This window comes from Bradyrhizobium sp. LVM 105, assembly GCF_003957705.1.
In the GTDB taxonomy this organism is placed as follows: Bacteria; Pseudomonadota; Alphaproteobacteria; order Rhizobiales; family Xanthobacteraceae; genus Bradyrhizobium; species Bradyrhizobium frederickii.
Genome location: NZ_QZMV01000016.1, coordinates 1 through 55262 on the forward strand (window position 1 = coordinate 1; position 55262 = coordinate 55262).

Below are 55262 nucleotides of genomic sequence, written 5' to 3' on the forward strand. Positions count from 1 at the left end.
TTCGCGGGTCAATCTTGCCCGCCGTCAGGCAGAAACTCCACTTATCGCGCTGTTCAGATTTGCGGGACCAGCTCAGTCTACCCAAGCTTTTTGAGTTAGAGACAGAAGCTGCTGGTCTGCTTCGTTCATCTCTAGTATGTGATCGGAAACGGGACGGTTTGTTACCGGATCAAGGATGCCGCTAAGCGGGCGGCTACAAATTGCGCACGAAGAACTATCGTGGTCACCATAGTCGTGTAACCAACTTGCGACGCGAGCATATAGCTGTCGGCGCTTTCCTAGGTCGGGAGTTGCAGATAATTCGCCGAGTACGGCACCTTCATTCCATATTTGGGCACTTAGGTCGTCGACAAGTTTCCAATCAGCTTCGCTTAGTGCGGACAGTTCACGTGAACGCCTGACACTTGGGAGTTGTTGCATGGACTTCAGCTGTCCTAAGGCCGGTCCAATGCTTGCCTCAAGGTTAGTCCGCGCCTCCCTTTCATTGGGATCAAAGTTTATTCCCAAGATCGATTGAGCCGCGGTGAGCGCGTTTGCCTTTAGCGTGTTGAAATGAGTTTCGAGGCTTGAGAGTTTCATCTCCAAAGCGCGATCGTTAGATGGACCGGGCAAGTCATCCAACGGCTTCATTGCGGGATACGCGTCAATTTGCTTTTGAAGATCGCTTTTCGCCTCAACGAACTGCCTGTCGTCTTCGTCAATCTCCTGCTCGCGCTTCTTTTGTAGTTCACTTGAGAGGCGCTCGCGCGCCTTAGCAGCGTGCTTCGCAAGGCTGGAGACTTCAGAAAGGCCTGTCAGCCGCGCTGCGGCGAGCCCAAGATCAGACGTGGCGCCAATTCTCAGAAATTGAAGCATGGCGGGCATTATTGTCCCGATTCTTAAGGAAATCGGATCAACGTTGAGCGCATCGATGCCAGAAGTTACCTCAGATATTTTGCCTTTGGACGTGCGCATCTGCGTTCGCCGCACAGGCAATTCATTCCCATCCTGATCCCTGAAAGTGATCTCAACCCAACTGTCTACAGGTACGGGTTGGTTGATTGGTGGCACGTAGGTTGCGGGATCGGGAAGAGGAGTAACTGGAGTGAGGGCATGCAGCGTAACTTCCTCGTCCCCGTTCTCCGATGATCTGCTAAATGAGCCGCTAAACTCCAGTTGCCCAGCCTCTGGTTGGCGTTGGGGGCGCAGGACCTGTCCCGTCAAACACCAGATGATAGTATTTAGAAGCGAGGTTTTGCCCGCGCCGTTCCATCCTTCGAACAGGGTAATCGGCGCCCGGGGCTTAAAAACGAGGTCGGGTGGGGGCTCGTCAGCAGTCCCATATGCATGAACACCGGCGAAGCGGTGGGCTACGATCTTTACAATAGCTAGCCGTCTGCGTGCCTGTTGCGCATTTACCGCCGGGATCGGCAGTTGGGGGGGCGAGGTCGTCATGGCCGATACCATGGCTTCCACGTCCGCCGCCATGACGTTTCCCGCCCATTTTGTTTGGTTCAAGCGGTACCAATTGAGAAGAGAGCGGCTGTCCAGATTGTTGAGCCGGAACTCACTCTCGTTTTCACCGACTAGGACACCAGAGCCGCCGATCAATTCGGCGAAGAGGCTTTCCACGGTCTGCAGATGTAAGGGGCGAGAATTCGTCGGTGAATTGGTCATGCCTGACTCCGAAACCTTGCAACCGCAAGTTATCCGAGTCGCAAACGCAAGCTGCGTAGGGCGATACCGATTCAGTTCTATTTGCAGTAGAAATTAATGTGAGCTCTTTGGGTTGCGCCAATCCCCCAAAACAAAAACGGCCGGATCTTCCGATCCGGCCGCTACTCAAACTCTACTCGGCTAAGCCTACGCCACGCGACGCAACTTAGCCCCCGCCCTGACGGTAAAACTCTTAGCTGGCCTTCTTCGCCGGCGCGGCGGTCGGGCCGACCTTCTTCTGGATGGCGCGCTTCAGCTCGAGGGCACGCGGCGACAGGGCGTCGGCGTTGGCCTTGAGCAGGAAGGCGTCGAGGCCGCCATTGTGGTCGACGCTCTTCACCGCGTTGGTGGAGACGCGCAGGCGCACGTTGCGCTCCAGGGCTTCCGAGATGAACGTCACGTTGACGAGGTTCGGCAGGAAGCGGCGCTTGGTCTTGATGTTGGAGTGGCTGACCTTGTGGCCGACGAGGGGGCCCTTGGCCGTCAGTTCGCAGCGGCGAGACATGGTAGAAATCCTTATAGTTCGAACCCCCAACGAATGCGGCCGCCAATTGAGGGCGCCACGGGGGCAAATTCTTTCGTCCTTGCAGGGAGCGGGCGGACGTATAGGGGGGAAGGGGCGGGCAGTCAAGGTTTTGGGCGGTCTTTTGGAGCCGCCCGGGCAGTGCGCTCCCTCCCCCGCAAGCGGGGGAGGGTTGGGGAGAGGGCTCTTTCCTCTGGGGGGCCAAACGTCATCACGGGTGTTGTCCCCCAGAGGAGAAAGCCCTCACCCGCGCTTCGCGCGACCTCTCCCGCAAGCGGGAGAGGTTTCGGAGCCCGCGGCGGCCGCCCGATCACCAAAACGGCAATGTTTGTCGCGCCTTACCATCATATAAAGGGCGTATTCGCGCTTGAAGAGTCCGGTGGAGTTCCCGGTTTGATAGGCCCGGACACATTGTTTGCCGCGGTTTTTGGCTTAAGTAACAGCGCATCGCGGCCCGATTGGATTGTTTCGTGCTCATAATGCCCTTTTCTGCGCCCATATCGCGCTCCCTGCGGCCGCGCCTGGCCGGCTGGCTGGCGGCGTTTTGCGGCTTGGGCGTGGTGTGGGGCGCGGTGCCCGCGGCGGCGCAGGGCAAGCTCGAGGCGCAATATGAGGCCTCGCTGTCGGGCATTCCGGTCGGCAAGGGCGGCTGGAACATCGATATCCAGGACGACGTGTTTTCGGCGGCTGCCGCCGGCGGCACCACGGGCCTGCTGAAGTCGTTCACCGGCGGCTCCGGCACCGGCGCCTCGCAGGGCCGCGTCGTCAACGGCGCGCTGGTTGCGACCGGCTACCAGGCCTCCACCACCACGCAGAAGAAGACCGAAGAGATCCGCATCACGCTCGACAAGGGCAATGTGAAGGATTTTGCGATTTCACCGGAGCCGCCGGTCGACCCCGACCGCATCGTCGTCACCGACGCCCATCGCCGCGGCGTCTGGGACCCGATGACGGCCTCGCTGCTGCGCGTGCCCGGCAATGGCGATCCTGTTACGCCGGAGGCCTGCCACAACTCGGCCCCGGTGTTCGACGGCCGCATGCGCTACGACCTCAAGCTCGATTTCAAGCGCATGGAGACCGTGAAGGCGGAAAAGGGCTATCGCGGCCCGGTCGTGGTCTGCTCGCTGTATTTCGTGCCCGTCGCGGGCTACATCCCCGACCGCCCCGTGATCAAATACCTCGCCGCCCAGCGCAACATCGAGATCGCCTTCGCCCCGGTGGCGGGCACCCGCATCCTGGTGCCGTTCTGGCTGAAAGTGCCGACGCCGCTCGGGCCGGCCATGCTGGAGGCGACGAGCTTCATCACCACCCCCCAGCCGCCGAGAGTGGCGAAGACGCAGTAGCGGCTACCCACCGCCGTCATTCCGGGGCGCGCCTCTTGGCGCGAGCCCGGAATCCATCGCGCCACCGTCTCTGCGGTCCGATGGATTCCGGGTTCGCGACTGCGTCGCGCCCCGGAATGACGGGAGCATTTTGCTGAAATAAAACCTCATGATTTCAATCACATCCCTACTGTGCATGGGGTTGTTTTCGCGAAAATGAGTGGGGGAGGCATGCGTGGGGGGAATCCATTTGACTCCTCCCCGATTCTGATTCGACTCCGCGCCGTCCCCAACTTAAGGCTTTCCGCCCTCGAAACGTCACTTGTACGGCGGCCGAAAACTCCATCTAGTCGTCGCCGACAAGACTCCCGCGACATGTTGCGTGAACGGAACGGGACTCAATCTGGAGTCAGCGATTCGGCCGCGATTCGTTCTAGAGTCGTTCCGAAGCTTAAGACCGACAGGAAAAGCGTCGCAAAGTGAGACAGTTGCGGGAGGTTTGGGGAGGGTGTGTCCACGCCTTCGGTGTGCCCCTCACCCTGAGGAGGCCGCCCCAGCGGCCGTCTCGAAGGGCGAGGGGCTTGGCTTGCCCGGCGGCAGCAGCGGGGCCTTCATCCTTCGAGACGCGCTGACGCGCTCCTCAGGATGAGGAGCAAGGACCAATCCCGCCCCCGCCCCAATCCGGCACTGACATTCGCCCAAATCGCCACTACCTAATCCCTCAGACATGGCTTTTTCCTCCTCCCCCTTCGCTTCCGAGCGCGCAGCGTCTGATCGCGTGCCTGGCGCTGGCGTCACCGCGGTGCTCGGGCCGACCAACACCGGCAAGACCCATCTCGCCATCGAGCGGATGCTCGCGCATCCCTCGGGCATGATCGGCCTGCCGCTGCGCCTGCTCGCGCGCGAGGTCTACAACAAGATCGCCGCAAGGGTCGGCGTTGAGGCGGTCGCGCTCGTCACCGGCGAGGAGAAGATCAAGCCGAAGAACCCGCGCTATTGGGTCTCGACGGTCGAGGCGATGCCGCGCGACCTCGATCTCTCCTTCCTCGCCGTCGACGAGGTGCAGATCGCCTCCGATCTCGAGCGCGGCCACGTCTTCACCGATCGCATCCTCAACCGCCGCGGCCGTGACGAGACGCTGCTGCTGGGCGCTGCCACCATGCGCCCGATCATCGAGCGGTTGTTGCCCGGCGTCTCCATGATCACGCGTCCCAGGCTGTCGCAGCTCGAATTCGCCGGCGACCGCAAGATCACGCGCCAGCCGCGCCGCACCGCCATCGTCGCGTTCTCGGCCGATGAAGTCTACGCCATCGCCGAGCTGATCCGCCGTCAGCATGGCGGCGCTGCTGTTGTTCTAGGCTCGCTCTCGCCGCGCACGCGCAACGCGCAGGTCGAGATGTTCCAGAACGGCGACGTCGATTACCTCGTCGCCACCGACGCGGTCGGCATGGGCCTCAATCTCGACGTCGACCACGTCGCCTTTGCCTCCGACCGCAAGTTCGACGGCTATCAGTTCCGCCGCCTGACGCCGTCCGAATTCGCGCAGATCGCCGGCCGCGCCGGCCGCGCCACCCGCAACGGCACGTTCGGCACCACGGGGCGCTGCGCGCCGTTCGAGCCCGAGCTCGTCAACGCGCTGCAGAACCACACCTTCGATGCCGTGAAGATGCTGCAATGGCGCAATTCGAAGCTGGATTTCTCCTCGCTCGGCGCGCTGCAGGTGTCGCTCAATCTCGCCCCCGGCCATGAGGCGCTGACGCGCGCGCCGATCGCCGAGGACATGCGCGTGCTCGACCATGCCGCCCGCGACGTCGAGGTGCGCGATATCGCGCATGGCAAGATCGCGGTGGAACGGCTGTGGGAGGCCTGCCAGGTCCCCGACTACCGGAAACTGTCGCCGGCCGCCCATGCCGAGCTGGTGACGACGCTTTACGGCTTCCTGATGCGGAAGGGCTGCATTCCCGACGCCTGGTATGAAGCCCAGGTCACCCAGGCCGACCGCATCGACGGCGATATCGACACGCTGTCGGCCCGGATCGCGCAGATTCGCACCTGGACCTTCGTCGCCAACCGCCCGGATTGGCTGAAAGACCCCGATCGCTGGCAGGGAATCACGCGGGAAGTCGAAAATAAATTATCGGATGCGCTCCATGAACGCTTGACTGAGCGTTTCGTTGATCGCCGGACCAGTGTATTGATGCGCCGCCTGCGGGAGAACACGAGCTTGAATACTGAAATCGGCAAGACCGGCGAAGTCATCGTCGAAGGCCATGTCATCGGCCGCCTCGACGGCTTCACCTTTGCACCGGATGCGGCGGAAGCAGGCTCCGATGCGAAAGCCTTGCAGGCTGCAGCGCAAGCGGTGCTCGCCGGCGAGATCAACACGCGCGCCGAACGGCTCGGCAACGCGCCGGACGACCAGTTCGTGCTGACCTCGGAAGGCATCATCCGCTGGACCGGCGATGCCGTGGCGCGGCTGTCTGCCGCAGAGGACGCGCTGCATCCGCGCATCCGCATCATCTCCGACGAGCGCCTGACCGGCGCCCCCCGCGACAAGGTGCAGGCGCGGCTCGAGCTCTGGCTCAAGACCCATATCGAGAAGCTGCTCGGGCCGATGTTCGACCTCTCCAAGGCCGAGGACGTCACCGGCATCGCCCGCGGCATCGCCTTTCAGCTCGTCGAGGCCCTCGGCGTGCTCGAGCGTCCCAGAATCGCGAGCGAGCTGAAGGACCTCGACCAGTCCTCGCGCGCGGTGCTGCGCAAGTACGGCGTCCGTTTCGGCGCCTATCACATCTATTTCCCCGGCCTGCTCAAGCCCGCCGCGCGCGCGCTCGCGGCGCTGCTCTGGGCGCTGAAGCAGGACAATGTCGATCTGTCCTCGCTGTCGGGCGCGCAGCATCTGGCCTCCTCGGGGCGCACCTCGTTCCCGGTCGACAAGGCGCTGCCGCGCGATGCCTATCGTGTGCTCGGCTACAAGCAGGCCGGCGAGCGCGCCGTGCGCGTCGACATTTTGGAGCGTCTGGCCGATCTGATCCGCCCGGCGCTGGCCTGGCGCGAGAACGCGTCCGGCGAGAAGCCGGCCGGCGCCTTCGACGGCCGCAGCTTCGTCGTCACGCAGGCGATGACCTCGCTCACCGGATCCGCCGGCGAAGATTTTGCCTCGGTGCTGCGCGCGCTCGGCTATCGCATGGAGAAGCGTCCGCCGCTGCCGCCGAAGCCCGTCGTGGCAGAGCAGGTCGTGACCGAAACGGTCGCGGCAGAGACGCCGCCGGTCGAAGGCAGCGCCGAGAGCTCGACCGAGACCGCCTCGGAGGCCGTTGCCGGCCTGCCCGAGGCGCCGGCCGCATCCACCGAAGCGGCCGCTGAAGCCGTCACCGTCGAAGATGCTCCCGGCATCGAGCCGCAGGACGAGCAGGCCCACGACGCCGAGCCGGCGCCGGAAGCCTCCGCCGAGGCGCCCGTCACGCCCGAAGACGCCCCCGGCATTGCGCCGCCGGCGGAAGAGCCCGCCGCGTCCCCGGAGGCCGCCGGCCTCGAGGCTGCTGCCGCCGAAGCCGCCGCAACGGAAGCCGCCGCATCGCCCGACGCTGCCGCGCCTGAGGCCGCGGCCACGTCCGCCGAGCCCGAGCTGGTCGAAGTCTGGCGTCCCGGCGGCCGTCACGAGGACCGCAAGCCGCGCCACGAGCGCCATCGGCACCAGCGTCACCATCAGCCGCGTCCGCAGGCCGGTGCCGAGGCCGGCGCAGCGAGCGCCGCGCCCGGCGAAGCCGCCGAAGGCGCGAAGCCGGGCCATCGTCACGGCGGCCATCGCAGGGACGGCGGCAGAGACTTCCGCAAGCCGCGCGAAGGCGGCGGCGAAGGCGCGCCGCGTCCCGAGGGGCGCGACGACAAGAGCCGCCGCTTCGAGGGCAAGGATCGCGACAACAAGGATCGCGATCGAAACAAGGGCAAGTTCGGCGGCGATCGCGACAAGGGCCGCGACAACCGTGGCCGCGACCGCGACAAGGGCCGCGACCGCCAGGGCGGTCCGTCGCTGCGCCCCTATGCCTCGAGCGCGAATCCGCGCGAGCGCGATCGGCCCGTTGATCCGAACTCGCCGTTCGCCAAGCTCGCTGCGCTGAAAGAACAGCTGTCCGGCCGCAAGGAGTGATCCCACGACCGAGCGGCAGCGCCTCGACAAATGGCTGTGGCACGCGCGGGTGGTGAAGGCGCGCAGCTCCGCGGCCGAACTCGTCGTCAGCGGGCATGTCCGCATCAACGGCACCCGCGAGACCTCGCCGGGGCATGCGGTCAAGGTCGGCGACGTGCTCACCATCGCGCTCGACCGCACGGTGCGCGTGTTGAGAGTGACAAGCTTTAGCGAACGCCGCGGCGATGCGGCCTCGGCACGGGTGCTCTACGAGGAGCTCGGGATGCGCAATTAATTGCGCGTCTTATTCATTTCTTGGTCGATCAAACACGCAAAGCCGTCATGATCGGGCCTTCCCGACCTTGCGGCGCCGGGCCATCCGCGCTAGGCAAGCCGCGACTTCTAAAAGAGCTTTTCGGAGCGTTGGATGACTTACGTCGTCACTGAAAACTGCATCAAGTGCAAGTACACCGACTGCGTCGAGGTCTGCCCGGTCGACTGCTTCTACGAGGGTGACAACATGCTGGTCATCCACCCGGACGAATGCATCGATTGCGGCGTGTGCGAGCCGGAATGCCCCGCCGACGCCATCAAGCCGGATACGGAACCGGGCCTGGAAAAGTGGCTCCAGGTCAACGCCGACTACGCCAAGAGCTGGCCGAACATCACCCAGAAGAAGGAATCACCTGGCGACGCCAAGGAATTCGACGGCATGGAAGGCAAGTTCGAGAAATATTTTTCCCCGAACCCCGGCTCCGGCGACTAAATCGGGCTCAAACTTAACCCTAATAGCGGCGCCGACGCCGAAAACCAGCCCTGAAGACCCCTAAATCATTGATTTTTGCGGGAAATGTGCTATATTGGGCACATTAAGCCGAACCCCGTCAGCCCCCTTGGCCCCTCTGGGTTCCCGTGAAACCAATGTCGAACAGGGGCGTGGCAGTTTCCGCGCGCAGGCTGTGTCACAGAAAACGCGTAAAAAGAGTACTTCAGCGAGGGCTTCCCATAAGGAGGCCAAAAAAGTCGCCGCGGCCAGCCGTAGCGCATCCAAGGGTCGGACCGCGACGAAGGCGCCGGCTGCAAAGTCCTCGAAGAACAAAAGAAGCGCAATGCCTAACAAGACTGCCAAACCGGCCGCGAAAGCGACCGCTGCCAAGCCTGCTGCCAAGTCTGTGACTGCAAAGCCTGGGACTGCCAAGCCTGCTGCCGTCAAGGCCCCCGCTGCCAAGCCCGCCGCGCCGAAGGCTCCCGTTGCTGCTGCGCCTGCCAAGGCTCCCGTCGCTGCCAAGCCGGCCGCCAAGCCCGCTGCTGCGCCGAAGGTCGAGGAAAAGAAGGTCGTGACCCAGCGCCAGGGCTTCAAGGCCAATGAATTCGTCGTCTATCCCGCTCACGGCGTCGGCCAGATCCTGGCCATCGAGGAGCAGGAGATCGCCGGTGCGAAGCTCGAGCTGTTCGTCATCAACTTTATCAAGGACAAGATGACGCTGCGCGTGCCGACCGCCAAGGTCGCCAATGTCGGCATGCGCAAGCTGTCCGAGCCGGCGCTGGTGAAGAAGGCGCTGGAGACGCTCAAGGGCCGCGCCCGCGTCAAGCGCACCATGTGGTCGCGCCGCGCCCAGGAATACGAAGCGAAGATCAATTCGGGTGACATCGTCGCGATCGCGGAAGTCGTGCGCGACCTCTATCGCTCGGAATCGCAGCCGGAGCAGTCCTACTCCGAACGCCAGCTCTATGAAGCGGCGCTCGACCGTCTGTCCCGCGAGATCGCCGTGGTGCAGCACTCGACCGAGACCGAAGCGGTCAAGGAGATCGAGGCCCAGCTCGCCAAGAGCCCGCGCCGCAACGCCAAGGCGGAAGCCGCCGAGGGCGAAGCCGATGCCGAGGGCGATACCGACGATACCGATGGCGACGACACCACCGTCGCCGACGAGGCCGCGTAAGCCGCTTCGTATCGAGCGCAAGCGATCAAAAGCCCGGCCGTTCGGCCGGGTTTTTTTTGCTTGGCGTCCTGACGCAGCGGGGGAGTTCGGCTCTACGCGCCGCGCGGCTGGGTCCAAATCGAGATCGGCTGCTGAATACCGCGGACCGCCCGCGGCTCTCGCGCTTCCAATGACTGAAGCGTTGCGGCTGCGTCGCCAAGCTCGGCCTTCGCCTGGCTGACGAGGTCGTCACTTGCCACCAGCGCGCAATCGAAGGTGCGGGTCAAGGCTTCGAGACGGCTTGCCACGTTGACGGTCGCGCCGATCACCGCGAATTCCAGACAGGTCTGTCCGATGTCGCCGAGCACCACCGGCCCGTAATGCAAGCCAAAGCTCACATGAAGAGGTGGCTCGCCTGACGCTGCCCGCCGATCGTTCCAACCGTCCGCCGCCGCGATCATTGCCTGCGCACATCGCAGCGCGTTGCTGGCGTCGTGCTCGCCCGCGAAGGGTGTGCCGAACGTCGCCATCAATCCGTCCCCGAGATATTTGTCGAGCGTGCCGCTATGGCGGAAGACCTCCTGCTCCATCAATCCGTGGAATTCCCGCAACGTCCGCACAACCTCCTGCGGCGAGCGCGCATCGGCAAAGGTCGTGAAGCCGACGATGTCGACGAACAGCACCGCGACGTGTTGCGTGCGCACCTGCTTCAACGGCTCGTCCTGCTTCGACAATTCCGCCACGACATTGGGCGAGAAGTAGCGTGCGAGGTTGCCGCGCTCGCGCTCCACCGCGGCATGCCGGACCAAGAGGTCGTTGCTGCGGCGGACCGCGAGCGCCAAGGTCATGGCCACGATCATGAATACGACGATCTCCTGGATGCGAACGTGGAACACGATCGCGTTGGGCGAGATCATCGTCAACAAGTGCTGATCGCTGCCTGCTGCGGCTGCGATGCGGGCCGTCAGCGCGGGATCGCGATCGGGTTGCCACCAGACCCAGGCCATGCCGATCATCCAGAGCGCAGCCGTCCACACGCCGACCGCAATCACGGTTCGCCAAGTATAGGCCAGTGTGGCGCCTGCGAGCAGTACGAAGAAATAGATGAAGTTGCCGAAATGGTACTGCATCGCGACCGGCCAGTGCGAGGCTCCGAACGGATTGGGAACCACGATGAGGCACGTGAGCAGCGCCAAGTCGCAAAACAGGAGTGCCAATTCCGGCCATGACACGCCCACCCGCCCAACCCTGACCTGGGCCCAGCCGATCAGTGCGAACAAGCCGAGCAGCGCCACGTAATAGAGCTGCTCCCAGGCCGGGTTGATCACCAGCAGCAGGCAGCCAATGACGACGAGGGCAACATAGCGCGCTCGCACCGCGAGTTGCAGGCCCTCCCGCTTGGCGGATGTCAGCGCGGCTTGTGCGAACTGAACTGTTTCGGCGTCGCGCTTGCTCGGCGCGGGCGAAAGGGCAGCCGGAAGGTTGAAGCGCTCGACGAGCATTGTCACGGCGGTCTCCTTACCTGGGCCTTCGCTTCAAGTCCGCTGGGTCCTTGCCGAGGTGACGATTTCACCCCGACGGTCTTCTCTGTCAGTCGTGGCCGCAACCGACGCCCCCCAGTCTCCCAAGGCATCGATCAACGGCACGAGCGCGTGACCGGCGGCCGTCAGATCGTACTCCACGCGCAGCGGATATCCGCCGAATTCCGTGCGGCTGACGATACCGGCGTCCTCCAGCTTGCGAAGCTCGAGCGCGAGCATCCTGTGTGAGATGGTCGGATTGTCGCGGCGCAAGTCGCTGAAGCGCTTGGTGCCCTGCTTCAAATAGTAGATCAGCAGCGTCGGCCAGCGACCGCTCAGAATCTGCATCACTTCCTCGATGGGACATCTCGAAACGAGATCCTTCATCGGCGCCTCCAGGTTACAAAAAAGTTCGTAATTTACTTGATGCGGCGAGCGACTAGGGTCGCATCACCGCTGCGCAGCGTGATCATCAGACATCACGGAGAATGGATCATGGACCCAATTCTACTCTACGGCTTCCCGAAGGGAAGCTCCATGGGGCTCGTTGCGGCTCTCGAATGGCTGGGCAAGCCATATCGGCTGTGCCGGGTCGATATGATGGGCGAGATGCGAGACCCGTCATACGCCCGCATCAATCCGCGACATGAGACGCCGGTCTTCATCACCGAGCAGGGCGAGGTGCTGACGGAAACGATGGCGATCGCGGCCTGGTTAGAGGCCAGGGACGTCGAGCGGCGCATCAGCTTCGATCCGCTGTCGCGGCAGGCCGATCGCATGCATCAGCTCATGGCGTTCGTGAATACCGGTTTCACCGCCGCCTTCGCGCCGCTGTGGGCCGCATTGGAAGCCGAAGCGATGGAGCCCGCCGCGAAGTCAACCCTGCGGGCCTTTGGCATAGGAAGGGTCATCGAGCGCCATGACAAGCTCGAAGCGATGATCGAATCACGGCAATTCCTGCTCGGGGAGCGGCCGACCCTTGCCGACGCCGTGCTCGTCGGCGTCGCGCGCTGGCTCGACTTCCACGCGGTCGCGGAGAGGAGCCGCTGGCCGAAGCTGGCGGCGCTGCGAGCTCGCCTCGAAGCCGATCCCGCGATCCTCTACGCCACCGCTCTGGAGGACGGCGACTCTGATCCGGGAACGGGATCGTGCACCGGCCACGTCGCGCTGGCCGAATTGATTGCGCAATTCGGCAAATAGGGAAGCAGGAGGAGCCTCGACGCGCTCCTACTTCACCGGCCGCTTCTCGAGCTTCCTTGCCAGCGTCCGCCGGTGCATGCCGAGCCGCCGTGCCGCTTCCGAGATGTTGAAGTCGGTCTCGATCAGGGTCTGGTGGATGCGCTCCCATTCCAGCGTCTTGATCGAGGTCGGCCGTGCGTCGAGTGCGACCTCGGTGTTCCCCACGGCCTTGGTGAAGGCGGCTTCGATGTCGTCCGTGTTCGAGGGCTTTGCGAGATAATGGCAGGCGCCCAATTTGATGGCCTCCACGGCAGTCGAGATGCTGGCAAAGCCCGTGAGCACCACGATCAGCGTGTCGGGGTCGTGTGTGTGCAGCAGCTCGACGCAGGCGAGGCCCGAGGCGCCACCGAGCTTGAGATCGACCACGGCATGGCCGAAGGAGCGCTCCTCCAGCACCTGGCGCACCTCCTCGATCGAGGCGGCCAGCACGACGTCATAGCCGCGGCGCTCGAACGAGCGCTTCAGCGTGCGCGCGAAGCCGGCATCGTCCTCGACGACAATGAGCGAACGGTCAGGCGTCAAAATTCCCTCCGATCGCCAGCGTTGCCAGCGGCAGCGTCAGGCGGACCGTGGCGCCGCGCTTCCTGTGATTTTCCGCAGTGACGCTGCCCCCAAGCTTGCGCACGACGTTGACCACAAGGAACAGGCCGAGCCCGCCGCCGGCGCGGCCCTTGCTGGAGTGATAGGGCTTTCCGAGCTGCGCCAGCATCTCCAGCGCAAAGCCGGGGCCGCGGTCAGAGATCGACAGCACGAGGTTGTCGCCCTCGCGCTCGGCCACGAGCTCGACCCAGTCGCGCGAGACCTCATAGGCGTTGTCGAGCACGTTGAAGATCACCTGCTTCAAGGCGATGTCGGAGACGATGGCAACGTCCGCGCCGAACGTGTTGACGAAGTAGAGCGTCCGTGCCGAGCGCGCGTTGCGCCATTCGTCAACCAGGGCGGTCACGAAGGCCGTCACCGTGGTCGGCGACGAGCCTTCGCCGCGCGCTTCGCCGGCCGAGACCAGAATGCCCGTCACGATCGACTTGCAGCGCTGCAGCGAGGTCTCCATCTCCGCGAGATCCTCGGCGAGCTCCTGGTCGCTGGCAAGATCCGGCATGCGGCGCCAATCGCTGAGGATGACCGAGAGCGAGGCGAGCGGCGTGCCGAGCTCATGGGCCGCGCCGGAGGCAAGCAGGCCCATGCGCACGATGTGGTCCTGCTCGGCGGCATGCTGGCGCAGCGCCGCCAGATGCGCGTCGCGCTCGCGCAAATTCCTGTTGATGCGGGTGACGAACACGACCAGCAGCACGGCGTTGAGAACGAAGCCGAGCAGCATGCCGAGGACGGTGAGGGTATAGGTCTCGCTCAATGGGTTGGGCGGCAGATCCAGCGGCCGGTACGCCAGGGTCAGCCAGACAAAACTGGCGCAGGTCAGCGCCACCAGTGACCAGGTTGAGCGGGCATCGAGCAGCACCGCGCCGAGCGTCACCTGGAGTAGGAACAGCGAGGTGAAGGGGTTCGTGGCGCCGCCGCTGAGATAGAGCTGCGCGGTCAGCGCGGCCACGTCCAGCATCAAGGCGACCAGCAGCTCGTTGTTGGTGATCGCGGCGCGATGGCGCACCCAGATCAGGCTGGAGACGTTGAGCAGAACCAGCGCGCCGATCACCGCGCCCATCCGCTCCAGCGGCAGGGGGATGCCGAGGCCGAAATGCACGGCGCCGATGGTCACGATCTGGCCGACCACCGCGGTCCAGCGCAGCTGGATCAGCAGCGCCATGTTCTTGCGATTGGTCTCGTCGTCGGTCGGCGTAGCGCCGATCAGTTCGCTGCGCGCATCCGCCTGCGATTGCAGCGTGACGGCCATCCCGCCAAGCGCCTGGCGAGGCGTGCTTCCGCTGTCAGGTCGGCTCGACGATCGTTCCAGCATCTGATCCCGTCCTGCGCGCGGCGACATCTGGGCCGCCGGCCGGTTCGTGGACGAAGCCATTCAGGCCTCTGTTGCGGCGGAACAGCCCGCCGCCGAATGTGACGACAAGCCTGCCGGCCAGCATGAAGGCCAGGGCAAACCACGTCAGCGCGTAGATCAGGTGGTTATTGGGAAAGCGCACCACGGTCAATCCGCCGACGGGACCGCCAGCGGATTGTGATCGGGAATCGGCATCGACGAAGAAAGGTGCGACATCGTGCAGACCGCGGGCCGCCGCGATCGCGGCGACATCCCGCGAGTACCAGCGGTTGTGCTGGGGCACGTTGTTGCGCAGGAACCCGCCTTTGGGCTCGGTGATGCGGAGCAGGCCGGTGATCTCGACCTGGCCGTCTGGATTGCCGTTCCGGCGCGTCGATGCGTCACGTCGCTCCGACGGCACGAAGCCGCGGTTGATCAGGACCTGCGTGCCGTCGTCGCGCCGGAGCGGCGTCAGCACCCAATAGCCGGGGCCTTCCTCGGTGACGGCCTGGACCAGCGTCTCACGGTCATGCAGGAAGCGGCCCTCGAGGCTGACGTGCCTGTATTCGTCGTTGGCGGCGGAAACCGCAGGCCATGACACGGGCGGGGGGATCGGCAGGGCTGCGGCATGGACGCGCTGCTCGACGCGGTCGATCAGGGCCAGCTTCCAGGCGCGGCGCTCGATCTGCCAGATTCCGAGCGCGATCAGAACGACGAAGGCGACAACCGAGAGGACCGTGAGCCACAGGGAAGGGGCCGGCGCAGCCCTGCCGAGCGGCGCGCCCTCCCTGTCCGTCACGGTCCTGACCTCGCTCACTTCATTCCGCTCATCTGGTGCATGGGCATCATGTTGGTGTTGAGGTGGCTCATCACCCACAGCGAACCCGACAGCGCGATCACCACCATGACGATGGTGAAGATCAGGGCCATCATGGTCCAGCCGTTCTCGGACGTCGCGTTCATGTGCAGGAAGTAGATCATGTGCACGACGATTTGCACGACCGCGAAGGCCATGATGACCAGCGCAGTGACCTGCTTGCTCGGCAGCGCGCCGCTCATCACCAGCCAGAACGGGATCGCCGTCAGCACGACCGAGAGCACGAAGCCGAGCATGTAGCTCGAGAACGTGCCGTGGGCGTGGCCGCCTTCGTGATGATGATCGTCGGCGTGGGCGGCATGATGATTGGTGCTCATCGCAGAACTCCCAGGAGATAGACGAAGGTGAAGACGCCGATCCAGACCACGTCGAGGAAGTGCCAGAACATCGACAGGCACATCAGACGGCGGCGGTTGGCCTCGATCAGGCCGAACTTGCCGACCTGCACCATCAAGGTCACCAGCCAGATCAGGCCGCAGGAGACGTGCAGGCCGTGGGTGCCGACCAGGGTGAAGAACGCGGACAGGAAGGCGCTGCGCTGCGGCGTGGCGCCTTCATGGATCATGTGGGCGAACTCGAACAGTTCGATGCCGATGAACGCGGCCCCGAACAGGCCGGTGATCGCCAGCCAGACTTGGGTCTGGGCGACCTTGTTCTGCTGCATCGCCAGCATCGCAAAGCCGTAGGTGATCGACGACAACAGCAGCATCGAGGTGTTCACCGCGACCAGATCGAGGTCGAACAGGTCCTTCGGCGCCGGGCCGGCGGCGTAGTTGCCGCCGAGCACGCCGAAGGTGGCGAACAGGATCGCGAAGATGAGGCAATCGCTCATCAGGTAGATCCAGAAGCCGAGCGAGGTGCTCCAGCCTTCCGGATGCGGATGTTCGTCGGCGAGGTAGAAGACCGGCTCGCCGGTTTGGGACGGATTGACAGCGACAGTCATTTACTTGGCTCCGGCGAGCAGTTTGGTGCGCGCGTCCTCGGTCCGGATGACGTCTTCAGCCGGAATGTCGAAGTCGCGGTGATAGTTGAAGGTGTGGCCGATGCCGACGGCGAGCATCGCGATGAAGCTCGCGGCTGCCAGCCACCACATGTACCAGACGAGAGCAAAGCCCATCGCGGTGGCGAGGCCGGCGAGGATGATGCCGGTGCCGGTGCTGCTGGGCATGTGGATCGGCTTGAAGCCGGTGAGCGGGCGCTGGTAGCCGCGGCGCTTCATGTCCCACCACGCGTCGTTGTCGTGAACGACGGGGGTGAAGGCGAAGTTGTAGTCCGGCGGCGGCGAGGAGGTCGCCCATTCCAGCGTGCGCGCATCCCAGGGGTCGCCGGTGACGTCCTTGAGCTGCTCGCGCCTGAGGAAGCTGACCGCGAACTGCATCAGCATGCACATGATGCCGAGCAGGACGAGGCCGGCGCCGATCGCGGCGATGACGAACCAGATCTGCAGGGACGGATCGTCGAACACGCGCAGGCGGCGGGTCACGCCCATCAGTCCGAGCACGTAGAGCGGCATGAAGGCGAGGTAGAAGCCGGTGACCCAGAACCAGAACGACAGCTTGCCCCAGAACGGATCGAGCCTGAAGCCGAACGCCTTCGGGAACCAGTAGGAGATGCCGGCGAACGCGCCGAACACCACGCCGCCGATGATCACGTTGTGGAAGTGCGCGATCAGGAACAGGCTGTTGTGCAGCACGAAGTCGGCCGGCGGCACCGCCAGCAGCACGCCGGTCATGCCGCCGATCACGAAGGTCAGCATGAAGGCGATGGTCCACATCATCGGCAGCTCGTAGCGGATGCGGCCGCGATACATCGTGAACAGCCAGTTGAACATCTTCGCGCCCGTCGGGATCGAGATGATCATCGTGGTGATGCCGAAGAACGAGTTAACGCTGGCGCCCGAGCCCATCGTGAAGAAATGGTGCAACCACACCAGGTACGACAGGATGGTGATGACCACCGTGGCGTAGACCATCGAGGTGTAGCCGAACAGCCGCTTGCCGGAGAAGGTCGAGGTGACTTCCGAGAAGATGCCGAAGGCCGGGAGAACCAGGATGTAGACCTCGGGGTGGCCCCAGATCCAGATCAGGTTCACGTACATCATCGGGCTGCCGCCGAAATCGTTCGTGAAGAAGTTGGTGCCGACGTAGCGGTCGAGCGACAGCAGCGCGAGCACGACGGTCAGGACCGGGAAGGAGGCGACGATCAGGACGTTGGTGCAGAGCGAGGTCCACGTGAACACCGGCATCTTCATCATGGTCATGCCGGGGCAGCGCAGCTTGACGATGGTGCAGATCAGGTTGATGCCGGACAGCGTCGTGCCGACGCCGGCGACCTGGAGTGCCCAGATGTAATAGTCGACGCCGACATCGGGACTGTAGCCGATGTTCGATAGCGGCGGATAGGCCAGCCAGCCGGTGCGGGCGAACTCGCCGATGAACAGCGAGGCCATCACCAGCACCGCGCCGCCGACCGTCATCCAGAAGCTGAAATTGTTCAGGAACGGAAACGACACGTCGCGCGCGCCGATCTGCAGCGGCACGACGTAGTTCATCAGGCCCGTGACCAGCGGCATCGCCACGAAGAAGATCATGATCACGCCGTGGGCGGTGAAGACCTGGTCGTAGTGATGGGCGTTGAGATAGCCTTCCGAGCCGCCGAAGGCGAGCATCTGCTGGCCGCGCATCATCAGCGCGTCGGCAAAGCCGCGCAGCAGCATCACGATGCCGAGGATCATGTACATGATGCCGATGCGCTTGTGGTCCACCGTGGTGAACCATTCGCGCCAGAGATAGCCCCAGAGTCGGAAATAGGTGAGGCCGCCGAGCAATGCGGCGCCTCCGAGCGCGACCACCACGAAGGTGCCGACGACGATCGGCTCGTGCAGCGGCAGCGATTCGAAGCCGAGCCGGCCGAAGATGAGCTTGAGAAGATCAGGAGACATGCGAACTCTCTTTAGGAGTTTGACTTCGGACGCTGTCCGAGGAAGAAGGACGAGGACTTCAGCGGCGTGAACGACGGCCGCTTCAGGCCGGCGCCGAGCAGCGGCGCGGTGTCGACGGGGGCCGTGATGGACGCGGTGGTCCTGCCCTGCGGCGCATCGGGGGTGCAGGTGCCGGCGACGAAGCTCGGCTCGGGCCCGAGTGCGGTGCCGCGGCGGGCGTATTTGTCGTAGGCCAGCGGCAGGGTGTTGTTGAGGCCCTGATGGCCGTTGCCGCCCTTGGCGTCGATCGCCATCATCTCGCTCTGGCACATCTTGCCGGTCTCGACGCACATGTTGAGGATCAGGCGGTAGAGATCGGCATCGACAGTGCCCCAGCGCCGCACCGGCTCGTTCTGGCTCGGCTTCTCGAGCTGGAGATATTCGGCGCGGCCGAGCGAGCCTCCGGCGGATTTGGCCTGCGCGACCCAGGCGTCAAAGCCCTTGTCGTCGAGGCCCTTGAAGTTGAAGTGCATGCCGGAGAAGCCGGCGCCGCTGTAGTTCGCCGAGAACCCCTTGTAGGTGCCGGCGTGGTTCACCACCGCGTGGAGCTTCGTCTCCATGCCCGGCATCGCGTAGATCTGGCCGGCGAGCGCGGGGATGTAGAACGAGTTCATCACCGAGGAGGCGGTGATGCGGAAGTTGATCGGGCGATCGACCGGAGCTGCGAGCTCGTTGACGGTGGCGATGCCGTAGTCCGGGTAGATGAACAGCCATTTCCAGTCGAGCGCGACGACGTCGACCTCGAGCGGAGCCTTGGACTGGTCCACGGCGCGGTCGGCATGGATGCGGCCGAGCGTGCGATAGGGGTCGAGCAGGTGCGTGCCCATCCAGGTCAGCGCGCCCAGGCAAACGATGATCAAGAGCGGCGCCGACCAGATCACGAGCTCAAGAGCGGTCGAATGATCCCACTCCGGCTCGTAGCGGGCCGCGGTGTTGGACTGGCGATAGCGCCAGGCGAACAGCACGGTCAGCGCCATCACGGGGAGGACGATCAGGAGCATCAGGACGGTGGAGATGACGACGAGGTCGCGCTGTTGGGCTGCGATATCGCCGGCTGGCGCCAGCACGACGTAGTCGCAGCCGCTGAGCGCGGCAGCCAGAGGTAGTAGCGCCAGGATCTTGAGACGAGACACGGGCCGAGCCTTTGAGAATGAGTTTCTTTTGCGGGGCCAACGGGTAGCTGCGGCGCAACAATCCGGACATTGGACAATTTGTCCAATGTTGCAGTGCGAGATGTTGGGTCAGACAGGGCCAGATTGCCTGGCGCCCGCCGGGCGGTCGGCTTTGGTTTTCAGGACGTTAAGGGCGCACGCATGGCGACGGCACAGACCCCCGCAATGGCAGATCTCCACTCGGGCGAGCATGGCCACGACCAGGCCAGCCCCGGCGAGATCGCCATCGGCGTCATCATCGGCCGCACCTCGGAATTCTTCGACTTCTTCGTCTTCGCGATCGCCTCGGTGATCGTCTTCCCGCGTCTGGTGTTCCCGTTCGCGAGCGAGCTGACCGGCACCCTCTATTCCTTTATGATCTTCGCACTGGCCTTCATGGCCCGGCCGATCGGCACGGTCATTTTCATGACGGTCGACCGTGCCTACGGCAAGACCGCCAAGCTGATCTCGGCGCTGTTCCTGCTCGGCACCGCGACCGTCGCGCTGGCGTTCCTGCCCGGCTATCACGAGATCGGCGTTGCCGCGATCTGGCTGCTGGCACTGGCGCGCATCGCCCAGGGCCTCGCCTGGGGCGGCGCCTGGGACGGCATGGCTTCGCTGCTGGCGCTGAACGCGCCGCCCTCCCAGCGCGGCTGGTACGCGATGGTGCCGCAGCTCGGCGCTCCGCTCGGGCTGATCGTGGCGAGCGCGCTGTTCGCCTATTTCGCCGGCAATCTCTCGGCCGACGATTTCTTCGACTGGGGCTGGCGCTATCCGTTCTTCGTTGCCTTTGCCATCAACGTCGTGGCGCTGTTCGCGCGCCTGCGCATGGTGACGACGGAGGAATATGCCACGCTGTTCGAGACCCGCGAATTGCAGCCGGCGCGCATCTCCGACACGGTCGCGCGCGAAGGCCAGAACATCATGCTCGGGGCGTTTGCGCCCCTCGCCAGCTTCGCGCTGTTTCACATGGTCACGGTGTTTCCGCTGTCCTGGGTGTTCCTGTTCACCCGCGAAAGCCCGGTGCGCTTCCTGATCATCGAGATCGTCGCCGCGGTGTTCGGCGTCGGCGCGATCGTGGTCTCGGGCATCATCGCCGACCGCGTGGGGCGCAAATCGCTGCTGATGGGATCGGCGATCGCGATCGCGATCTATAGCGGCTTTGCCCCGCAGCTGCTCGACGCCGGCGCGTTCGGCGAGACGATCTACATGGTGATCGGCTTCATCCTGCTCGGCCTGTCCTTCGGCCAGTCCTCGGGTGCGATCGCGTCGAACTTCAAGCAGGCCTATCGCTACACCGCCTCGGCGTTGACCTCGGACATGGCCTGGCTGTTCGGCGCCGGCTTCGCGCCGCTGGTCGCGTTGCTGCTCGCCACCAATCTCGGCGTCATCGCATCGGGTGCGTATCTGTTGTCCGGCGCGTTCTGGACCCTGCTCGCGCTCTGGCTCAGCGGCCAGCGCGAGGCGGGCGATATGGACGCGGGGCGTTAGGCTCGCGCCGTCGCCGCATCACAGGTGTCGTAGTGTCGTAGGGTGGGCAAAGCGAAGCGTGCCCACCACCTGTTTGCCATTGAGAAAGATCGTGGGCACGGCGCTGCGCGCCTTTGCCCACCCTACGCAGCGCAATCTGTCGCTCCAGATCCAGGGTTCGCGCTAAGCGCGCCCCGGGATGACGTGCGCTTAGCGCAGGTCAATCCGCCACGATCTTCACACGATCGCGCACCTTTACCTGCGCGCTGCGATCGAGCCCGTTGAGCATGCGGAAGCGCTCGGCGGGGTGATCGACGCCGGCCATGCGGTGGGAGAGCGATTCCACGGTATCGCCGGGCTGCACGGTGATGACCTTGATGCGCAGCGGGCGGGCGGCCTGGATCTCGTCGAGCGTCAGGCGGCGGAACGAATTGACGGTCTCGCGCGCGTTGCGCTCGCTCTCGGTCGATTTCTGCCTTGTCGCGAAGATGAAACGATAGACGTCGCTGCCGAACCGCAGCGCATAGACCTTGAACTGCCACTGGTCGCCCTTGGCGGCGGCGGACGCGGCCGGGAAGCCGTTGATGGTGAGGTCTTCGGTGGACGCCTTCTCGACGCCCTCCATCCAGCCGGAGTTCAGATAGTCGCCGAGCGACTGCTCCGCCGGCACCCGCACCACGTCGAAACGCATCGCCTGTGCGCCGCCCTCGCGCACGCCGATCACGGCCTGGGCGGTGTTGTCGAGCGTGAAATTGTCCGGCGCCTGGAAGGTGAAGCCCAGCTTCGGATGCAGGAAGCGGCGGCCGCGCACGAAACCTTCGCTGGGGTCTTCGCCGTAAACGAGGTTGTCGATCGCGGCGAGATAGCTCTCGCGGTCGCGCTCGGCGCCTTCGGGCGCAGTGTATTGCCGCGCGATATTCTGCGCGTTCTGCACGCGCTCCGGGGTTGCCGGATGCGACGAGGTGAAATCCTGCGCGCGCGGATCGAGCGAAGACTTGCCGGCCTTCAGCTCGGCATTGCGCTCCATCGCCGAGAGGAAGCGCGCCGCACCGTAGGGGTCGAAATGCGCCTTGGCGGAAATGCCCACCCCGATGCCGTCGGCCTCGAGCTCCTGCTTGCGCGAGAAGCTCGCCATGGTGAGCTTGGTCTTGGCCAGCGCCAGCGCCGTGAGATCGGGATCGTTGCTCATGTCGGTGACGACGCGGGTGACGATCGCAGCCTGGCGCGCCTGGTCCTCGCGCATCGCCGCGTGCTTGGACAGTACATGCGCCATCTCGTGGCTGAGCACGGAGGACAATTCCGAGGTGTCGCTCGCAAGCGCAAGCAGGCCGCGCGTGACATAGAGCTGGCCGTTCGGCAGCGCGAAGGCGTTCACCGCGCCGGAATTGAGGATGGTGACCTTGTAGCCCTGGTCGGGACGGTCGGAGGCCGCGACCAGCCGGTCGACCGTCTTGCTGACGAGCGATTCGAGCCTGGGATCGTCATAGGTCCCGCCATAGCTCGCCAGGATGCGCTCGTGCTCCTTCTCGGTCGCGGGGGTCTGCGCGATGGCCGGCTTGGGCTTCGGCATCGCGACGGCCGGAGGGGTCGCGGCAGCCTGGAACCGGCCCATGTCGCCGCAGCCCGCCAGCGCTGTGCTCAGGACAAGGCATAGCGCAGCCGGCGCAGCCCGCAGGCGGCGGCCATCACCTCGTCCGTGCCGTTCTAGCACCCCATTCACGTCGCTTAACCCGTGTCCGGCCCCGCGCTAAGGCCTTACCCCTGTCGATTCGTTTGCGCCCAGCAACTCGACCTGTCCTACGAGGCGTATATCGATCCGCGGCCCCGTATTGCCCTCAACCCAGCCCCGAACTCGAATACGTTTGTTCTCCAAGGACTTAAGGGAAATGCCAGCGCTTTCAAACGCCGGCAGCGTGCGTTTGGAGATAGTCGCCGCAAAGCCCCGTGTCCAGCTTCGTCCGAAGTTGAGGTAGGTCATTGCCCCAGCTTGCCGGACGGACAGGACTTTGCCCTCGACCACCACAAAACGCCCGATCCCTGCCAAAATATCGTCCGGACTTTCCGCGTTTTTTATGGCCGACGGGTCAGCCCAACTGCCCTTTTTTTGGTGCCGGGCTGCGGCCTCCGACGCCATCAGGGCGGCTGCACAGTCCTTGTCCGTGATCTCGGCCGAGACCATGGCCTCGCCCTGGGCCAGCAGCATCGCCTGCACCGGATTGTCGCTTTCGCCGATGAAGACCAGGGCGCCCTGGCGGCCATAGCGGTCCGGCGTATCGTCGCTGCCGCGGAGCCTGACGTCGCGGCCGGCGAGCAGCGACGCCAGCGCCGGCTTCGTCGTCGCCGCGGGCTCGATTCCCATGAGACGGATTTCGCGGCCGTCGTCGAGACGCACGCTGCGCGCATCGACGATGGCGGCGACGCGACCTTCGCCTTGAAACTCGAACTGGCATGGTGTCGCGAGCGCGGTGTGACTCGCGATGAGAAGGAATACGATGATGAGCTGAAGCAGTTGCGTCACGTGACCCGGAGAGGTTGCGTTGCGCACGAACTATAACTCAAACGCAGTAGGTCGCGAAGAGGGCTCGTCCTACTCCTCGTCATTGCGAGCGCAGCGAAGCAATCCGAAGTCCCTCCGGGGAAAGATCCTGGATTGCTTCGCTACGCTCGCAATGACGGCGGAGGCACTCTTCCGCATCTCGCCATTCCGTTTTGCGGAAAGAGCACGATTGATCATTCATTTGCATCGCCGCTCGCGCTTGCTGCGCTCTTGCGCATGCGGCATGATTGCGGCAACAGCGATTGCCAAGAACCAACCAAGAGCAATAACCAAGCCGCCATCAGAGCACGGCGCGATAAGGGAGATCGTTTTCCATGAAGACTATTTTGTCGGGCATTTTTGCCGCCGCATTTGCCCTCAATGCGAGCGCCGCGCAGGCCCAGGACAAGCCACCTCTCAAGATCGGCGGTATCTTGGACATGTCGAGCCTCTATGCCGACATCACCGGCTCCGGCAGCGAGACCGCGGCCAAGATGGCGGTGGAGGACTTTGGCGGCGAAGTGTTGGGGCGCAAGATCCAGGTGCTCGCGGCCGACCATCAGAACAAGGCCGACCTCTCCGGCAACATCGCCCGCGACATGCTCGACAATCAGGGCGTCGAGATGATCTACGACGTCGCCGCCTCTGCGACCGCGCTTGCGGCCGGCGAGATCGCAAAGGCGCGCAACAAGATCATCATGTTCAACGGCCCGGGCTCGATCCGTCTCACCAACGAGGCCTGCGGTCCCTACACCGTCCACTATGTGTTCGACACCTACGGCCAGGCCAATGTGACCGGCCTTGCGGCGGTGAAGACGGGCCTCGACAGCTGGTACTTCCTCACTGCCGACTACGCCTTCGGCCAGGACCTGGAGAAGGACACCAGTGCCGTCGTGACCAAGACCGGCGGCAAGGTGCTGGGCAGCGTGCGCCATCCGCTCAACACCTCGGATTTCTCGTCCTTCCTGCTGCAGGCGCAGGCCTCCAAGGCCAAGGTGATCGGGCTCGCAAATGCCGGCGGCGACACCGTCAACGCCATCAAGCAGGCGGCCGAGTTCGGGATCATGAAGGGCGGCCAGAAGGTTTCGCCGCTGCTCGTCTTCGTCACCGACATCGACTCGATCGGCCTCGAGACCGCGCAGGGGCTGCTGCTGGCGGAAGCGTTCTACTGGGACATGAACGACGAGACGCGCGCCTTCTCCAAGCGCTTCCAGGAGCGCGTGAAGCGGCCGCCGACCTCGGCGCAGGCCGGCGTCTACTCCTCCGTCACGCATTACCTGAAGGCGGTGAAGGCGGCCGGCACGACCGATTCGGCCGCCGTGATGAAGGTGATGAAGGAGACGCCGATCAACGACTTCTTCGCCAAGAACGGCAGGATCCGCGAGGACGGCCGCATGATCCACGACATGTACCTATTCGAGGTGAAGAAGCCGTCGGAGTCGAAGGGCCGCTGGGACGATTACAAGCTGCTCGCCACCGTGCCCGGCAACGAGGCGTTCCAGTCGCTGGAGCAGTCGCGCTGTCCGCTGGTGAAGAAGTGACGGCGTGAGTCGTCGAGACGACGAGCGCGCCAACAGTAGGTCGTCATCCCGGGGCTCGCGCAGCGAGAGCCCGGGATCCATCGGGCGGCAGTGACGGTTGAGAGATGGATTCCGGGTTCGCGCCAAGGGGCGCGCCCCGGAATGACGGAGCAAAACAACAAGGGAGACGCCCCATGAACGACATGGTCCTGCAAAAGCTCGAAGGTGGGCTGCTCACCATCACCATGAATCGCCCGGAGCGGAAGAACGCGCTCAATCCGGAGATGGTGGTCGGGCTGGTCGAGGCGGCGCGCCGCGCGGCCGACGATCCCGAGGTGCGCGCCGTGCTGTTCAAGGGCGCCGGCGGCTCGTTCTGCGTCGGCGGCGACGTCAAGTCCATGGCGGCCGGCCGCGCGCCGCTGCCGTTCGAGCAGAAGCTCGCGAATCTGCGCCGCGGAATGGAGGTCTCGCGCATCCTGCACCAGATGCCCAAGCCCGTGGTGGCGCAGCTCGACGGCGCCGCGGCCGGCGCCGGCCTGTCGATGGCGCTGTCCTGCGACCTGCGCATCGCCTCCGAATCCTGCAAGATCACCACGGCCTTTGCCAAGGTCGGCTTCTCCGGCGATTACGGCGGCACCTATTTCCTCACCCAGCTGCTCGGCAGCGCGCGGGCGCGCGAGCTTTATCTGATGTCGCCGGTGCTGACCGCGAGGGAAGCGCACGCGATCGGCATGGTGACCAAGGTGGTGCCCGATGCCGAGATCGACGCCGCGGCCCACGAGCTCGCGCTGTCGCTGGCGCAAGGGCCGTCGATCGCGCTCGGCTTCATCAAGCGCAACATCAACAATGCCGAGCATCTGGCGCTGGAGGATTGCTTCGACGGCGAGGCCATCCACCACACCCGCTGCGGCGACACCGAGGACCACAAGGAGGCCGCCAAGGCCTTCGTCGAGAAGCGCAAGCCGACCTTCAAAGGCGCATGACCATGGCGCCCTATATGCGGCTACGCCAGATCTGCCTCGTCGCGCCGCAGCTCGCGCCCGTCGCCTCCGACATCGCGGAGATCATGGGTCTTGCCGTCTGCTACCGCGACGGCAATGTCGCCAAATACGGCCTGGAGAACGCGCTGCTCCCGGTCGACACGATCCTGCTCGAGGTGGTCGCGCCCTTCAAGGACGGCACCACGGCCGGCCGCTTCATCGAGAAGACCGGCGGTCGCGGCGGCTATATGGCAATCTTCTGCTGCAACGATCCCGACGAGCGCGGACGCCATGCGAACGCGATGGGCGTGCGCACCGCCAACGTCATCGATCACGCGCCCTATCACGGCGTGCAGCTCCACCCCCGCGACTGCCGCGCCGCCTTCATCGAGTTCAACCACACCGAAGGCAGCGACGATATTCTGGGCGCGTATCCGCCGGCGGGACCGGACTGGCAGAAGTTCATTCGCAAGGACGTGACGCAGGCGCTGACGGCGGTGGAGATGCAGAGCCCGAACCCGCAGGAACTGGCGGAGCATTGGAGGAAGATCATCGGTATTGCACCGAGCGGCGATGCCGAACTGAAGCTGCCGAACGCAACCTTCCGCTTCGTCAAGGGCGCCAGCGAGATCATGAGCGCGCTGGAGTTTCGCGTGGCTGATGCTGCACGTGTGCTGCATGCAGCGCGGGCGAAAGGGCACGCGGTCGCGGGGAATGAGTTCTTGCTGGGCGGGGTGACGTTCCGCCTGAGCTGAGTGAGCGAAGCGTAGGGTGGGCAAAGCGACTTGTCCGCCATAGCTCGAAGAGCGACGGCGGAAGCGTGCCCACGCCTGTCGTCGACGCTTCAAGAGATGGTGGGCACGGCGCTTACGCGCCTTTGCCCACCCTACGGCATCGCCGCAATCACCTTCCCCTGAAATTCGCCGCGCGCCGCTCTTCAGTGGCTTTCACGCCTTCCTTGAAATCCTCCGTCGCGCGCAACCTGGTCTGTTCGGCCAGCTCGTGATTGGTCGCGGCCATGACGCGATCGGCGAGCCCGTTGCGCATCGTGGCGCGGGTGGAGAGCAGGCCGAGCGGCGAGCACTCGGCGATCTCGCCGGCGAGCTTCATGGCGGCCGCCTTGACCTGGTCCTGCGGCACCAACTCGTTGGCGAGGCCCCACTTCACGGCCTCTTCGCCGGTGACGCGGCGGCTGGTGTAGAACATCAGCTCGGCGTTGTTCTTGCCGATCAGCTCGGGCAGCGTCACGGTCAGGCCGAAGCCTGGATGAAACCCGAGCTTGGTGAAGTTCGCGGAGAACCGCGCCTCGGGGCAGGTGACGCGGAAATCGGCCGAGACCGCGAGGCCCAATCCGCCGCCGATGGCGGCGCCCTGCACGGCCGCGACGATCGGCTTCTTGGCGCGGAAGATGCGCACGGCCTGAATGTAGAGGTGGTTGATCGATCCGAGGCTGTCAGCGGGGTCGCCTTTCTTCTCGGCCTCGCGGGCCTCCTGCGCCTGCCGCGCCGGATCCTGGAAGTTGGCGCCGGCGCAGAACGCCTTGCCCTGCGCTGAGAGAACGGAGGCGCGGATCTCGATGTCGCGGTCGAATTCGTCGAGCGCGTCCGCGATCTGGTTGATCAGCGAAATGTCGAAGAAATTGAGCGGCGGGCGGCGGATCTCGATGGTGCCGACATGCCCGACCTTCTCGACGCCGATATCTTTGTACGTGCTCATGTCTAATCTCCAGTATCTCGGTAGCGAAGAACCACCTCTCCCACAGGGAGAGGTCGGTGCGTAGCGCCGGGTGAGGGGCTGAGGTCCCCGGCGAGGGCATAACCCCTCACCCGATTTGCTGGCGCAAATCGACCTCTCCCTATGGGAGAGGTGGACGGAGCGCGTGGCCGAGAGTTCGTTCTCATCAGAGTCAGCGCAAACCCAGTCCGCGGGCGATGATGCCGCGCAGCACCTCGGTGGTGCCGCCCTGGATGGTGAGTTTCGGTGCGGTCTTGATCGCGAAGTCGAGCTGCCGCTCCAAGGTCTCGCGATTGGTCGCGGTCTCCTCGACGAAGGCGGCGAGATCGCGCACGCGGTGCGGAAGCTGCTGCTCCCAGACCGTGCCGATGTCCTTGACGATGGACGCCTCGACCACCGGCTCCTTGCCGGCCTCGAGCATGCCGGCCACCGAAACCGACATGCGCCGCATGGTGTGGAGCTGCGCGACCAGGCGCCCGATGCCTTCGGCGCTGCGTGTGTCCGGGTTGGGGCCGACCGCGCGCACCAGCTCGGTCAGCACATAATAGGTTTCGAGGAAACGCTCGGGGCCCGAACGCTCATAGGCGAGCTCGCTCGTCGCCTGCTTCCAGGCGCCGTCGACCTCGCCGAGCACGTGGTCGTCAGGAATGAAGTGATCGGTGAAGACGACCTCGTTGAATTCGTACTGCCCGGTGATCTGGCCGATCGGGTTCACCTTGATGCCCGGCTGCTTCATCTTGACCAGGAACTGGGTCAGGCCGTGGCGACGGTTTTCCTTGGTCGGCGGCGAGGTCCGGAAGATCGCGATCATGTAGTCGGCGATATGCGCCGACGAGGTCCAGATCTTGGTGCCGTTGATGAGATAGCCGCCGTCCGTCTTAGTTGCGCGGGTCTTCGCGGCGAACAGGTCGGAGCCGGAGTTCGGCTCGCTCATGCCGATCGCAAAGCAGACCTCGCCGCGGCAGATCCGCGGCAGGATCTCCATCTTGATATGCTCCGGCGCATATTTCAGCAGCACCGGTCCGCTCTGGCGGTCGGCGACGAAGAAGCGCCGCGTCGGCGCGTTGGCAACGCGCATCTCCTCGGTCACGACGTAACGCTCGAGGAAGGAGCGCTCCTGGCCGCCATATTTCTTCGGCCAGGTCATCCCGAGCCAGCCCTTGGCGCCAACCCGGCGGGAAAATTCCGGCGCGTCGGTGTCCTCGCGGTTGGGCTGGTGCGGGTCGAAGGTGCCGGCGGCGATCTCCTCGGCGAGGAAAGCGCGCACTTCCTTGCGCAATTGCTCGCACTTTTCGGGCAGGCGGATCGGATCGAAACGAAGCGCAGCGGTCATGTGTTTCTCTCCTGATCAGCGCGACGCCACCAGCGGCCACAATTCGTCGGCGCCGCGATTTGCCACCAGCTTGCCGAGCTCGACGGCCCAATGGCTCTCCGAGCCGAAGTCGTCGCGCCAGGCCAGCGCCCGCAGCGAATAGCGGTGCAGGATGTGCTCGATGGTGAAGCCGATCGCGCCGTGCACCTGATGCGCGATGGCGCCGCCTTTTTCGGCCGCTTCCGCGCAGCGGATCTTTGCGGAGGCCGCTTCGAGATAGACCTCGTCATTGAACGTCCTGGCGTTCGCGATGGCATCGGCGGCGGATGTCGCGGCCGCAAGCGCGGCTGCGGATTCGCCGGCGAGGCGCGCCAGATTGTGCTGCACGGCCTGGAATTTCGAGATCTTCTTCTCGAAGGCGACGCGCTCGTTGGAATAGCGCACGGAGATGTCGAGCATCGATTCCAGCGCGCCCGCGATCTGCAGGCTACGCGCAACGCCGCCCATCAGCATCAGCGTGGTCTGGTCAAAGCCCTTCGGCGCGGGCTTGAGCGTGACGGGCTGGACCCTGTCGAGCGTTACGGTATCGCTGTGGTCGTAGCCGACATTGAGGCCGGATTCGATCCGGGCCTTGGCTCCATCGACCAGCGCGATCGCGACGCCGTCCTTGCCATGCGCCAGCACCGCGAAATGCTTCGCCGCCTTGGCAAAAGGCACGCCGCGGGCGCGGCCGGAGAGCGAACCGTCGGCATCGAGGGTGATGCGATCCCTGGGGCCGGCCGGCAGCACCGTCATCTCGCCCTCCGGGGAAGCGATCTTCGCCTGCGCCAGCAGCCAGCCCGCCAGCATGGTCTCGGCCAGGGGAACCGCGACGGCGAAACGGCCGGCGGCGTTCAGCAGCGCAAAACCGTCGGCCAGGCTCGCGCCGGAGCCGCCGAGCTCATCGGGCACCCAGGACAACGGCAGGCCGGCCTCGCTCAGCGCCTGCCACAGCGGCGCCTGCCACGCGCCCTTCTTGTCGTTGTTGATGGTTTGCGGATCGGCGAGATCGGCGAAGATCTTCTCCGCGGTCTCGACGACGATGTTGTCACTCTCCGCCACAGCGTTCCCCGTGTTTTGCCGTTGGCGCGTCCCGCTAGGCCAAGCGGACGCGCAGGTCTTCTTGCGCCCGATGATCCGAAAAAGCCATGGCCCTGACAAGCGTTGATCGCAGGTCAACCTGCGGCGCGGGCATGGGCGCAAGCTAATTCCGCTTAGCGGAGTTTGCTCGATTTGCAGGGCGCCGCAAACTCGCTAAACAAGGCGCGAAAGATCAGAGCCACGGGGAAGGAAATCAAGATGGCCAAGGACAATCTGTGCGCAATCGTGACGGGGTCTGCCTCCGGGCTCGGCGCGGCGACGGCTGAAATTCTCGCGCGCAGCGGGGCGCGGCTCGTCATCAACTATTCGTCGAGCCAGAAGGAGGCCGAGGCCACCGCGGACATCTGCCGCAAGGCCGGCGCCGCGGAGGTGCTGGTCGCGCAGGGCGATGTTTCAAAGGACGCCGATTGCCGCAAGATCGTCGCGGCCGCCAGTGGATGGGGCCGGCTCGATATCCTCGTCAACAATGCCGGCATCACCAAGCATGTCGCTCATGCCGATCTCGACGGATTGTCGGCTGAAGATTTCCAGCGGGTCTATGGCGTCAACACCATCGGCCCGTTCCAGATGGTGCGCGCCGCGCGCAGCCTGCTCGAGGCCGGCGCCAAGGCCTCGGGGCGGCCCTCCGCCGTGGTCAACGTGTCCTCGGTTGCCGGCATCAGCGGCGTCGGCTCGTCGATCGCCTACGCCGCCAGCAAGGGTGCGCTCAATACCATGACGCTGTCGCTGTCGCGCGCGCTGGCGCCGCTGATCCGCGTCAACACCGTCTGCCCCGGCTATATCGACACGCCCTGGTTCACCAAGGGCCGCGGCGAGGCCGGCGCCAAGCAGGTGCGCGACAGCGTGGTGGCGAAGGTGCCGCTGAAGGTCGCTTCAAGCGCCGAGGACATCGCGCAGGTCGTCTGCTTCCTGGCGATGCCGGCCTCCAGCAACATGACCGGCGAGGTCGTGCGCATGGACGCGGGGATGCATTTGATTACCTAGCTCGTCATTGCGAGCGCAGCGAAGCAATCCAGAATCCCTCCGCGGAAACGGCCTGGATTGCTTCGTCGCAAGCGCTCCTCGCAATGACGAGTGCGGAGCGACGGCGTGCCTACTTCCAGCGCCGCTACCCCTTGATCAGGCCGCTTGTCACCAGCCGGTGCCAGATGAACAGCACCACCACCGCGCCGATCGTGGCCATGATGAAGCCGGCGCCCTGGTCGGGACTGTAATGGCCGATGGCCTGGCCGATGAAGGTCGCCAGAAACGCGCCGGCGATGCCGAGAATGGTGGTGAGAATGAAGCCGCTCGGATTGTTCGGCCCAGGCGCCAGCCAGCGCGCGATGAGGCCAGCAATGAAGCCGACAACGATGATCCACAACAGGCCGCCCATGCTCATGAGTGTGCTCCCCTTCCCGAAAGCGCGTCGATCAAGGTTGGACTAGAGTCTGCCTGAGAGCTCGTTCTCGGTCGGCAGCCGTCCGTCCGGCGTCAGATGGTCGACCACCTGCGGCAGATACTGGCTGAGGCCGTTGAGCAGCTCCTCGCGCGACAGGCCGCTTTGGGCGGACAGGCTCTCGATCTGGTCGGCGCCGAGTGCGCTGGCGAGATCGCCCGGCGCGATCGGCTTGTTCTCGCCATTGCCGACCCAGGACTTCGCGGCGTCGCCGTGGCCGCCCTGCTGCAACTGGTTGAGAAGGTCGCCGAGGCCGCCGCTGAGCACGGTGCCGGCCGCGCCGCCCGCGAGCAGGCCGCCGAGACCGCCTTTGAGCAGGCCTCCGAGACCGCCAAGACCGCCGCTATCAGCGGTGTTCGTGTTTACCGGCGGAGGCGCCGGCGTCGGTGACGGCTGCGGTGCCGTACCGGATTGGTTCGCGGTCATGTGCTTGAACGCCTTCCAGGCGAGCAAGCCGAGCAGCGCCATGGTCATCGGCGACATGCCGGAGGATTTTTCCGTGCTCGGCGTAGAGGGACCGCGCGGGCCGTTCTGCATGCCGTTGAGGACGTCGAGTAGACCCATGGTGCTCTCCTTTGGCGTCTCGTTCGGCGAGCGCTCACCGCCGACTGCCCCGGGGCGAAAACATATGGGGCCGTCATGACCGTTACAAGTCGGCCGCGACGCGATTGGTTGCAGGCCTCGCCTCTGCTATCGAAGGCAGGACGTTCAGGGAGCAGGCTCAGTGGTTGTGGATCGACCGATCGTGGTGGCCGGCGCCGGCGCCATCGGCTGTTTCGTCGGCGGCATGCTGGCGGCCGGCGGCCGCCGCGTCGCGCTGCTGGTGCGGCCGCGGGTGAAGACCGAGATCGAGCGGTTCGGCCTGCTTCTGACCGATTTCGACGGCTCCGAGAAGAAGCTCAGTGCAGGCCAGCTCGCGCTGTCGGAGGATCCTGCGATCTTCCACAGTGCCGGCATCGTGCTGGTCACGGTGAAGAGCGCCGACACCGCCGCCGTCGCGGATCAGATCGCGCAGCATGCGCCTGAGGATGCCGTCATCGTCTCGCTCCAGAACGGTATCGGCAATGTCGCGGTGCTGCGCGAGCGTCTCGGCGGCCGCCGCGTGCTCGCCGGGATGGTGCCGTTCAACGTGATCGCGATGGGCGAGGGCCGTTTCCATCGCTCGACCTCCGGCGACATCCATATCGGCAAGGATGCCGAGAACACGGCCACGGCGCTCTCGGTGCCTGGCCTTGCGGTACGCGCGAGCGCGGACATCACCGGCGTGCAATGGGGCAAGCTGATCATCAATCTGAACAACGCGCTCAGCGCGCTCTCGGACATGCCGCTCGCCGCGCAACTGGCCGACCGCGACTGGCGCAGGCTGTTCGCCGACCAGATGGCGGAGGGACTTGCCGCGCTGAAGTCCGCCGGCATCACGCCGGTGTCTTCGACGCCGATCCCGATGCGCTGGTCACCGACCTTGCTGCGGTTGCCGGATGCGATCTTCAACGCGATCCTGGGGCGGACCATGAAGATCGATCCCCAAGCGCGCTCCTCGATGTGGCAGGACCTGAAACAGGGCCGCAAGACCGAGATCGACTATCTCCAGGGCGCAGTGATAGCGCTCGCAGAGCAAAACCGTGTCGAGGTGCCGCTGATGCGCCGTATTGTTGCGCTGATCAGGGAGGCCGAGGCGGCCGGCAACGGACCGCCGCGCCTGACGCCGCGGCAGATTCGGGGCGTGGCTTGAGGACGAGGAGGGCGCGATGAAGCGTTGTTGGATGCTGGGACTCGCGCTGGCGACGCTGTGCGGCACGGCGACGCTGGTCCATGCAAGGCCACCGACGGTCCAGAACTCTCCCGGCTATGATGCGCGATTGCAGGAGAGCCGCAAGGCGCTGAGTGGGGCGCCGGCGACCGTAGCGCCGTCGCATGAACCGGTGGTTAAACCAAAGCACGCCAAGAAGAAGCGCACGAACTGAGGTGCGACGCTCCCGTAGGGTGGGCAAAGCGACTTGTCCGCCGTAGCTCGAAGAGCGAAGGCGGAAGCGTGCCCACCGACTCTCTCAATCACAATCAAATGGTGGGCACGGCGCCGCGCGCCTTTGCCCACCCTACAAGTCTGCGGCTTCAGCTCTTCTTCGCAGGCTTGCTCGGCGTCGGGCTGAACAGCTTCTTCAGGTCGTTCAAGCTTTCCGACAGCCGCGGCCATTCGCAGGAGAAGGAGCCCTTGGTGCAGGGCGCGCCCTTTCGCTGGCCGACGGTCTGCTGCACCTTCGGTCGCTCGACCGGCACCGGCACGCGCTCGACGTCGGTTCTCAATGCGACCTGCTGGATCTGCCGCGCCTGTTGCTCCTGCTGCTCGCGTTGCTGACGCGCGGTCGCTTGCGCCGCTTCGTTGTTGCGGCGCTCCTTGGCGAGATAGGCGGTATAGGCTTCGTCGATCTTCTTCTGTTCCTCCGGCGTCGGATTGGGGCCGGCGATGTCGAAGCTGCGATCCTGCAGGAAGTCGTAGTAGGAATAGCCGCCGCCCGGCTTGCGGCGCCCGGCGAACTTGGCGTTGCAATCGGCAAGCGCGGATGTCTTCTCGGCCTTGCTCGCGGCCTTCTCGGCGGCGTCGGCGCATTCCTCGAAATCGACCGGCGCGCGCTTCCACCATTGCGCCTGGGCATGCGGCAGCGTCAGCAGAAAAAATCCTGCCGCGGCTACGGGAAACAGCGCCGCACGACGCAATGCGATCACGGACGACATTCTACGAGAGCATTCCTTGCAAGACTCAACCCAAACTGAGTCGAGTCGGATTTTTGCCTCTTTATCGCCGGCTTGTCACCCGTGGAACCCGGGAATTTCATGGCTGGGATGCTGACATTTTGTGCTTGACGTGGCGCAGGAGTCACAGCCTCGCGCTGGCCGGCTGCTACACTTCGCCTTGCGGGCGCCTCACCCGAGGCGATGCCAATAACACGCGACGAGCGCGCGGCGTGGACCTTCCGGATTTGGCCGCCGAAGGCGCGGGCGCACGCGGAGTAAGAATGAAGGATCCAAGGATATGACGATCACCATCGCCGCGAACAGCGTGCCGAAGCCGCCGGCCGAGATCATCGAGGGCTTTCGGAATGCGCCGACCTCGGTCATTTCAGACAATCTCGCCCGGCTGCCGGGCGCGGTCGGGCTGAAACCCTATCATCGCGGCGGCAAGCTGGTGGGCACGGCCTTCACCGTGCGCACCCGTCCCGGCGACAATCTCGCCATCCACCGCGCGCTCGATCTGGTCGGACCCGGCGACGTCATCGTGGTCGACGGCGGCGGCGACGAGACGCGGGCGCTGGTCGGCGAGATCATGAAGAACATCGCGCAATGGCGAAGGGCCGAAGGCTATGTGATCGACGGCGCTATCCGCGACGTCGCCGCGTTTGCGGCCGACGACTTTCCCTGCTACGCCCGCGCCGTGATCCATCGCGGTCCCTACAAGAACGGTCCGGGCGAGATCAACGTGCCTGTGTCGATCGGCGGCAGCGTGATTGCGCCCGGCGACATCGTGGTCGGCGACGAGGACGGCGTGGTGTCGTTTCCCGCCGCGGGCGCCGCGGCGCTGCTGCAAGCCGTGCGCGCGCAGGTCGCGCGTGAGGAGGAGACCCTGACGGCGATCCGCGAGGGCCGCTACCAGGGCTCTTACGGCAAGTCCTGATCAGACGACCACAAAGGGGAGAATGGCGTGAGCCAGAAGGACGAATTCCACAACATCGATGATCCCAGCGACGGGCTGTTCCGCGAGCTCGCCGCCGGCGTGACCACGCGCATCTTCTCCGGCGAGCAGGCGATGCTCTCGGTGGTGACGCTGGCGCCGCATGCGCAGGGCACGCTGCACCATCATCCCGAGGAGCAATGGGGCGTGCTGTTGGACGGCTCCGCCATCCGCGTTCAGGGCGATGAGGAAATTCCGGTGAAGAAGGGCGATTTCTGGCGCACGCCGGGCAACGTGCCGCACACCATGCGCGCCGGCGCCGATGGCGCCCGGGTGCTGGACATTTTCAGTCCGCCTCGGCCAGAATACAAGAAAGCGGGGTCGGGCTTCGGCACGCGCTGAAGCGCTTTGCGCTTCAGGTTATTTCTTGAGCATGATCTTATCGGAAAACCGCTGCACGCTTTTCCGGATCAAGCTCCAGCGCCAAAGAGCAAAAAAGCCGGGCGCTGACATCAAAGGGAGGGGACCATGACGATCACACGACGCACGCTCTTGGCCGCGCCGGCCATTCTCGCAATGACGCCGGCGATGGCGCAAGGGAGCAAGATCACGCTGGTCGTGCCGTTTCCGCCGGGCGGATCGACCGATGCGATGGCGCGGCTGCTGCAGAGCAATCTGCAAACCAAGCTTGGCCGCATCGTCCTGGTCGAGAACAAGTCGGGCGCCGCCGGGGCGCTGGGCGCGGCGCAGGTCGCCAAGAGCCCGGCGGACGGCTCGACGTTCCTGGTGACGTTCGATTCCCATGCGGTGATCCCGTCGATCCTCGACAAGCCGCCGGTGGACGTCGAGCGCGAGCTGATCCCGGTGCTGCTGATCGGCACCGCGCCTTACGTGATCGCGGCCGGCGCCGGTCGGCCCTACAAGAGCTTTGCCGACGTGGTGGCCGCCTGCAAGGCGAGCCCGGGCGCGGTGAAATATGCCTCGGTCGGCATCGGAACGCTCGGTCATCTCGCCATGACGGTGCTCGGCAGCAAGGCCGGGGTCGAGATCATGCACGTGCCCTATCGCGGCGGCGGGCCGGCGATGAACGACGTGCTCGGCGGCCATGTCGATCTCATCGCGGGATCGGCGGCGCTGGTCGCCGCCCAGCTCGGCACCAACATGCTGCGTCCGATCCTGCAGCTCGGCCGCGAGCGGCTGGCGGCCCTGCCTGATACTCAGACCGCGATCGAGGCGGGCTTTCCCGATTTCGAGACGCTGGCCTGGTGGGGCATCTTCGCGCCCGCAGGCACGCCGCCTGACGTCGTCGCAGCCTTCGCGGCCGCGTCCAAGGAGATCCTGAGCGAGCCCGCGACCGCCACCCAGCTGAAGGAGACGCAGCACATGACGCTGCTGCTCCAGGACGGCGCCGCCTTCAAGACCTTCTTCGACAAGCAGGTCGCCTATTGGGGCAAGGTGGTGAAGGACAACAATATCAAGGCGTAACCGGCCCGGCAGCGGTCCTTGCGCATTGGCCGCGGCGAGGGCTTCCGATCCCGCCGCCGCTTTGATATGTACACCCAGGCAACCCGCCTGATGCGGGTTCCGCGGTCCCGTAGCTCAGCCGGATAGAGCGACGGTTTCCTAAACCGTAGGTCGGAAGTTCGAGTCTTCCCGGGATCGCCATTATCTCAGATGCGTGACGTGATTGCTGGCCGACCCCGGGCGCGGCTTGCGTCCATCTTCCCCATCCTTCGGCGTCACCCGCCTGTTCGCCTGTCGTCCCGTGGCCGATGATGGCGAGGTCAGATCATTCCGGCTGGCGGACGAGCAGCGGCGGGACTATCCTGTTCGCTCTCTGGTTGAATGTTCGAGCGTCCCGTTGCTTGTGCAGCAGCGTGCAGCAGTCATGTCCGCGGGCCCGCTCGCCATCTTTCGCTTCGGGAAGCTCTCGCCGTGATCAAGCAAACCTCTAACCGAACCGGCGGGATCGCGCCGCGTTCCTTTCTCGACGACAACAAAGAGTTCGAGCGCTGGCTGCGCTCCGAATGCAAGGTCGTCGCACGCGACCTCGGCGAAAAGCACAAGAAGATGAAGGACGACCCGTTCGTCTTCCTTCGTGCAACCTTCTTCCGCTGGGCCAGATGTATCGAAGCGATCTGCCCGGAGTTGAAGGACGCGCCGCGCGTGCCGTCGATCGGCGACACCCATATCGAAAATTTCGGGACCTGGCGCGACGTGGAGGGGCGTCTCGTCTGGGGCGTCAACGATTTCGACGAGGCCGCGATGATTGCCTATCCCTTCGATCTGGTGCGCCTTGCGACGAGCGCGCGGCTCGCCCCGAAGGCCAGGAAGAGGAAGGCGAGGGCCATGACCCACGTCGGCAATGGCGACGCCGCCAAGGCGATTCTCGATGGCTACAAGAAGGGTCTGACGCGGCCGCGGCCCTCGCTCCTGGATGAGCAGGCGAGCTGGATGCGCGCTTACGTGGCATGTACCGACGACGAACGCCAAGAGTTCTGGGACGACGTGAGGAAATATCCGCGGGCGAAGCCACGATCCCCTGTTGCCGCCGCGCTCCGCAGCGAATTGCCGCCCGATGCCTCGTTTGGTCGCTTCGCGAGGCGCGTGGCAGGTGCCGGCAGCCTGGGCCGGCCGCGTTTCGTCGCCATCGCCGGATGGCGCGGCGGCCAAATCGTCAGGGAGGCCAAGGCGCTGGTGCCGTCAGCCTGGGATTGGGCGCATGGCCAGCGGGGCAAGCTGCGCTTTCTCGATCTCGCAACAGGTCCATATCGCGCGCCCGATCCGCACCTCGCGCTCGAGCGCCAGAGCGGCTTCGTGATCCGGCGCCTTGCGCCCGACTCCCGCAAGATCAATCTCGGGGATCACGCGAACATGGAGGTGGAGCTCGATCTGCTCAACGTCATGGGCTTCGACATCGGCGCCATTCACGCCGCCGGAGGCGCATCGGAGAGGATCGCCGCAGACCTGAGAAAGCGCGACGATGGTTGGCTCCATGCTGCCGCAAAGGCTGCTGCCGCCTTCGTCGAAGGTGATTTCAGGGAGTGGCGCAGGCACGGTTGACCGGTGATCTCCGGTCTCGGCTATTCCCGCGCTTTGCCTGGTTGGTGCAAGATTTGCTATAGGCGATCCGATCGAGGCAGGAAGCGGCTCGCCCGCACCAGCCTTGCCACGCCCTGCCAATCCCGGAGACCCTGATGCCTTTCGATTTGATCCTGCGCGGGGGCCGCGTGATCGACCCCTCGCAGAAGCTTGATGCCGTGACCGATGTCGCCTTCGCCGGCGGCAAGGTCGCCGCCATCGGCAGCGCTCTCAAGGCCGATCCCGGCACGGATGTGCGCGACGTTTCGAAATACATCGTGACGCCGGGCCTGATCGATCTGCATACCCATGTCTATTGGGGCGGCACCTCGCTCGGCATCGACGCCGAGGAGTTCTGCCGGCTGTCCGGCGTCACCACCGCGGTGGATACGGGCAGTGCCGGGCCCGGCAATTTCGCCGGCTTCCGCAAGCATGTGATCGAGCCGAGCCAGGTCCGCATCCTCGCCTATCTGCATGTCTCGCATGCCGGCATTTTCGGCTTTTCGCACCGGATCATGGTCGGCGAGAGCGAGGAGCTCAGGCTGATGAATCCGATCGAGGCCGCGCAGGTGGCCGATGCCAACCGCGACCTCATCGTCGGCATCAAGGTGCGCGTCGGACTGCATTCTTCGGGCACGTCGGGAGCGGTGCCGCTCGATATCGCGCTCGAGGTCGCGAACGAGGTCGGCATGCCCCTGATGGCGCATATCGACCATCCGCCGCCGAGCTATGAGGAGGTGCTGGCACGTCTGCGTCCCGGCGACGTGCTGACCCACGCGTTCCGCCCGTTCCCGAACACGCCGGCGACCGCGCAAGGCACGGTGAAGAAGGCGGTGCTGGAGGCGCGCGAGCGCGGCGTGCTGTTCGACATCGGCCACGGCAAGGGCTCGTTCGCCTTCAAGACCGCGCGCGCGATGCTCGCCAACGGCTTCTATCCCGACACCATCTCGTCCGACATCCATCAACTCTGCATCGACGGCCCGGCCTACGACCAGGTCACCACCCTGTCGAAATTCCTGTGCATGGGCATGGAGCTGTCCGATGTGATCGCGGCCTCGACGGTGAATGCCGCGATGGCGCTGCGCCGCCCCGAGCTCGGCAGCCTCAAGCCCGGCAGCGTCGGCGACGCCACGCTGATCTCGGTCAGCCGCGGCCAGTTCGACTACGAGGACGTCGTCGGCGAGCATTTGATCGGCGATCGCAAGATCGTCTCGGAGGGCGTCGTCATCGGCGGCCGCTGGTGGCATCCGAATTGAGCAGCCCACGATCGAGAATGCACACGACACGCCAATCAGTCGCGTCCCGCCTCCATGATGGCCTTGGCGAGGCGCGTCGGATCGGAGAAGCACAGCTCGTGGCTTCCCGGCACCTGTATCAGGCGGAACAGGCCGAGCTTCTCCGATAGCCGCGGATGCCAGCCATGGCTGTGCGGCAGCGCGGTGTCCTCCGTGCAATTGATGTAGGACTTGGCCAGCGGCATCTCGGCCGGATTGTTCTTGAGTGCGATCTTGTCGGTGAAGGTCGCCAGCGGATGCGGGTTGAGGACGTCATAGGCGCGCTGTGCGGTCTGCAAATCCGCATCGTTGATGAAGGCTTCGCGCCAGACCGGGAACGGCAACACGACCGAGCCGTCGCCTCGCTCGGCCGCGATCGCGTCGAACAGTCCGATATAGTGCGGCGGCACCATGTCGTTGAGGCACTCGCCATCGTTGGGCACGAAGGCATTCCAGTAGACCAGGCGACGGATTCGATCGGGAGCAAGGTCGGCAACGCCGGTGATGATCATGCCGCCATAGGAATGACCGAGCAGGATCACGTCCTTCAGATCGTTCTCGGCAAGGTAGTCGGCGATCGACTGGATCGCTTCCTTCAACCCTGTCGTCTTGGCATCGCCCGGACGATTGCCCTTGATGGTGGGGGTATGGACCTGATGGCCGCCTGCGCGGATCGGTGCGGCGACCGGTTCGAACTCGGCTCCGGTGTGCCAGGCGCCATGGACGAGGACGTAGGTCGACATGTTGTGGCTCCTCCCGAGACTGTGATTAGATTGAGGCCGCGCCGCCTTGGCCGCCAGCGGTGCTGCCGCGCGTCAATTGTGCACCAGCGGCTGATGTGCCGCTTGGCTGGAAGTGAACCGGATTGGTCTCGGAGTGAACCGATGCAGCAGATCGAGCGCACCCTTCCGTCACGCCAATCGGCCTGGGATACCGCCAGCCTGCGGCCGAACGAGCAATTCGCCTATTATCGCGAGGCAATCTGCCAGGCCTTCATGAACTTGACCCCGGAGCCGGCGGCAGCTGCCGGCTTTTCTGCCAGCGTCGACCACATCCGGCTCGGCGATGGCGCGATCAACCGCGTCAGCTTCCCCGAGCACGTGGTGCGCCGATCGGCGGCCGACATCGCGGCGTCCGACCGCAGCTGCTTCTACCTCAATCTGAAATTGGCCGGCCGCTGTCGCATCCAGCAGGGCAATCGCGAGATCAGCCTGTCGCCCGGACAGGTCGGCATCTTCGACAGCGATCGGCAGTTTGCGCTTCTGCACGATCGCGGTCCGCAATTGCGCGTCGCCTCGTTCTGGGTGCCGTCCGAGGCCTTGCGCGAACGGCTGCCGGCTTCGTTCGACGTCGCTGCGGCACGGGTCTCCGACGATCCCGTCGTCGGCCATCTCATCGTCGAGACCGCGCGCACGCTCGCCGACGGCGCGCTGCGGATGACCGAAGACGAGGGGAGGCGGCTGTTCCGGGCGCTGATCGAGCTGGTCGCCGTAAGCCTGTCGCGGCGTGGCCGGGCAGGTGCTGCGGAGACCGAGAGTCTCGCCGATGCAACCATGCTGGCGTTGAAGCGTGCCATTCACCGGCGGCTCCGCGAGCCCGGCCTCGCGGTCTCCGACGTCGCCGACGCCGTGGGCATCAGCGAGCGCTACGTGCACAAGCTGCTGGCGCGATCGGGCTGCAGCTTCACCGATTACGTCATCGACAATCGGCTCGACGGCGCGGCCAGGGATCTCAGCGATCCCGCAATGACGGATCGTGCGATCGGCGCCATCGCGTTCGACTGGGGCTTCTCGGACCTCTCCCACTTCACGCGGCGCTTCAAGCAGCGCTTCGGCTGCCGGCCGCGCGACTGGCGCGCGGCAAAGGCGAGCAGCTGACGCCCGGGTTACAACGACCTTGCGATCAACAGCTTCATGATCTCGTTGGTGCCGCCGTAGATCTTCTGGATGCGCGAATCGATGAAGATGCGCGAGATCGGATATTCCTGCATGTAGCCGTAGCCACCGAACAGCTGGAGGCATTCGTCGGCGGTCTCGACCTGCTTCTCCGAGCACCAATATTTCGCCATCGACGCCGTGACCGTGTCGAGATCCCCGGCGACGAGGCGCTCGATGCACCAGTCGACGAAGACGCGCGCGATCATCGCCTCGGTCTTGCGCTCGGCCAGCTTGAAGGCGGTGTTCTGGAAATCCATCAGCGGCTTGCCGAAGGCTTTCCGCTCCTTGGTGTACTCGGTGGTGAGCTTGATCGCGCGTTCCATCGCGGCGACGGCGCCGACCGCGAGCGCGAGGCGCTCCTGCGGCAATTGCTGCATCAGCTGAACGAAGCCCTGGCCTTCTTCCTTGCCGAGCAGGTTTTCCGGCGGCACGACGACATTGTCGAAGAACAATTCCGACGTGTCGGAGGCATGCAGGCCGATCTTGTCGAGGTTGCGCCCGCGCTTGTAACCGTCCGCGCCCGCGGTCTCCACCACGATCAGCGAAATGCCCTTGGCGCCGGCTTCGCCGGTGCGCGCGACCACGATGACGAGATCGGCGGCCTGGCCGTTGGTGATGAAGGTCTTCTGGCCGTTGATGACGTAGGAATTGCCCTGTTTCTTCGCCGTGGTCTTCACGGCTTGCAGGTCCGAGCCGGTGCCGGGCTCGGTCATGGCGATGGCGCCGACCATCTCGCCGGAGGCCATCTTCGGCAGCCAGCGCTTCTTCTGCTCCTCCGAGCCGTAATTGAGGATGTAATGCGCGACGATGGCGCTGTGCACGGAGACGCCGGTCGTCAGCTCCGGCACCGTGCTTTCGAGATCGTCCAGCACCGCCGCGTCATAGGCGAAGGTGGCACCGAGGCCGCCATATTCCTCCGGCACGCTCGCGAGCAGCGCGCCCATCTCGCCGAGCCCGCGCCAGGCGAAGCGGTCGACCATCTTCTGCTCGCGCCATTTTTCGGCATGCGGCGCCAGATCCTTGGCGAGATATTTGCGGAACTGGTCGCGGAAGACGTCGAGCTCTTCGGTCATCCAGGAGGAGCGGTAGGGCATGGAAACCTCGATCGGTGATGTCGCGCCTTGCGACAGCCAGCGTCAGGCCTGCCACAATGGCCGGCACGGGCGCAAGCCGTGTCCTTTCGTACGCCCACCGGGATCGCCATGAATTGTGTTTTCAGGCTGCGTCCGATCTAGCCATGAGCGGTCTTCCCGCCGTCGATCACGAACTGGCCGCCGGTCGTGTAGGGATGATCGTCGGAGGCCAGCACCAGCGCAAAAGCCGCGATCTCCTCGGGCGTTGCCACGCGCTGCAACCCCGGGACGTTGGATTTGGCCCATTGCGCGATGCCGACATGCCAGGCCGCATCGGGCAGGCCCTCCATGCCGGCGAGCCGGCGGATCATCGGGGTGTCCGTGGTCCCGGGGATCAACGTGTTGATGCGAATGCCGTGCTTTGCGTAGTCGAGTGCCGCGGCCTGCACCAGGCCGACCAGCCCGCGCTTGGCCGCCGAATAGGCCGAGCGCTTGGCCGACGTTGCAATGGCGTTCGACGAGGAGGTGACGACGATCGAGCCGCCTTTCTCCAGCATGTGCGGGATTTGATACTTCATCGACAGGAACACGCCGCGCAGATCCGTGCCGATCACGTCGTCGAATTCGGCCGCGCTGTATTCATGCAGCGGCTTCTCGATGGAGATACCGGCATTGTTGAAGGCGACGTCGAGCTGCCCGTAGCGCGCGATGGTCGTGTCGACCAGCGTCTTCACCTCGGACTCGTGGCGCAGGTCGGCGCGAATGAAGACGGCCTCGCCGCCGGCCTCGCGCACCTCGGTCTCCACCTGCTTGCCACGGTCGGCGTTGCGCCCGCAAAAGGCGACGCGGCCGCCCTCGGCGGCGAACATCAGCGTTGCGGCCCGCCCGATTCCGGAGGTGCCGCCCGTGACGATGACGACCTTGCCCGCGAATCTTTGCTTGCCGCTCGGCTTGTGCTGCGGCAGCGCCGCGCTCTGGCCGAGCGCCACGCCGCCGGCGAGGCCGCCGACGGCACCTGCGAGCATACCGAGGGCCGCGCCCCCGACCAGATGACGCCGCTTTACGGAATTGCGCGCGGTGATATTCTGCATTTCGGTCATTTCGAACTCCGGCCCGCTCAATCTGAACAGTGTTAAGATAGATATGCTGCAATCTGAACAGCGTCAAGTTACATGAAGAAACAGGCCCCCGCCGCCAAGCGCAGCACCGCTCCGACCCGTGCAAAGCCGGAGGCCGGATACCATCATGGCGAATTGCAGGAGGCGCTGATCGCCGCGAGCGAAGCCATTCTCGCCGAGCAGGGTGCGGAAGCCTTCACGCTGCGCGAAGCCGCACGCCGTGCCGGCGTTTCGCCGGCCGCGCCATCGCATCATTTCGGCAACGCCCAGGGCCTTCTCACCGAAGTGGCGATCCGCGGCTACGACGCGCTCGCCGGCGCCTTGCGCGAGGCGGCCTCCGGCAAGCAGGGCACCCGCGACAAGCTCTACGCCCAGGGGCTTGCTTATGTCGATTTTGCGTTGAGGCATCCCGGCCGCTTCCAGATGATGTTTGCCAACAAGCGGCTGGTTGCCGACGATGCGCGCCTGAAGCAGGCGAGCAGGGCCGCCGGCCATGCGTTCGAGATCGTCGTCGCCGAGCTGACCGGTGGCACCGCGAAGGAGGCGAAGACGGCGGCTGCGGCAGCCTGGTCCACCGTTCACGGCTTTGCCAAGCTTGCGCTCGAGGAGAAATTCGGCTCTGTGAAGAGCGAGGCCGGACGCCGCGAGATCATGATGACGCTCGATCAGGTCCTGAACTATCTCTGGCCCGCAAGCGGCGCGCGCCGCTAGAGCATGATCCGAAAAGTGCGAAGCGGTTTTCCGGAAAGATCATGCGCAAACAACAACCTAAAGCGCGATGACGATTCATCCAGATCTCATCGCGCTTTAGATGCACATCGAGGCTTGCGGAGGTCATGACGGGCAAGACGACAGAGCTCAAGCTCGACATCGAGCGCATCGGCACGGTCTCGGCGATTCTGACGCAGCCGACCCATGCGCGCGCCTGCTATGTCCTGGCGCACGGCGCCGGCGCAGACATGCGGCATGCGTTCATGGAGAAGGTCGCAGCCGGCCTTGCCGAGCGCGGCATTGCAACGTTCCGCTTCAATTTTCCCTACATGGAAGCGAAGAAGGGGCGTCCTGACCTGCCCGCAATCGCACACGCGAGCGTGCGCGCAGCGGTCGCGGAGGCAGCGCGGCTCTGCCCCGGGCTCAAGCTCGTCGCCGGCGGAAAATCGTTCGGCGGTCGCATGACCTCGCAGGCGCAGTCGAAGTCGCCGCTCCCCGCTGTCAAAGGGCTCGCCTTCCTCGGCTTTCCCCTGCATGCCGCCAAGAAGCCGTCGAGCGAGCGCGCCGAGCACCTCGCTGCAATCGCGATCCCCATGCTGTTCCTGCAGGGCACGCGCGACGAGCTTGCCGACCTCGCTCATCTCAAGCCCGTCATCGCGCGGCTCGGGAAGGCGACGCTGCATGAGGTCGCAGGCGGCGACCATTCCTTTGCGGTGCTCAAGAAATCCGGCCGAACCAATGACGAGGCGCTCAGCGAGGTGCTGGATGCGCTCGCGGCCTGGATCGACGAATCGCTTAGCGCGTGATGACCTGAGCGCGATTGGGTTCAGGCAACAGCAAAGCTCTCTCGTTCCCTCCCCCGCAAGGCAGGGCAATCGCATGTGAATGACACGGGGACTGTCTAGGCTTGCTCCGCCTCTCCCGCTTGCGGGAGAGGCAGACGCGCTCGCAGAGCGCGGCGGGTGAGGGCTCTCGCCGCGCAGGGGCGCCCTCACCCATTCTCAACAATCGCTGCGCGGAGACACCCTCTCCCCAACCCTCCCCCGCAAGCGGGGGAGGGAGCCCACTGCCGACGCCGCTGCATCCGGCACATCACATGCGATAGCCCCTCCCCCGCAAGGGGGGAGGGAACGCATCTCGATCGAGGCGTTAGCGAGGCTCATCCCATCAGGCGTAAAGCTCACGCCGCGTAAAGCCCCTTGTCGCGCGCTTTCTGGATCGCCAGCGCGGCGATCAGGTCGAGCGTCGGTGTCGACAGGCCGGCGGTGCGCGCGAAGGCCTGGGGCGCCTTCACCAGCACGTCGATCTCCATGGCGCGGCCGAGCTCGTAGTCCTGGAGCAGCGACGGCTTGTGGTTGGGGGCGGGGCCGCTGCGGCTGACGCGCTTGACCTCGGGGATGAAGTATTGGGCAATCTCGTTGGCCTCGGTCAGCATGCGCGGGATGACCTCGGCGAAAGCCGGGTCGTCGCGCACGCCGCGCGCGGTCTGGCCGGTGAGCAGGCACAGCACCGACAGCGACATGTTGGTCAGCAGCTTTGACCAGATCGCCTCGCGGATATCGGCCACCGGCGGCGATTCCAGCCGTGCATCGTTGAAGGCGTTGCGCAGCTTGGTGATCCGCTCGCAATTGCGGTCGTCGCATTCGCCGATCAGGAGGCGATTGCGGTCCGGCGTCAGGTTGTGCACCACGCCGGGCGCGGTCACCTCGTTGGAGGAGAAGACGACCCCGCCGACGATCCGTTCCTTTGGAATGCAGGCGCGCAGGCGCCCGCCGGGGTCGAGGAAGGAGATATCTGGCGGCGTCGGATGCCGCGGCGGCAGGCCGATCCCGTACCACCAGGGAATGCCGTTCTGCGCGAACACGATGGCGGTATCGTCTTGCAGCAGCGGCTTGATGCTGGAAACCAGCCCCGGCAGCGCGGTCGCCTTCAGCGTCGAGATCACGACGTCCTGAGGCCCGAGCTGGGCTGGATCGCCCGATGCGTTCACCTTGGCGCTGACCTCGGAATCGCCGACCCGCAGCTTGAGGCCGCCCGCGCGCGCCGCCTCCAGATGTGCGCCCCGCATCACGCATGAAACGTCATGGCCGGCCCGCGCCAGCCGTACCGCAATGTGGCTGCCGACGGCGCCCGCGCCGAAAATGCAGATGCGCATATTGATATCCCGTATCCATCCCGTGGTGTCGCCCGGCGCCAGCATGACACAAGCCGCCATGCGATGGACGCGGCCGCCCTACGCCGGAAAGATATGGATCAGGGCACGCGCCCTCGGCCATAGTGCGCGGCAAACAACCGGAGGACCCCCGATGAGTACCAGCCCCGTCCTGTGGACCCTCGACGAGCGTGGGGTTGCGACCGTCACGTTGAACCGGCCCGAGGTCAACAACGCCTATGACGGCGCGCTGATCGCGGGCGTGCTCGCGGCCATGGACGATCTGGGGACGAAGTCTCACCTGCGCGTCGTCGTGCTCAAGGGCAATGGCAAGCACTTCCAGGCCGGCGCCGATCTGAAATGGATCAACGGCGTGCGGCCGCAATCGGCTGAAGCGAACGAGGCGGCCTCGCGCGCGACCTTCGAGGCCGTGCAGCGGCTCAACACGCTACCGATTCCGACCGTCGCGCTGGTGCAGGGCGGCTGCTTCGGCGGCGGCACCGGCGTGATCGCGGCCTGCGACGTCGTGATCGCAGCGGACAATGCGCTGTTCTCGATCACCGAGGTGCGCTGGGGCCTGACCGCGGCGATCATCATCCCGCAGCTCTGCGACGCCATCGGCGTCCGCCAGGTCCGCCGCTACGCGCTGACCGGCGAGCGTTTCGGTGCCGAGGACGCCCGCCGCATTGGTCTCGTGCACGAGGTGGTGCCGCTGGCCGAACTCGAGGCCGCAGGCAGCAAGCTGGTCGAGCAATTGCTCGCCAACGGGCCGGAGGCGATGGCTGAAACCAAGAAGCTCGCACTGGAGAGCTCGTTCGGCGGCATGGCGGTGGACGATGCCGCCTACACCCGGCTCGTGCAGCTGCATTCGCTCAAGCGCCAGAGCGCGGAGGCGGCGGAGGGACTGGCCTCGTTCGCCGAGAAGCGGGCGGCGAAGTGGGGCGGCGGGAGCTGAGAGTCAGCAGCCGCGGCAGATGTTGTTGATGCTGCGATAGACCGCGTCGTCGTCCTGCCGCATCTGGCGCAGCGTTTCGAGCGTCCTGCTCGCGTCGGTCGCGGGCGCAGGCTTGCGCCTGGCCGCGAGCTCGTCCTCCTGCTGCTTGTAGCAGGCTTCGCGCTCCGGCTTGGCCTGGATGAAGCGGCAGTTCTGCTCCACGGCTGTGGCGGGAGCGGCGGAGATCGCGAAGGCGAGCAGGGCGGCGAAACAATATCTGACGATGATCGAATCCATGGCCGCCCTTGTCTCAGGTCCACCGAGGGTGAGCAACCGCGATCTTGCGACGATGGCGCCTGCCGGCTAATCCGTGGTCCTGTTCGAAGGGTTTGGGAAGGGACGCGCCATGCGGGCCGTGACGATCGAAGAACCGGCACGACAGGTGCCGCTCTATGGCGAATACGAAGTCGTCGTGCTCGGCGGCGGGCCCGCCGGCATCGTCGCGGCGGCTTCAAGCGCGCGCGCCGGGCGGAAGACGCTGCTGATCGAGCGCTACGGCTTCCTCGGCGGCATGGGCACGGCGGCCGGCGTCACGAACTTCTGCGGCCTGCATGGCAATGTCTATGGCGAGCACCGGCGGCTGGTGCAGGGCATGGCCTCCGAGCTGCTGGCGCGGATTGATCGATTGGGCGGCCTCAACACGCCGCATCTGATCCTCGGCAAGGTGTTCGCTCAGGCCTATGACACCGCAGCCTACAAGATCGCGGCCGACGAGCTGCTGGGCAGCCACAAGGTGCACATCCTGTTCCACGCGCTCGGCGCCGGCGTCGTGATGGGCGACAACAGCCGCATCGACGCGCTGATGGTCGAGACCAAGGCCGGCCGGCAGGCGGTGCGATCAGAGATCTTCATCGACTGCTCCGGCGACGGCGATCTCGCGGTCTGGGCCGGCGCGCCGTTCGAGATCGGCGACGCGCACGGTCATCCGCTGTACCCCTCGATGATGCTCCGTCTGAACGGCATCGATCCCGCCAAGGCTGGCGAGGCCTGGCGCACCATTCCGCAATTGATGGAAAAAGCCGTCGCGGCCGGAACCCACACATTCCCGCGCAAAAGCGCGATCGTGCGGCCGCAGAAGTCCGGCATCGAATGGCGGGTGAACTTTACGCAAGTGGCGCGCGAGGATGGCCACGCCATCAATGGCGTCGAGCCCGACGATCTCACCCGCGGCGAGATCGAGGGCCGCAAGCAGGCGCTCGCCGCTTACGAGTTCTTGCGCAGCACTGTCCCGGGCTTTGAGAAGTCCTACATCGTCGATTTGCCGCCGCAGCTCGGCATCCGCGAGACCCGCCGCATCACGGGCGGCTATCAGCTCAGCGGCGAGGACGTGCTCGGCTGCGCCTCGTTCGAGGATTCCATCGGCGTCAATGGCTGGCCGATCGAGGCCCATGTGCCCGGCGACGTCGTCTTCACCTTCCCGCCGATCCCGGAATCCCGCGGCTATAATGAGCTGCCGTACCGCATGCTGGTGCCCGAAGGGGTCGAGAACCTGCTCGTTGCCGGCCGCTGCGCCTCCATGACCCATGAGGGCCAGTCCGCGGCGCGGGTATCCGGGGCCTGCTTCGCGATGGGGGAGGCCGCCGGCTCCGCCGCCGCGCTGGCGCTCTCCGGAAACCGGATTCCACGCGAAATCCCCATTGAAAAATTGCAGGAAACGTTGAAACAACAGGGTGCCTTCATCGGCCGGGACCAAATGGTGCCGGAAGGATTGTGACGGGCGGCAATAGAACGACGGCGGAGGAAACGGGATGATCGGAATGGTGCGGCTCGCGCTTGCGGGCCTTCTGGCGATCACGGCGATGGGCGGTGCAAGGGCCGAGGACGCGCTGAAGGCCAGGATCGGCGTGCTCCGCCTGTCCTCCTCCGCGCCCGTCTTCATCGCGCAGGACAAGGGCTATTTCCGCGAGGCCGGCCTCGAGGTCGAGCTGAAATTCTTCGACGCGGCCCAGCCGATCGCGGTCGCGACCACGTCGGGCGACGTCGATTTCGGCATCACCGCCTTCACCGCCGGTCTCTACAATCTCGCTGGCAAGGGCACCCTGAAGGTGATCGGCGGCATGAGCCGCGAGAAGGCCGGCTATCCCCTGATCGGCTATTTCGCCAGCAACAACGCCTACGCGGCCGGCCTCAAGACGCCAAAGGACCTCGCCGGCAAGCGCGTGGCGATGACGCAGGTCGGATCGAGCTTTCACTATTCGCTCGGCCTGCTCGCCGACAAATACGGCTTCAAGCTCGCGGACGTGAAGATCGTGCCGCTGCAATCGCTGTCGAATGCGGCGGCCGCGCTGAAGGGCGAGACCGTCGATGCGGCGCTGCTGCCGATCTCGACCGCGCGCAAGCTCATGGACGAAGGCGGCGCGAAATTCCTGGGCTGGGTCGGCGACGAGACGCCCTGGCAGCTGGGTGCGGTGTTTGCCTCGCCGAAGACGCTGACCAACAAGGCGCTGGTGACAAAGCTGCTCGGCGCCTTGGCCAAGGCCGACCGCGAATATTACGACGTCATCCTCGCGGCGATGAAGGACGGTGTCGCGCCGATCAACGACAAGACGAAGCCGCTCTTGGAGATCATTGCCAAGTACACCAATCTGCCGGTCGAGCAGGTGGTCGGCAATTGCGCCTATATCGATCCCGACGGCAAGCTGGACGTGAAGAATGTCGACAACCAGATCAAATGGCTCCAGGAGCAGGGCTTTGCCGACAAGGGCTTCGACGCGGATGCGATCATCGCCAAGGAATTTGTGAAGGCGGATTGATGCTGCGCGCTCATCTCTCTCTCCGTCATCCTGAGGCGCGAGTAGCGCAGTGCATCCGCACTGCGCTGCGAGCCTCGAAGGATGAACGGCCCGGATGCAGCGGGGCCGTCGCCCTTCGAGGCATCCGCTTCGCTCCGGCACCTCCAGCGACAACGGCTTCGCCGTTGCGCGGGGGTGACGGATCAAGGAGTTGTGCGTGAGATGGACCTGATCGCCAGCCACATCTCCCATCGCTTCGGCGATCTCGCCGTGCTCGACGACGTCTCCTTCACCGTCGGCGCCGGCGAGGTGGTGGCGGTCGTCGGGCCCTCGGGCTGCGGCAAGAGCACGCTGCTGTCGATCCTCGGTGGGCTGCTGCAGCCGACGTCCGGTGCGCCCGAATTGCGCGGCTCGCCGCCGGCGGACAGTCTCAATCCGCTCACCTTCGTGTTCCAGGATTTCGCGCTGCTGCCCTGGGCGACGGTCGAGCAGAACGTCGAATTCCCGCTGCTGCATGCCCAGCTTTCGGCGGCGCAGCGCCGCGTGCTGGTCGACGACGCCTTGCGCCGCACCGGCCTGACCGATTTCCGCAAGACCTATCCGAAGCAGCTCTCCGGCGGCATGCGCCAGCGGGTCGGCATTTCGCGCGCGCTGGCGGTGAAGCCTGCCATCCTGCTGATGGACGAGCCGCTGTCGGCGCTGGATTCGCAGACCCGCGAGCTCCTGATGGAGGATTTCGTCCGCCTGCTCGCCGATGGCGGCATGGGCGCGGTCTATGTCACCCATAATCTCGAAGAGGCGGCGCGGCTTGCCGATCGCATCGTGGTGCTGTCGCGCAGACCCGGCCGCATCCGGGAGGTCGTGACCGTGCCGATGACGCGCACCGAGCGCGGCGAAGCTGCGGCGCGCGAGAAGCTGTTGGCGCTGCAGACCCAGATCTGGTCGCTGATCCGCAACGAGGCGATCGATGCCGAGCGCGAGGTCCAGCATGCTTGACCGCGCGGGCCTATCTGCCAAGGACGAGGCGACGCGGCGCGTCGGTTTCCGCGGCGCCGGCTTCGTGCCCGCGAGCAGCCGCTACGGCGGATGGATCGCGCTCGCCCTCGTCATCGCGATCTGGCAGGCCGCCGGCAGTGCGGGCCTCGTCAATGCGCTGTTTCTGCCGACGCCCTCTGCAATCGTCCGGGCGATCTACCAGCTCGCGATCTCCGGGGCGCTCTGGCAGCATCTGTCCGCCTCGCTGCTGCGCATCGGCGTCGGCTGGCTGCTCGGGACCGCGGCCGGCATCGCCGTCGGTTTTGCCATCGGCCTGTCGCGGCTCGCGCGCAGCGTCGGCATCACCTTCATCTCGGCGCTGTTCCCGATCCCGAAGATCGCGCTGCTGCCGCTGCTGATTCTCTGGCTCGGCATCGGCGAAGAGCCGAAGATCGCGACCATTGCGCTCGGGGTGTTCTTCTCGACCGCGATCTCGGTCTATAGCGGCGTCGATGCGGTGCCGCGCAACCTGATCCGCATGGCGCAGAGCTTCAACGTTCCCTTCGCCACCATCGTGCGCAAGGTGATCTGGCCCGGCGCGCTGCCGGCGATCCTCGCCGGCTTCCGCATCACCGCATCCGTCGCGCTGCTGCTCGTCGTCAGCGCCGAGATGATCGGCGCCCAATACGGCATCGGCGCCTTCGTGCTCCAGGCCGGCAATCTGATGCAGACCGATCAGCTGCTTGCCGGTGTGGTGATCCTGTCGGTGTTTGGGCTTGCGGTCGGCAAGGTGATCGGCTGGCTGGAGACGCGGCTGCTGCACTGGCGGTAGCCGCAATCCGCGCCGCCGTAGGGTGGGTTAGCCTCGCGGATTGCGCGAAGCGCAAACCGCTAGGCGTAACCCACCTCTTATGCTTCCGCGTTTGCCGAACGAGTTGGTGGATTACGCCTTCGGCTAATCCACCCTACGAGACCCTCACGCGTTCCCGCGATCTTCCCTGAACAGATCCAGCTTCTGCTGCACCGGGCGGTCCGAGAAGCTGAACAGCACGGCGTCGTCGTCGGCCTCATGCGTGACCCAGTGCCAGCTCGGCACCACGAATAGATCACGCGGACCCCATTCGAACACGGTATCGCCGATGCGGCTGCGGCCCCTGCCTTCGATCGGGCAGAATACCGTCGCATCGGTTGAGCGATAGCGCGCGGTCTTGAAGCCCTTGGGCAGCAGCTGGATGAAGGTGCCGATGGTCGGCATCGCGAAATCGCCGGTCTCGGGGTTGCTGAACTTCAGCTTCAGCCCGTGGCAGGCGTCCCATTCCTGGCTCGTCCTGGCCTTCTCCAGCGCTTCGCGCGTATGAGCATAGGGATAGCTGAAGATCGGCGAGGTCTTCGACGAGCGCTTCACATCGACCGGCAGCAGATTGTGGCCGTAGCGCGCAAAGCTGTCGCCGGCAGGTTTCGTGATCTTCTGCTGGTCCTCCTTGGCGCCTTCCGCGAACGAGCAGTCGAAGAACTGCACCATGGGAATGTCGAGGCCGTCGAGCCAGAACATCGGCTGGTCGGTCTCATTGGAATGATCGTGCCAGGTCATCGACGGCGTGATGATGAAGTCGCCCGGCTCCATCGCGGTGCGCTCACCGTCGACGGCGGTGTGGGCGCCCTTGCCCTCGAGCACGAAGCGCAGTGCCGACTGGCTGTGCCGGTGCGCCGGTGCGACGTCGCCGGGCACCACCATCTGCACGCCGGCATAGAGCGAGGTCGTGATCTTGGACAGGCCGCGCAGGCCGGGATTTTCCAGTACCAGCACGCGCCGCTCGGCCTCCTTGGCGGTGATGAGCTTGCCGGCTTCAATCATGTAATCGCGGATGACGTCGAATTTCCACAAATGCGGCCGGCAGGCGCTCTTCGGCTCCGGGGTGATCAGATCGCTCATCACCGTCCACAGCGCGGTGAGGTTCTCGCCGTCGATCTTCTTGTAGAACGCCTCGCGTTCCGGTGTCTTGGTCACGGCTTCCATGGCAGCGCTCCCGTTCGTTTGTTGATTGACAGTATACTGACGATCTGGCTAGCGTCAACGTGAGGGACGGCTTACAAGTTCGCTGTCGTTCCGGGGCTCGCGCAGCGAGAACCCGGAACCTCGAGATTCCGGGTTCGGCTCTTCGAGCCGCCCCGGAATGACGAGCAAGAAACAGCAGGGAGGGTGCCAATGAAGCTGCACGGCTATTTCCGCTCCAGCGCCGCTTATCGCGTTCGGATTGCGCTGAATCTCAAGGGCCTCAAGGCCGCGCATCTGCCGCATCATCTGCGCAAGGGCGAGCAATGCGCGCCCGCCTATCTCGCCATCAACCCGCAAGGCCTGGTGCCGGCGTTGGAGAACGATGCGGGTGCGGTGCTGACGCAATCGGTCGCCATCATCGAATGGCTCGACGAGACGCACCCCCATCCGCCGCTGCTGCCGAAGGATGCGCTGCAGCGCGCCAAGGTGAGGGCGTTTGCGCTGGCGATCGCCTGCGACACCCATCCGGTGCAGAACCTGAAAGTGTTGGCGCGGCTGCGCGAGCTCGGCCTGCCCGAAGAGAAGGTCCAGGACTGGGCCGCCTGGGTCAATCGCGAAGGCCTGTCGGCTTGCGAGATCCTGATCAAGGACGAGCCCGGTCCGTTCTGCTTCGGCGATGCGCCGACGCTGGCCGATCTCTGTCTCGTGCCGCAGCTCGCCAATGCGCGCCGCTTCGGTGTCGACGTCTCGGCCTATCCGCGCCTGCTCGAGGCCGAGGCCGCGGCCAAGGCGCTGCCGGCGTTCGCCGAGGCTGCACCGGAGAAGCAGCCCGATGCCGAGTAAGCCGCCCGCTCCGATCACGATCGATGCCGTCTATGCCGCGCCGGGCTATCTGTTCCGGCGCATGCAGCAGATCGCGGTCTCGATCTTCATGGAGGAGTGCAAGGCGTTCGACCTGACCCCGGTGCAATATGCGGCGCTGATCGCGATCCACACCCATCCCGGCATCGACGCCACGCGGCTGTCGGCGGTGATCGCCTTCGACCGCTCCACGCTCGGCAGCGTGATTGAGCGGCTGCAGGCCAAGGACTATATCGAGCGCAAGCCGGCGCCCGAGGACAAGCGGATCAAGCTGCTCTATCTGACCAGGTCAGGCGCGGCGATCCTGCGCGAGATCATCCCCGCCGTCGAGCGCGCCCAGGCGCGTATGCTGGAGCCGCTGAAGCCGGCGGACCGCAAGACGCTGATGGGCCTGTTGTCGCAGCTCGTCGACCTCAACAACGAGGCCTCACGCGTGCCGCTGCGGGCCGAGGATGCGCTGGAGCATCTGGGCAAGACGGGGTGAGGAACGTATGAGGCGATACGCGCGCCCCACGCTTACATCTCGTAGGGTGGGCAAAGGCGCCCTTGCGCCGTGCCCACGACCTCTCTCCAACGGACCAGAGGGTGGGCACGCTCCGCTTTGCCCACCCTACGATGGCTGTGCGTGGATCTCCGCCCCGTGCCTCACATCCTCAGCAATGCCTGCCGGTCGATCTTCCCCGTGCCGGTCTTCGGCAGCTCGTCGATGAAGATCACCTCGCGCGGATATTTGTAGGGCAGCAGCTTGCCCTTCACGTAATCCTGTAATCGCCGCGTCGTCTCACCCCGGTTGGCCGTGCGGTCGTTCATCACCACCACCGCCTTCAGCGTCATGCGGCGGTCCGGCAGCTCGGCGGCGAACACCGCGCATTCGCGGATCTCGGGGTGGTCGGCGAGACAGAGCTCGACCTCGAGCGGATAGACCCACTGGCCGGAGATCTTGACCAGATCATCGGCGCGGCCGCGGAAGAAGTGGAAGCCGTCGGCATCCCTGACGAAGCGGTCACCGGTGTAGATCCACCCTTCCTCGCGGATCGTCTCGGCGGATTTGTCCGGCCGGTTCCAGTACAGCGGCGTGTTGGAATCGCCGCGGACCCACAAGATGCCTTCCTCGTTGTCGCCGACGTCGCCGCCCTCCTTGTCGCGCAGCGCGACCTCATAGCCGGGTACGCGCAAGCCGGCTGCGCCGAGCTTCTTCCGCTCGGGCCGGTTGGAGAGATAGATGTGCAGCACCTCGGTGGAGCCGAGGCCTTCGACGATCTCCAGGCCCGTGAGCGCC

53 protein-coding genes, 1 tRNA gene and 1 pseudogene (1 of these 55 running past the window's edge) are annotated in these 55262 nt (G+C 65.2%); 29 read left to right on the forward strand and 26 right to left on the reverse strand.

Features of this window, described 5'->3' with window-relative positions; translation table 11 throughout:
* Positions 1-72: 72 nt before the first annotated feature.
* Together D6B98_RS31695 and rpmB are read right to left on the reverse strand one after the other, a co-directional pair.
* Entirely contained in the window at positions 73-1656 is a 1584-nt protein-coding gene (locus D6B98_RS31695; RefSeq protein WP_126260954.1) for an ATP-binding protein, read from the reverse strand.
* A gap of 232 nt (positions 1657-1888) precedes the next feature.
* Positions 1889-2200 carry a 50S ribosomal protein L28 gene (rpmB, locus tag D6B98_RS31700; RefSeq protein WP_126260955.1) on the reverse strand — a complete coding sequence of 104 codons (312 nt, stop codon included), beginning with the start codon at positions 2198-2200 and terminating at the stop codon, positions 1889-1891.
* Positions 2201-2697: 497 nt separating this feature from the next.
* Here rpmB and D6B98_RS31705 point away from each other — a divergent pair, with 497 nt between their 5' ends.
* The 5 genes and pseudogenes from D6B98_RS31705 to D6B98_RS31725 all read left to right on the forward strand — a co-directional run bounded on the left by D6B98_RS31705 (position 2698) and on the right by D6B98_RS31725 (position 9609).
* Positions 2698-3561: a DUF3108 domain-containing protein gene (locus D6B98_RS31705; protein WP_205680539.1), complete on the forward strand. Its 864-nt coding sequence runs from the start codon at positions 2698-2700 to the stop codon at positions 3559-3561.
* Positions 3562-4267: 706 nt separating this feature from the next.
* Positions 4268-7690, forward strand: coding sequence for a helicase-related protein (locus D6B98_RS31710; RefSeq protein ID WP_126260956.1), 3423 nt, complete (start codon positions 4268-4270; stop codon positions 7688-7690).
* Positions 7691-7700: 10 nt separating this feature from the next.
* Positions 7701-7964: pseudogene (locus D6B98_RS31715) on the forward strand (RNA-binding S4 domain-containing protein); the annotation flags it as partial.
* A gap of 132 nt (positions 7965-8096) precedes the next feature.
* Positions 8097-8435 carry a ferredoxin FdxA gene (gene fdxA / locus D6B98_RS31720; protein ID WP_126260958.1) on the forward strand — a complete coding sequence of 113 codons (339 nt, stop codon included), beginning with the start codon at positions 8097-8099 and terminating at the stop codon, positions 8433-8435.
* Positions 8436-8778: 343 nt separating this feature from the next.
* Positions 8779-9609, forward strand: coding sequence for a CarD family transcriptional regulator (locus tag D6B98_RS31725; protein WP_164719005.1), 831 nt, complete (start codon positions 8779-8781; stop codon positions 9607-9609).
* 92 nt (positions 9610-9701) lie between these two features.
* Here D6B98_RS31725 and D6B98_RS31730 read toward each other — a convergent pair whose 3' ends face one another.
* Together D6B98_RS31730 and D6B98_RS31735 are read right to left on the reverse strand one after the other, a co-directional pair.
* A complete protein-coding gene (locus D6B98_RS31730) occupies positions 9702-11090 on the reverse strand; it encodes an adenylate/guanylate cyclase domain-containing protein (protein WP_245481507.1) in 1389 nt (462 codons plus the stop codon).
* A gap of 33 nt (positions 11091-11123) precedes the next feature.
* Positions 11124-11495, reverse strand: a complete 372-nt coding sequence (locus tag D6B98_RS31735; protein ID WP_126260960.1) for a winged helix-turn-helix transcriptional regulator — start codon at positions 11493-11495, stop codon at positions 11124-11126.
* 108 nt (positions 11496-11603) lie between these two features.
* On the opposite strand from D6B98_RS31735, the gene D6B98_RS31740 reads away from it, so the two are divergent.
* The gene (locus D6B98_RS31740) at positions 11604-12308 is read left to right on the forward strand and encodes a glutathione S-transferase family protein (RefSeq protein WP_126260961.1); all 705 of its coding nucleotides are present in this window, start codon (positions 11604-11606) and stop codon (positions 12306-12308) included.
* A 27-nt stretch (positions 12309-12335) separates the two neighbouring features.
* Here D6B98_RS31740 and D6B98_RS31745 read toward each other — a convergent pair whose 3' ends face one another.
* From D6B98_RS31745 to cyoA, 7 genes are read right to left on the reverse strand one after another with little or no spacing between them, the layout of a single operon-like run.
* A complete protein-coding gene (locus D6B98_RS31745; protein WP_126260962.1) occupies positions 12336-12869 on the reverse strand; it encodes a response regulator transcription factor in 534 nt (177 codons plus the stop codon).
* On the reverse strand, positions 12859-14256 hold the full coding sequence (locus D6B98_RS31750; protein WP_164719006.1) for an ATP-binding protein: 1398 nt from the start codon (positions 14254-14256) through the stop codon (positions 12859-12861). The genes D6B98_RS31745 and D6B98_RS31750 overlap by 11 nt, the downstream gene beginning before the upstream one ends.
* Positions 14228-15091, reverse strand: a complete 864-nt coding sequence (locus tag D6B98_RS31755) for an SURF1 family protein (RefSeq protein WP_126260964.1) — start codon at positions 15089-15091, stop codon at positions 14228-14230. Before D6B98_RS31755 ends, D6B98_RS31750 begins: the two co-directional genes overlap by 29 nt.
* Positions 15088-15468 (reverse strand): cytochrome o ubiquinol oxidase subunit IV, encoded by a 381-nt coding sequence (gene cyoD, locus D6B98_RS31760; RefSeq protein ID WP_126260965.1) that lies wholly within the window; start codon positions 15466-15468, stop codon positions 15088-15090. Before cyoD ends, D6B98_RS31755 begins: the two co-directional genes overlap by 4 nt.
* Positions 15465-16094: a cytochrome o ubiquinol oxidase subunit III gene (gene cyoC, locus D6B98_RS31765; protein ID WP_126260966.1), complete on the reverse strand. Its 630-nt coding sequence runs from the start codon at positions 16092-16094 to the stop codon at positions 15465-15467. The genes cyoD and cyoC overlap by 4 nt, the downstream gene beginning before the upstream one ends.
* Complete coding sequence (gene cyoB, locus D6B98_RS31770; protein WP_126260967.1) at positions 16095-18092, reverse strand: cytochrome o ubiquinol oxidase subunit I; 1998 nt, start codon at positions 18090-18092, stop codon at positions 16095-16097.
* 11 nt (positions 18093-18103) lie between these two features.
* Entirely contained in the window at positions 18104-19264 is a 1161-nt protein-coding gene (gene cyoA, locus D6B98_RS31775) for a ubiquinol oxidase subunit II (RefSeq protein ID WP_126260968.1), read from the reverse strand.
* Between the two features lie 180 nt (positions 19265-19444).
* Here cyoA and D6B98_RS31780 point away from each other — a divergent pair, with 180 nt between their 5' ends.
* Positions 19445-20773, forward strand: a complete 1329-nt coding sequence (locus D6B98_RS31780) for an MFS transporter (RefSeq protein ID WP_126260969.1) — start codon at positions 19445-19447, stop codon at positions 20771-20773.
* A gap of 199 nt (positions 20774-20972) precedes the next feature.
* Here D6B98_RS31780 and D6B98_RS31785 read toward each other — a convergent pair whose 3' ends face one another.
* Both D6B98_RS31785 and D6B98_RS31790 read right to left on the reverse strand, forming a co-directional pair.
* The gene (locus D6B98_RS31785; protein ID WP_245481505.1) at positions 20973-22364 is read right to left on the reverse strand and encodes a M48 family metalloprotease; all 1392 of its coding nucleotides are present in this window, start codon (positions 22362-22364) and stop codon (positions 20973-20975) included.
* A gap of 135 nt (positions 22365-22499) precedes the next feature.
* Positions 22500-23297, reverse strand: a complete 798-nt coding sequence (locus D6B98_RS31790; RefSeq protein WP_126260970.1) for a thermonuclease family protein — start codon at positions 23295-23297, stop codon at positions 22500-22502.
* Positions 23298-23623: 326 nt separating this feature from the next.
* Here D6B98_RS31790 and D6B98_RS31795 point away from each other — a divergent pair, with 326 nt between their 5' ends.
* The 3 genes from D6B98_RS31795 (at position 23624) to D6B98_RS31805 (ending at position 26543) form a co-directional block, all read left to right on the forward strand.
* Positions 23624-24829, forward strand: a complete 1206-nt coding sequence (locus tag D6B98_RS31795; RefSeq protein ID WP_126260971.1) for an ABC transporter substrate-binding protein — start codon at positions 23624-23626, stop codon at positions 24827-24829.
* Between the two features lie 173 nt (positions 24830-25002).
* Positions 25003-25791 carry an enoyl-CoA hydratase gene (locus tag D6B98_RS31800; protein ID WP_126260972.1) on the forward strand — a complete coding sequence of 263 codons (789 nt, stop codon included), beginning with the start codon at positions 25003-25005 and terminating at the stop codon, positions 25789-25791.
* Between the two features lie 2 nt (positions 25792-25793).
* Positions 25794-26543: a VOC family protein gene (locus tag D6B98_RS31805; protein WP_164719007.1), complete on the forward strand. Its 750-nt coding sequence runs from the start codon at positions 25794-25796 to the stop codon at positions 26541-26543.
* A 148-nt stretch (positions 26544-26691) separates the two neighbouring features.
* On the opposite strand, the gene D6B98_RS31810 is transcribed toward D6B98_RS31805, so the two are convergent.
* The 3 genes from D6B98_RS31810 to D6B98_RS31820 all read right to left on the reverse strand — a co-directional run bounded on the left by D6B98_RS31810 (position 26692) and on the right by D6B98_RS31820 (position 29935).
* Positions 26692-27504, reverse strand: coding sequence for an enoyl-CoA hydratase/isomerase family protein (locus tag D6B98_RS31810; RefSeq protein ID WP_126260974.1), 813 nt, complete (start codon positions 27502-27504; stop codon positions 26692-26694).
* A 190-nt stretch (positions 27505-27694) separates the two neighbouring features.
* Positions 27695-28855, reverse strand: a complete 1161-nt coding sequence (locus D6B98_RS31815; RefSeq protein WP_126260975.1) for an acyl-CoA dehydrogenase family protein — start codon at positions 28853-28855, stop codon at positions 27695-27697.
* Positions 28856-28870: 15 nt separating this feature from the next.
* Entirely contained in the window at positions 28871-29935 is a 1065-nt protein-coding gene (locus D6B98_RS31820; RefSeq protein ID WP_126260976.1) for an acyl-CoA dehydrogenase family protein, read from the reverse strand.
* 237 nt (positions 29936-30172) lie between these two features.
* On the opposite strand from D6B98_RS31820, the gene D6B98_RS31825 reads away from it, so the two are divergent.
* The gene (locus D6B98_RS31825; protein ID WP_126260977.1) at positions 30173-30958 is read left to right on the forward strand and encodes an SDR family NAD(P)-dependent oxidoreductase; all 786 of its coding nucleotides are present in this window, start codon (positions 30173-30175) and stop codon (positions 30956-30958) included.
* Between the two features lie 124 nt (positions 30959-31082).
* On the opposite strand, the gene D6B98_RS31830 is transcribed toward D6B98_RS31825, so the two are convergent.
* Both D6B98_RS31830 and D6B98_RS31835 read right to left on the reverse strand, forming a co-directional pair.
* Positions 31083-31355 carry a GlsB/YeaQ/YmgE family stress response membrane protein gene (locus D6B98_RS31830; protein ID WP_205680540.1) on the reverse strand — a complete coding sequence of 91 codons (273 nt, stop codon included), beginning with the start codon at positions 31353-31355 and terminating at the stop codon, positions 31083-31085.
* Positions 31356-31397: 42 nt separating this feature from the next.
* Positions 31398-31976: a YidB family protein gene (locus tag D6B98_RS31835; protein ID WP_126260978.1), complete on the reverse strand. Its 579-nt coding sequence runs from the start codon at positions 31974-31976 to the stop codon at positions 31398-31400.
* Positions 31977-32136: 160 nt separating this feature from the next.
* Here D6B98_RS31835 and D6B98_RS31840 point away from each other — a divergent pair, with 160 nt between their 5' ends.
* Together D6B98_RS31840 and D6B98_RS31845 are read left to right on the forward strand one after the other, a co-directional pair.
* Complete coding sequence (locus tag D6B98_RS31840) at positions 32137-33144, forward strand: 2-dehydropantoate 2-reductase (protein WP_126260979.1); 1008 nt, start codon at positions 32137-32139, stop codon at positions 33142-33144.
* Positions 33145-33160: 16 nt separating this feature from the next.
* Complete coding sequence (locus tag D6B98_RS31845; RefSeq protein WP_126260980.1) at positions 33161-33376, forward strand: hypothetical protein; 216 nt, start codon at positions 33161-33163, stop codon at positions 33374-33376.
* Between the two features lie 148 nt (positions 33377-33524).
* On the opposite strand, the gene D6B98_RS31850 is transcribed toward D6B98_RS31845, so the two are convergent.
* Entirely contained in the window at positions 33525-34145 is a 621-nt protein-coding gene (locus D6B98_RS31850) for a hypothetical protein (protein ID WP_126260981.1), read from the reverse strand.
* A gap of 298 nt (positions 34146-34443) precedes the next feature.
* On the opposite strand from D6B98_RS31850, the gene D6B98_RS31855 reads away from it, so the two are divergent.
* The 6 genes from D6B98_RS31855 to D6B98_RS31880 all read left to right on the forward strand — a co-directional run bounded on the left by D6B98_RS31855 (position 34444) and on the right by D6B98_RS31880 (position 39416).
* Positions 34444-35082 (forward strand): RraA family protein, encoded by a 639-nt coding sequence (locus tag D6B98_RS31855; protein WP_126260982.1) that lies wholly within the window; start codon positions 34444-34446, stop codon positions 35080-35082.
* Positions 35083-35109: 27 nt separating this feature from the next.
* Positions 35110-35481, forward strand: a complete 372-nt coding sequence (locus D6B98_RS31860) for a dimethylsulfonioproprionate lyase family protein (RefSeq protein ID WP_126260983.1) — start codon at positions 35110-35112, stop codon at positions 35479-35481.
* A gap of 126 nt (positions 35482-35607) precedes the next feature.
* Positions 35608-36564, forward strand: a complete 957-nt coding sequence (locus D6B98_RS31865; RefSeq protein WP_126260984.1) for a tripartite tricarboxylate transporter substrate-binding protein — start codon at positions 35608-35610, stop codon at positions 36562-36564.
* A 103-nt stretch (positions 36565-36667) separates the two neighbouring features.
* Positions 36668-36744: transfer RNA gene (locus D6B98_RS31870), tRNA-Arg, on the forward strand.
* A 270-nt stretch (positions 36745-37014) separates the two neighbouring features.
* The gene (locus D6B98_RS31875; protein WP_126260985.1) at positions 37015-38142 is read left to right on the forward strand and encodes a DUF2252 family protein; all 1128 of its coding nucleotides are present in this window, start codon (positions 37015-37017) and stop codon (positions 38140-38142) included.
* Between the two features lie 134 nt (positions 38143-38276).
* Positions 38277-39416 (forward strand): amidohydrolase/deacetylase family metallohydrolase, encoded by a 1140-nt coding sequence (locus D6B98_RS31880; protein WP_126260986.1) that lies wholly within the window; start codon positions 38277-38279, stop codon positions 39414-39416.
* A 35-nt stretch (positions 39417-39451) separates the two neighbouring features.
* Here D6B98_RS31880 and D6B98_RS31885 read toward each other — a convergent pair whose 3' ends face one another.
* Positions 39452-40177, reverse strand: coding sequence for an alpha/beta fold hydrolase (locus tag D6B98_RS31885; protein ID WP_126260987.1), 726 nt, complete (start codon positions 40175-40177; stop codon positions 39452-39454).
* Positions 40178-40318: 141 nt separating this feature from the next.
* On the opposite strand from D6B98_RS31885, the gene D6B98_RS31890 reads away from it, so the two are divergent.
* Entirely contained in the window at positions 40319-41311 is a 993-nt protein-coding gene (locus D6B98_RS31890; protein ID WP_126260988.1) for a helix-turn-helix domain-containing protein, read from the forward strand.
* Between the two features lie 8 nt (positions 41312-41319).
* On the opposite strand, the gene D6B98_RS31895 is transcribed toward D6B98_RS31890, so the two are convergent.
* Entirely contained in the window at positions 41320-42465 is a 1146-nt protein-coding gene (locus D6B98_RS31895; protein WP_126260989.1) for an acyl-CoA dehydrogenase family protein, read from the reverse strand.
* Between the two features lie 137 nt (positions 42466-42602).
* Positions 42603-43544: an SDR family NAD(P)-dependent oxidoreductase gene (locus tag D6B98_RS31900; protein WP_126260990.1), complete on the reverse strand. Its 942-nt coding sequence runs from the start codon at positions 43542-43544 to the stop codon at positions 42603-42605.
* A gap of 72 nt (positions 43545-43616) precedes the next feature.
* Between D6B98_RS31900 and D6B98_RS31905 the strand changes: the two genes are divergently transcribed.
* Both D6B98_RS31905 and D6B98_RS31910 read left to right on the forward strand, forming a co-directional pair.
* Complete coding sequence (locus tag D6B98_RS31905) at positions 43617-44273, forward strand: TetR/AcrR family transcriptional regulator (protein WP_126260991.1); 657 nt, start codon at positions 43617-43619, stop codon at positions 44271-44273.
* Between the two features lie 125 nt (positions 44274-44398).
* A complete protein-coding gene (locus D6B98_RS31910; protein ID WP_126260992.1) occupies positions 44399-45079 on the forward strand; it encodes an alpha/beta hydrolase family protein in 681 nt (226 codons plus the stop codon).
* 374 nt (positions 45080-45453) lie between these two features.
* On the opposite strand, the gene D6B98_RS31915 is transcribed toward D6B98_RS31910, so the two are convergent.
* Entirely contained in the window at positions 45454-46428 is a 975-nt protein-coding gene (locus tag D6B98_RS31915) for a ketopantoate reductase family protein (protein WP_126260993.1), read from the reverse strand.
* Between the two features lie 151 nt (positions 46429-46579).
* On the opposite strand from D6B98_RS31915, the gene D6B98_RS31920 reads away from it, so the two are divergent.
* Positions 46580-47380, forward strand: coding sequence for an enoyl-CoA hydratase-related protein (locus D6B98_RS31920; RefSeq protein ID WP_126260994.1), 801 nt, complete (start codon positions 46580-46582; stop codon positions 47378-47380).
* Positions 47381-47383: 3 nt separating this feature from the next.
* Here D6B98_RS31920 and D6B98_RS31925 read toward each other — a convergent pair whose 3' ends face one another.
* The gene (locus D6B98_RS31925; protein WP_126260995.1) at positions 47384-47656 is read right to left on the reverse strand and encodes a hypothetical protein; all 273 of its coding nucleotides are present in this window, start codon (positions 47654-47656) and stop codon (positions 47384-47386) included.
* Positions 47657-47765: 109 nt separating this feature from the next.
* Here D6B98_RS31925 and D6B98_RS31930 point away from each other — a divergent pair, with 109 nt between their 5' ends.
* The 4 genes from D6B98_RS31930 (at position 47766) to D6B98_RS31945 (ending at position 51958) form a co-directional block, all read left to right on the forward strand.
* Positions 47766-49133 carry an FAD-dependent oxidoreductase gene (locus D6B98_RS31930; RefSeq protein WP_126260996.1) on the forward strand — a complete coding sequence of 456 codons (1368 nt, stop codon included), beginning with the start codon at positions 47766-47768 and terminating at the stop codon, positions 49131-49133.
* 34 nt (positions 49134-49167) lie between these two features.
* Complete coding sequence (locus tag D6B98_RS31935) at positions 49168-50172, forward strand: ABC transporter substrate-binding protein (RefSeq protein ID WP_126260997.1); 1005 nt, start codon at positions 49168-49170, stop codon at positions 50170-50172.
* A gap of 201 nt (positions 50173-50373) precedes the next feature.
* On the forward strand, positions 50374-51147 hold the full coding sequence (locus D6B98_RS31940; protein WP_126260998.1) for an ABC transporter ATP-binding protein: 774 nt from the start codon (positions 50374-50376) through the stop codon (positions 51145-51147).
* Positions 51140-51958, forward strand: coding sequence for an ABC transporter permease (locus D6B98_RS31945; protein ID WP_164719009.1), 819 nt, complete (start codon positions 51140-51142; stop codon positions 51956-51958). The genes D6B98_RS31940 and D6B98_RS31945 overlap by 8 nt, the downstream gene beginning before the upstream one ends.
* Positions 51959-52102: 144 nt before the next feature.
* On the opposite strand, the gene gtdA is transcribed toward D6B98_RS31945, so the two are convergent.
* The gene (gene gtdA, locus D6B98_RS31950) at positions 52103-53143 is read right to left on the reverse strand and encodes a gentisate 1,2-dioxygenase (RefSeq protein ID WP_126261000.1); all 1041 of its coding nucleotides are present in this window, start codon (positions 53141-53143) and stop codon (positions 52103-52105) included.
* Positions 53144-53332: 189 nt separating this feature from the next.
* On the opposite strand from gtdA, the gene maiA reads away from it, so the two are divergent.
* Together maiA and D6B98_RS31960 are read left to right on the forward strand one after the other, a co-directional pair.
* Positions 53333-53965, forward strand: coding sequence for a maleylacetoacetate isomerase (gene maiA, locus D6B98_RS31955; protein ID WP_126261001.1), 633 nt, complete (start codon positions 53333-53335; stop codon positions 53963-53965).
* Positions 53955-54467, forward strand: coding sequence for a MarR family winged helix-turn-helix transcriptional regulator (locus D6B98_RS31960; RefSeq protein WP_126261002.1), 513 nt, complete (start codon positions 53955-53957; stop codon positions 54465-54467). Before maiA ends, D6B98_RS31960 begins: the two co-directional genes overlap by 11 nt.
* Before the next feature lie 161 nt (positions 54468-54628).
* On the opposite strand, the gene D6B98_RS31965 is transcribed toward D6B98_RS31960, so the two are convergent.
* Positions 54629-55262, reverse strand: the end of a protein-coding gene (locus D6B98_RS31965; protein ID WP_126261003.1) for a benzoate-CoA ligase family protein. Its footprint extends 980 nt past the window's final position; 634 of the gene's 1614 nt are visible here — the last part of the coding sequence; the start codon falls outside the window, past its right edge; it ends in the stop codon at positions 54629-54631.

What these genes read in the sequence shown, in the direction of transcription:
- D6B98_RS31885 (WP_126260987.1), bottom strand. Translation starts at nt 40,177, where the DNA reads ATGTCGACCTACGTCCTCGTCCATGGCGCCTGGCACACCGGAGCCGAG.
- D6B98_RS31800 (WP_126260972.1), top strand. Translation starts at nt 25,003, where the DNA reads ATGAACGACATGGTCCTGCAAAAGCTCGAAGGTGGGCTGCTCACCATC.
- D6B98_RS31805 (WP_164719007.1), top strand. Translation starts at nt 25,794, where the DNA reads ATGGCGCCCTATATGCGGCTACGCCAGATCTGCCTCGTCGCGCCGCAG.
- D6B98_RS31740 (WP_126260961.1), top strand. Translation starts at nt 11,604, where the DNA reads ATGGACCCAATTCTACTCTACGGCTTCCCGAAGGGAAGCTCCATGGGG.
- D6B98_RS31810 (WP_126260974.1), bottom strand. Translation starts at nt 27,504, where the DNA reads ATGAGCACGTACAAAGATATCGGCGTCGAGAAGGTCGGGCATGTCGGC.
- D6B98_RS31865 (WP_126260984.1), top strand. Translation starts at nt 35,608, where the DNA reads ATGACGATCACACGACGCACGCTCTTGGCCGCGCCGGCCATTCTCGCA.
- D6B98_RS31815 (WP_126260975.1), bottom strand. Translation starts at nt 28,855, where the DNA reads ATGACCGCTGCGCTTCGTTTCGATCCGATCCGCCTGCCCGAAAAGTGC.
- D6B98_RS31830 (WP_205680540.1), bottom strand. Translation starts at nt 31,355, where the DNA reads ATGAGCATGGGCGGCCTGTTGTGGATCATCGTTGTCGGCTTCATTGCT.
- D6B98_RS31900 (WP_126260990.1), bottom strand. Translation starts at nt 43,544, where the DNA reads ATGACCGAAATGCAGAATATCACCGCGCGCAATTCCGTAAAGCGGCGT.
- D6B98_RS31930 (WP_126260996.1), top strand. Translation starts at nt 47,766, where the DNA reads ATGCGGGCCGTGACGATCGAAGAACCGGCACGACAGGTGCCGCTCTAT.
- D6B98_RS31845 (WP_126260980.1), top strand. Translation starts at nt 33,161, where the DNA reads ATGAAGCGTTGTTGGATGCTGGGACTCGCGCTGGCGACGCTGTGCGGC.
- cyoB (WP_126260967.1), bottom strand. Translation starts at nt 18,092, where the DNA reads ATGTCTCCTGATCTTCTCAAGCTCATCTTCGGCCGGCTCGGCTTCGAA.
- D6B98_RS31825 (WP_126260977.1), top strand. Translation starts at nt 30,173, where the DNA reads ATGGCCAAGGACAATCTGTGCGCAATCGTGACGGGGTCTGCCTCCGGG.
- D6B98_RS31735 (WP_126260960.1), bottom strand. Translation starts at nt 11,495, where the DNA reads ATGAAGGATCTCGTTTCGAGATGTCCCATCGAGGAAGTGATGCAGATT.
- D6B98_RS31920 (WP_126260994.1), top strand. Translation starts at nt 46,580, where the DNA reads ATGAGTACCAGCCCCGTCCTGTGGACCCTCGACGAGCGTGGGGTTGCG.
- fdxA (WP_126260958.1), top strand. Translation starts at nt 8,097, where the DNA reads ATGACTTACGTCGTCACTGAAAACTGCATCAAGTGCAAGTACACCGAC.
- cyoC (WP_126260966.1), bottom strand. Translation starts at nt 16,094, where the DNA reads ATGACTGTCGCTGTCAATCCGTCCCAAACCGGCGAGCCGGTCTTCTAC.
- cyoD (WP_126260965.1), bottom strand. Translation starts at nt 15,468, where the DNA reads ATGAGCACCAATCATCATGCCGCCCACGCCGACGATCATCATCACGAA.
- D6B98_RS31895 (WP_126260989.1), bottom strand. Translation starts at nt 42,465, where the DNA reads ATGCCCTACCGCTCCTCCTGGATGACCGAAGAGCTCGACGTCTTCCGC.
- D6B98_RS31705 (WP_205680539.1), top strand. Translation starts at nt 2,698, where the DNA reads ATGCCCTTTTCTGCGCCCATATCGCGCTCCCTGCGGCCGCGCCTGGCC.
- D6B98_RS31960 (WP_126261002.1), top strand. Translation starts at nt 53,955, where the DNA reads ATGCCGAGTAAGCCGCCCGCTCCGATCACGATCGATGCCGTCTATGCC.
- maiA (WP_126261001.1), top strand. Translation starts at nt 53,333, where the DNA reads ATGAAGCTGCACGGCTATTTCCGCTCCAGCGCCGCTTATCGCGTTCGG.
- D6B98_RS31880 (WP_126260986.1), top strand. Translation starts at nt 38,277, where the DNA reads ATGCCTTTCGATTTGATCCTGCGCGGGGGCCGCGTGATCGACCCCTCG.
- D6B98_RS31925 (WP_126260995.1), bottom strand. Translation starts at nt 47,656, where the DNA reads ATGGATTCGATCATCGTCAGATATTGTTTCGCCGCCCTGCTCGCCTTC.
- D6B98_RS31915 (WP_126260993.1), bottom strand. Translation starts at nt 46,428, where the DNA reads ATGCGCATCTGCATTTTCGGCGCGGGCGCCGTCGGCAGCCACATTGCG.
- D6B98_RS31940 (WP_126260998.1), top strand. Translation starts at nt 50,374, where the DNA reads ATGGACCTGATCGCCAGCCACATCTCCCATCGCTTCGGCGATCTCGCC.
- D6B98_RS31710 (WP_126260956.1), top strand. Translation starts at nt 4,268, where the DNA reads ATGGCTTTTTCCTCCTCCCCCTTCGCTTCCGAGCGCGCAGCGTCTGAT.
- D6B98_RS31935 (WP_126260997.1), top strand. Translation starts at nt 49,168, where the DNA reads ATGATCGGAATGGTGCGGCTCGCGCTTGCGGGCCTTCTGGCGATCACG.
- D6B98_RS31910 (WP_126260992.1), top strand. Translation starts at nt 44,399, where the DNA reads ATGACGGGCAAGACGACAGAGCTCAAGCTCGACATCGAGCGCATCGGC.
- D6B98_RS31850 (WP_126260981.1), bottom strand. Translation starts at nt 34,145, where the DNA reads ATGTCGTCCGTGATCGCATTGCGTCGTGCGGCGCTGTTTCCCGTAGCC.
- rpmB (WP_126260955.1), bottom strand. Translation starts at nt 2,200, where the DNA reads ATGTCTCGCCGCTGCGAACTGACGGCCAAGGGCCCCCTCGTCGGCCAC.
- D6B98_RS31945 (WP_164719009.1), top strand. Translation starts at nt 51,140, where the DNA reads ATGCTTGACCGCGCGGGCCTATCTGCCAAGGACGAGGCGACGCGGCGC.
- D6B98_RS31835 (WP_126260978.1), bottom strand. Translation starts at nt 31,976, where the DNA reads ATGGGTCTACTCGACGTCCTCAACGGCATGCAGAACGGCCCGCGCGGT.
- D6B98_RS31725 (WP_164719005.1), top strand. Translation starts at nt 8,779, where the DNA reads ATGCCTAACAAGACTGCCAAACCGGCCGCGAAAGCGACCGCTGCCAAG.
- D6B98_RS31750 (WP_164719006.1), bottom strand. Translation starts at nt 14,256, where the DNA reads ATGCTGGAACGATCGTCGAGCCGACCTGACAGCGGAAGCACGCCTCGC.
- D6B98_RS31795 (WP_126260971.1), top strand. Translation starts at nt 23,624, where the DNA reads ATGAAGACTATTTTGTCGGGCATTTTTGCCGCCGCATTTGCCCTCAAT.
- gtdA (WP_126261000.1), bottom strand. Translation starts at nt 53,143, where the DNA reads ATGGAAGCCGTGACCAAGACACCGGAACGCGAGGCGTTCTACAAGAAG.
- D6B98_RS31730 (WP_245481507.1), bottom strand. Translation starts at nt 11,090, where the DNA reads ATGCTCGTCGAGCGCTTCAACCTTCCGGCTGCCCTTTCGCCCGCGCCG.
- D6B98_RS31695 (WP_126260954.1), bottom strand. Translation starts at nt 1,656, where the DNA reads ATGACCAATTCACCGACGAATTCTCGCCCCTTACATCTGCAGACCGTG.
- D6B98_RS31780 (WP_126260969.1), top strand. Translation starts at nt 19,445, where the DNA reads ATGGCGACGGCACAGACCCCCGCAATGGCAGATCTCCACTCGGGCGAG.
- D6B98_RS31855 (WP_126260982.1), top strand. Translation starts at nt 34,444, where the DNA reads ATGACGATCACCATCGCCGCGAACAGCGTGCCGAAGCCGCCGGCCGAG.
- D6B98_RS31785 (WP_245481505.1), bottom strand. Translation starts at nt 22,364, where the DNA reads ATGGGCCGGTTCCAGGCTGCCGCGACCCCTCCGGCCGTCGCGATGCCG.
- D6B98_RS31905 (WP_126260991.1), top strand. Translation starts at nt 43,617, where the DNA reads ATGAAGAAACAGGCCCCCGCCGCCAAGCGCAGCACCGCTCCGACCCGT.
- D6B98_RS31890 (WP_126260988.1), top strand. Translation starts at nt 40,319, where the DNA reads ATGCAGCAGATCGAGCGCACCCTTCCGTCACGCCAATCGGCCTGGGAT.